Annotated in this window: 55 protein-coding genes and 1 riboswitch (1 of these 56 cut by a window edge); of the genes, 38 read left to right on the top strand and 17 right to left on the bottom strand. The window is 34.5% G+C overall.

Annotated features, from left to right (window positions below):
- The first annotated feature begins 294 nt into the window (after positions 1–294).
- On the top strand, positions 295–1266 hold the full coding sequence (locus EB239_RS11860) for an acyl-CoA dehydratase activase-related protein (RefSeq protein ID WP_003870530.1): 972 nt from the start codon (positions 295–297) through the stop codon (positions 1264–1266).
- Positions 1267–1467: 201 nt separating this feature from the next.
- Here the strand turns inward: EB239_RS11860 and EB239_RS11855 are convergent, their stop codons facing one another.
- The gene (locus tag EB239_RS11855) at positions 1468–2745 is read right to left on the bottom strand and encodes a transposase (protein WP_003869069.1); all 1278 of its coding nucleotides are present in this window, start codon (positions 2743–2745) and stop codon (positions 1468–1470) included.
- Between the two features lie 189 nt (positions 2746–2934).
- Here EB239_RS11855 and EB239_RS11850 point away from each other — a divergent pair, with 189 nt between their 5' ends.
- From EB239_RS11850 to rlmD (EB239_RS11770), 17 genes are all read left to right on the top strand, one after another.
- Complete coding sequence (locus EB239_RS11850) at positions 2935–4011, top strand: 2-hydroxyacyl-CoA dehydratase (RefSeq protein ID WP_003870527.1); 1077 nt, start codon at positions 2935–2937, stop codon at positions 4009–4011.
- 99 nt (positions 4012–4110) lie between these two features.
- Positions 4111–4911 (top strand): helix-turn-helix domain-containing protein, encoded by an 801-nt coding sequence (locus EB239_RS11845; RefSeq protein ID WP_003870526.1) that lies wholly within the window; start codon positions 4111–4113, stop codon positions 4909–4911.
- A gap of 13 nt (positions 4912–4924) precedes the next feature.
- Positions 4925–6649 (top strand): glycoside hydrolase family 13 protein, encoded by a 1725-nt coding sequence (locus EB239_RS11840; RefSeq protein WP_003870525.1) that lies wholly within the window; start codon positions 4925–4927, stop codon positions 6647–6649.
- A gap of 91 nt (positions 6650–6740) precedes the next feature.
- Complete coding sequence (locus EB239_RS11835) at positions 6741–6974, top strand: hypothetical protein (RefSeq protein WP_003870524.1); 234 nt, start codon at positions 6741–6743, stop codon at positions 6972–6974.
- Between the two features lie 106 nt (positions 6975–7080).
- A complete protein-coding gene (whiA, locus tag EB239_RS11830; protein ID WP_003870523.1) occupies positions 7081–8037 on the top strand; it encodes a DNA-binding protein WhiA in 957 nt (318 codons plus the stop codon).
- Entirely contained in the window at positions 8037–8303 is a 267-nt protein-coding gene (locus tag EB239_RS11825; protein ID WP_003870522.1) for an HPr family phosphocarrier protein, read from the top strand. The genes whiA and EB239_RS11825 overlap by 1 nt, the downstream gene beginning before the upstream one ends.
- A gap of 50 nt (positions 8304–8353) precedes the next feature.
- The gene (locus EB239_RS11820; RefSeq protein ID WP_003870521.1) at positions 8354–9661 is read left to right on the top strand and encodes a DRTGG domain-containing protein; all 1308 of its coding nucleotides are present in this window, start codon (positions 8354–8356) and stop codon (positions 9659–9661) included.
- A gap of 10 nt (positions 9662–9671) precedes the next feature.
- Entirely contained in the window at positions 9672–13109 is a 3438-nt protein-coding gene (locus EB239_RS11815; RefSeq protein WP_003870520.1) for a DNA polymerase III subunit alpha, read from the top strand.
- Positions 13110–13192: 83 nt separating this feature from the next.
- Positions 13193–13390: a hypothetical protein gene (locus EB239_RS11810; protein ID WP_003868324.1), complete on the top strand. Its 198-nt coding sequence runs from the start codon at positions 13193–13195 to the stop codon at positions 13388–13390.
- Between the two features lie 76 nt (positions 13391–13466).
- Complete coding sequence (gene pfkA, locus EB239_RS11805) at positions 13467–14432, top strand: 6-phosphofructokinase (protein WP_003868325.1); 966 nt, start codon at positions 13467–13469, stop codon at positions 14430–14432.
- A 22-nt stretch (positions 14433–14454) separates the two neighbouring features.
- A complete protein-coding gene (gene pyk, locus EB239_RS11800) occupies positions 14455–16206 on the top strand; it encodes a pyruvate kinase (protein WP_003870519.1) in 1752 nt (583 codons plus the stop codon).
- Between the two features lie 175 nt (positions 16207–16381).
- Positions 16382–17506 carry a tyrosine-type recombinase/integrase gene (locus EB239_RS11795; protein ID WP_318261371.1) on the top strand — a complete coding sequence of 375 codons (1125 nt, stop codon included), beginning with the start codon at positions 16382–16384 and terminating at the stop codon, positions 17504–17506.
- Positions 17503–19461 carry a tyrosine-type recombinase/integrase gene (locus EB239_RS11790; protein WP_129545151.1) on the top strand — a complete coding sequence of 653 codons (1959 nt, stop codon included), beginning with the start codon at positions 17503–17505 and terminating at the stop codon, positions 19459–19461. Before EB239_RS11795 ends, EB239_RS11790 begins: the two co-directional genes overlap by 4 nt.
- The gene (locus EB239_RS15095) at positions 19451–19834 is read left to right on the top strand and encodes a DUF6262 family protein (protein ID WP_003870889.1); all 384 of its coding nucleotides are present in this window, start codon (positions 19451–19453) and stop codon (positions 19832–19834) included. The genes EB239_RS11790 and EB239_RS15095 overlap by 11 nt, the downstream gene beginning before the upstream one ends.
- Positions 19835–19998: 164 nt before the next feature.
- A complete protein-coding gene (locus tag EB239_RS11780; protein WP_003868327.1) occupies positions 19999–20415 on the top strand; it encodes an acyl-CoA thioesterase in 417 nt (138 codons plus the stop codon).
- Between the two features lie 175 nt (positions 20416–20590).
- Positions 20591–22705 (top strand): glucan 1,4-alpha-glucosidase, encoded by a 2115-nt coding sequence (locus tag EB239_RS11775; protein WP_003871318.1) that lies wholly within the window; start codon positions 20591–20593, stop codon positions 22703–22705.
- Positions 22706–22776: 71 nt separating this feature from the next.
- Positions 22777–24144 carry a 23S rRNA (uracil(1939)-C(5))-methyltransferase RlmD gene (gene rlmD, locus EB239_RS11770; RefSeq protein WP_003871319.1) on the top strand — a complete coding sequence of 456 codons (1368 nt, stop codon included), beginning with the start codon at positions 22777–22779 and terminating at the stop codon, positions 24142–24144.
- A 112-nt stretch (positions 24145–24256) separates the two neighbouring features.
- Here the strand turns inward: rlmD (EB239_RS11770) and EB239_RS11765 are convergent, their stop codons facing one another.
- The 3 genes from EB239_RS11765 to EB239_RS11755 all read right to left on the bottom strand — a co-directional run bounded on the left by EB239_RS11765 (position 24257) and on the right by EB239_RS11755 (position 26632).
- Entirely contained in the window at positions 24257–24451 is a 195-nt protein-coding gene (locus EB239_RS11765) for a YgaP family membrane protein (RefSeq protein ID WP_003871320.1), read from the bottom strand.
- 78 nt (positions 24452–24529) lie between these two features.
- Positions 24530–25216, bottom strand: coding sequence for a Crp/Fnr family transcriptional regulator (locus EB239_RS11760; protein WP_003871321.1), 687 nt, complete (start codon positions 25214–25216; stop codon positions 24530–24532).
- A 63-nt stretch (positions 25217–25279) separates the two neighbouring features.
- On the bottom strand, positions 25280–26632 hold the full coding sequence (locus EB239_RS11755; RefSeq protein ID WP_003871322.1) for an MATE family efflux transporter: 1353 nt from the start codon (positions 26630–26632) through the stop codon (positions 25280–25282).
- Between the two features lie 216 nt (positions 26633–26848).
- Between EB239_RS11755 and cimA the strand changes: the two genes are divergently transcribed.
- From cimA to ltrA, 4 genes are all read left to right on the top strand, one after another.
- Entirely contained in the window at positions 26849–28411 is a 1563-nt protein-coding gene (gene cimA / locus EB239_RS11750; protein WP_003871323.1) for a citramalate synthase, read from the top strand.
- A gap of 91 nt (positions 28412–28502) precedes the next feature.
- On the top strand, positions 28503–29441 hold the full coding sequence (locus EB239_RS11745; RefSeq protein ID WP_003871324.1) for a DUF1848 domain-containing protein: 939 nt from the start codon (positions 28503–28505) through the stop codon (positions 29439–29441).
- A 72-nt stretch (positions 29442–29513) separates the two neighbouring features.
- Entirely contained in the window at positions 29514–30293 is a 780-nt protein-coding gene (locus EB239_RS11740; RefSeq protein WP_003871325.1) for an alpha/beta hydrolase, read from the top strand.
- A 444-nt stretch (positions 30294–30737) separates the two neighbouring features.
- Positions 30738–32150, top strand: a complete 1413-nt coding sequence (ltrA, locus tag EB239_RS11730; RefSeq protein WP_129545150.1) for a group II intron reverse transcriptase/maturase — start codon at positions 30738–30740, stop codon at positions 32148–32150.
- A 70-nt stretch (positions 32151–32220) separates the two neighbouring features.
- Here ltrA and pepT read toward each other — a convergent pair whose 3' ends face one another.
- Positions 32221–33447, bottom strand: a complete 1227-nt coding sequence (pepT, locus tag EB239_RS11725) for a peptidase T (RefSeq protein ID WP_003871411.1) — start codon at positions 33445–33447, stop codon at positions 32221–32223.
- Between the two features lie 18 nt (positions 33448–33465).
- Positions 33466–33963, bottom strand: a complete 498-nt coding sequence (locus EB239_RS11720; protein ID WP_003871410.1) for a nitroreductase family protein — start codon at positions 33961–33963, stop codon at positions 33466–33468.
- A 110-nt stretch (positions 33964–34073) separates the two neighbouring features.
- Here EB239_RS11720 and EB239_RS11715 point away from each other — a divergent pair, with 110 nt between their 5' ends.
- On the top strand, positions 34074–34574 hold the full coding sequence (locus tag EB239_RS11715; protein WP_003871409.1) for a hypothetical protein: 501 nt from the start codon (positions 34074–34076) through the stop codon (positions 34572–34574).
- Between the two features lie 93 nt (positions 34575–34667).
- A complete protein-coding gene (locus EB239_RS11710) occupies positions 34668–36023 on the top strand; it encodes a glucose-6-phosphate isomerase (RefSeq protein WP_003871408.1) in 1356 nt (451 codons plus the stop codon).
- 142 nt (positions 36024–36165) lie between these two features.
- Here EB239_RS11710 and EB239_RS15090 read toward each other — a convergent pair whose 3' ends face one another.
- From EB239_RS15090 to EB239_RS11685, 5 genes are all read right to left on the bottom strand, one after another.
- Positions 36166–36549 (bottom strand): DUF6262 family protein, encoded by a 384-nt coding sequence (locus EB239_RS15090; protein WP_003870889.1) that lies wholly within the window; start codon positions 36547–36549, stop codon positions 36166–36168.
- Entirely contained in the window at positions 36539–38497 is a 1959-nt protein-coding gene (locus EB239_RS11700) for a tyrosine-type recombinase/integrase (RefSeq protein WP_003870888.1), read from the bottom strand. The genes EB239_RS15090 and EB239_RS11700 overlap by 11 nt, the downstream gene beginning before the upstream one ends.
- Complete coding sequence (locus tag EB239_RS11695) at positions 38494–39618, bottom strand: tyrosine-type recombinase/integrase (RefSeq protein ID WP_318261371.1); 1125 nt, start codon at positions 39616–39618, stop codon at positions 38494–38496. Before EB239_RS11695 ends, EB239_RS11700 begins: the two co-directional genes overlap by 4 nt.
- A 175-nt stretch (positions 39619–39793) precedes the next feature.
- Entirely contained in the window at positions 39794–41434 is a 1641-nt protein-coding gene (gene glgP, locus EB239_RS11690) for an alpha-glucan family phosphorylase (protein ID WP_003871156.1), read from the bottom strand.
- A gap of 104 nt (positions 41435–41538) precedes the next feature.
- Positions 41539–41745, bottom strand: a complete 207-nt coding sequence (locus EB239_RS11685; RefSeq protein WP_318261380.1) for a hypothetical protein — start codon at positions 41743–41745, stop codon at positions 41539–41541.
- A 7-nt stretch (positions 41746–41752) separates the two neighbouring features.
- Between EB239_RS11685 and EB239_RS14650 the strand changes: the two genes are divergently transcribed.
- The 4 genes from EB239_RS14650 (at position 41753) to EB239_RS11670 (ending at position 45922) form a co-directional block, all read left to right on the top strand.
- Positions 41753–41893: a hypothetical protein gene (locus EB239_RS14650; RefSeq protein WP_019907847.1), complete on the top strand. Its 141-nt coding sequence runs from the start codon at positions 41753–41755 to the stop codon at positions 41891–41893.
- 43 nt (positions 41894–41936) lie between these two features.
- A riboswitch (SAM riboswitch) is annotated at positions 41937–42041 on the top strand.
- 63 nt (positions 42042–42104) lie between these two features.
- Positions 42105–43016, top strand: a complete 912-nt coding sequence (locus EB239_RS11680) for a methylenetetrahydrofolate reductase (RefSeq protein WP_003871154.1) — start codon at positions 42105–42107, stop codon at positions 43014–43016.
- A 13-nt stretch (positions 43017–43029) separates the two neighbouring features.
- A complete protein-coding gene (locus EB239_RS11675) occupies positions 43030–45453 on the top strand; it encodes a homocysteine S-methyltransferase family protein (protein ID WP_003871153.1) in 2424 nt (807 codons plus the stop codon).
- Entirely contained in the window at positions 45422–45922 is a 501-nt protein-coding gene (locus tag EB239_RS11670; protein ID WP_003871152.1) for a YbaK/EbsC family protein, read from the top strand. Before EB239_RS11675 ends, EB239_RS11670 begins: the two co-directional genes overlap by 32 nt.
- A gap of 16 nt (positions 45923–45938) precedes the next feature.
- Here the strand turns inward: EB239_RS11670 and EB239_RS11665 are convergent, their stop codons facing one another.
- The 4 genes from EB239_RS11665 to EB239_RS11650 all read right to left on the bottom strand — a co-directional run bounded on the left by EB239_RS11665 (position 45939) and on the right by EB239_RS11650 (position 48178).
- Positions 45939–46511, bottom strand: a complete 573-nt coding sequence (locus tag EB239_RS11665; protein WP_003871151.1) for a manganese catalase family protein — start codon at positions 46509–46511, stop codon at positions 45939–45941.
- Positions 46512–46524: 13 nt separating this feature from the next.
- Entirely contained in the window at positions 46525–46782 is a 258-nt protein-coding gene (locus EB239_RS11660; RefSeq protein WP_003868342.1) for a spore coat protein CotJB, read from the bottom strand.
- Positions 46783–46786: 4 nt separating this feature from the next.
- Positions 46787–46960, bottom strand: a complete 174-nt coding sequence (locus tag EB239_RS11655; protein WP_003868343.1) for a spore coat associated protein CotJA — start codon at positions 46958–46960, stop codon at positions 46787–46789.
- A 90-nt stretch (positions 46961–47050) separates the two neighbouring features.
- Positions 47051–48178, bottom strand: coding sequence for a sodium ion-translocating decarboxylase subunit beta (locus EB239_RS11650; RefSeq protein WP_003871150.1), 1128 nt, complete (start codon positions 48176–48178; stop codon positions 47051–47053).
- A gap of 190 nt (positions 48179–48368) precedes the next feature.
- Here EB239_RS11650 and EB239_RS11645 point away from each other — a divergent pair, with 190 nt between their 5' ends.
- Positions 48369–49646, top strand: a complete 1278-nt coding sequence (locus EB239_RS11645) for a transposase (protein ID WP_003869069.1) — start codon at positions 48369–48371, stop codon at positions 49644–49646.
- Positions 49647–49847: 201 nt separating this feature from the next.
- Here EB239_RS11645 and EB239_RS14645 read toward each other — a convergent pair whose 3' ends face one another.
- Positions 49848–49991, bottom strand: coding sequence for a hypothetical protein (locus EB239_RS14645; RefSeq protein ID WP_003870936.1), 144 nt, complete (start codon positions 49989–49991; stop codon positions 49848–49850).
- Positions 49992–50062: 71 nt separating this feature from the next.
- The gene (locus EB239_RS11640; protein WP_003870937.1) at positions 50063–50479 is read right to left on the bottom strand and encodes a HutP family protein; all 417 of its coding nucleotides are present in this window, start codon (positions 50477–50479) and stop codon (positions 50063–50065) included.
- Positions 50480–50644: 165 nt separating this feature from the next.
- Here EB239_RS11640 and rlmD (EB239_RS11635) point away from each other — a divergent pair, with 165 nt between their 5' ends.
- From rlmD (EB239_RS11635) to EB239_RS11595, 9 genes are all read left to right on the top strand, one after another.
- Positions 50645–52003, top strand: coding sequence for a 23S rRNA (uracil(1939)-C(5))-methyltransferase RlmD (gene rlmD, locus EB239_RS11635; RefSeq protein WP_404815197.1), 1359 nt, complete (start codon positions 50645–50647; stop codon positions 52001–52003).
- Between the two features lie 19 nt (positions 52004–52022).
- Positions 52023–52259: a hypothetical protein gene (locus tag EB239_RS11630; protein WP_003870939.1), complete on the top strand. Its 237-nt coding sequence runs from the start codon at positions 52023–52025 to the stop codon at positions 52257–52259.
- Between the two features lie 113 nt (positions 52260–52372).
- On the top strand, positions 52373–52735 hold the full coding sequence (locus EB239_RS11625; protein ID WP_003870940.1) for a hypothetical protein: 363 nt from the start codon (positions 52373–52375) through the stop codon (positions 52733–52735).
- 125 nt (positions 52736–52860) lie between these two features.
- The gene (locus EB239_RS11620; RefSeq protein ID WP_003870941.1) at positions 52861–54108 is read left to right on the top strand and encodes a hypothetical protein; all 1248 of its coding nucleotides are present in this window, start codon (positions 52861–52863) and stop codon (positions 54106–54108) included.
- Positions 54109–54152: 44 nt separating this feature from the next.
- Positions 54153–54635, top strand: a complete 483-nt coding sequence (locus EB239_RS11615; protein WP_003870942.1) for a DUF6930 domain-containing protein — start codon at positions 54153–54155, stop codon at positions 54633–54635.
- Entirely contained in the window at positions 54550–54753 is a 204-nt protein-coding gene (locus EB239_RS15290; RefSeq protein ID WP_404815196.1) for a DUF6930 domain-containing protein, read from the top strand. The genes EB239_RS11615 and EB239_RS15290 overlap by 86 nt, the downstream gene beginning before the upstream one ends.
- Before the next feature lie 111 nt (positions 54754–54864).
- Positions 54865–56067 (top strand): patatin-like phospholipase family protein, encoded by a 1203-nt coding sequence (locus EB239_RS11605; protein WP_003870943.1) that lies wholly within the window; start codon positions 54865–54867, stop codon positions 56065–56067.
- Between the two features lie 80 nt (positions 56068–56147).
- Positions 56148–56717: a carboxymuconolactone decarboxylase family protein gene (locus EB239_RS11600; protein ID WP_003868552.1), complete on the top strand. Its 570-nt coding sequence runs from the start codon at positions 56148–56150 to the stop codon at positions 56715–56717.
- A 300-nt stretch (positions 56718–57017) separates the two neighbouring features.
- Positions 57018–57671, top strand: partial view of a glycosyltransferase gene (locus EB239_RS11595; protein ID WP_003870944.1) — the 5' portion only. Its footprint extends 447 nt past the window's final position; 654 of the gene's 1101 nt are visible here — the first part of the coding sequence; it begins with the start codon at positions 57018–57020; its stop codon lies beyond the right edge, outside the window.

Here is a 57671-nt window from a genome sequence, read left to right as displayed (position 1 = left end):
GGGAAACTTAGCAAGACCGAGGGTGGAGGCAGGGCCGAAGCCATGGATGGCGGAGGCGGGCACCTTAAGGCATGGATGCCACCTGACGTAGGTACCCTGCCGGAGCCTGAAGGTCGAGCTTTAGTTTTGTCGCTTTGGAACATCGGAGCGACGATGCAAAATATCTCCTTTGAATATTTTTTAACTTTGTCAACAAACTGAAATACCGGATTATTTCCGGTATTTTTATTTTTGTATATAAATAAAAACTTATGGCAAAAATAAATATGTATTTGCTTTTAAAGGAGGTCAAAAATGAGCAAGACTGTAGGAATACCTAAAGGACTTTTATATTACGATTTTTATCCAATGTGGAAGACTTTTTTTGAAGGTGTGGGAGCAAAAGTAGTGGTTTCCCAGGATACAAATAAAAAAATTCTTGATGAAGGAGTAAAAAACTGTGTTGAAGATGCTTGTCTTCCTGTTAAAACTTATGTAGGACATGTGATAAATTTAAAAGAAAAAGATGTTGATTATATATTTATTCCGAGGATTGTAAGTGTAGAAAGAAAAAAATACCTTTGTTCAAAGTTTTTAGGACTGCCAGATTTTATAAAAAGCTTAATTGGTGATTTACCACCTATTATAGATATTGAGATTAATTATTATAAAAATAACGATGAATTTACTCAAAATGAATTTATAAAAGTTGGTAGGATGTTTGGGAAGACTAAAGACCAATCTTTAAAAGCCTATTTTGAGGCTACCCACCAACAAAAAAAGTTCGAGAGTTTGTTGAAAGAAGGTCTTACCAATTTAGAAGCTTTAAAAGTTTGGGAAGGAAAGAATTTGGTAAAAGAAGAAAGTAATTATGACCTTAAAATAGCCGTCATTGCTCATCCTTATGATATTATGGATGAATACATAAGTATGGGGATTATTGAGAAGCTAAAAAACATGGGAGCACAAGTTTATACCATGGAAATGCTACAGAAAGATCTAATATTAGAAGGAGCATCAATGCTTTCAAAAGAAATGTTTTGGAACTATGAAAGAGATATTTTGGGAGCGGGATTGTATTTTTTAAAACAAAAGAATGTAGATGGGGTAATTATGGTTTCTGCTTTTGGATGTGGACCTAATTCTATGACAGAAGAACTGTTGGAGAGGATTTTTAAAAGAGAGAAGGAGGTACCCTTTATGTTGATTACAATTGATGAACATTCTGGAGAGGCTGGCATTATGACGAGGTTGGAGGCCTTTACAGACCTTTTAAGATTTAATTAGGGATGTGCAAAATTAATTAAAATAATCATAATCAAAAACCAAAATATGTATTACATACAATATATAGTAATCAACACTGACAATCAAACATAAAGGAAGTGGTAAGGGAAAAGAAAAGACAAAAAGAGGAGCTAAAAAAGGGCATAAATATCCTGTAGAAGTCAAATGTTAAAAAATGGCATGAAATAGATTCAATAAAAATTAGGCCGATTGCATCAAAGCAACAAGAGATCTAAACTCATCATATTTGCCCAATTTAATAGCTACAATAGCGACAGTAAGCAAAGTAATATGGCCAAAAGTATTAAGGTTGCTCACAGAATTAATATTTCTAACATAAGCCTTTTCAAAATCCAGAGCTTTAAAGCGGGAATTATATCTTTCTGATTCAATTCTCAATTTGTAGACGGCCTTAAAATATAGGGAGTCTCTATTAATAGAGGACCTATAATCAGAAGATATAATAGCATACTTAGTACAGCCTCTATGCTTTTTGCCATTAAAATATTTAGGATGATTTATAGGGCAGGCAGAATCATCCTTAGAATTACAGAACTTGCAAACAAATTTTTGCTTAATAAAACCATCAAAATATTGCTTGCCATCTTTAAGCATTTTAATACCCGCTTCACAGACCATATAACCATCATCAGTCAGAGGGGGATTTTTAGAATTACGCTTGTTAAGAGGAATAAAGCAATGACCGTGGAGAATATTTCTAACATAATTATAAAGTTTCTTAACATCATAGCCTTTATCAGCAATAAAATTAACATACTTAAGGTTAAACCACTTATTAGTCTTCTCAAGCAAAGATAAAGCGGCTTCAAAATCAGGGGCATCAGCGGGGGTAGTAGTTTCAGCGATGGGTAAACCAGAGATAGCATCAACAATAATGTGATTTTTATAGCCCCAATAAAACTTATAGCGTTTATTAGAAGAATCGTTAGAAGCAGAATAAACGCCTAATTTACAATCCTTATCTGACTTAGGCTGATTATCTTTAGAGAATTTATTTTTAGAAAAAGACTTAGGGTTATTTAACTTAGTGTTAGCTTTAATAGGGGTAGAATCCATGGAAATAAACTCACCGGAGATAATACCCATATTTTTGAGGATATTGACCTGATTTTGAAAAATAGAGGTCAAATAATCATGAGAGAAGTCATTAATAAAACGGCGAAAAGTCCAATAAGAAGGAAGAGGTTTAGAAATGTCGAAGCCACAAAGATGAGCAATGATAAGATTATTGCGGAGATAATCTAAAAGGTCAGAAATTGTGCCGAATCTTTCAGCTTTCATGACAATAAAAGCTCTAAAAAGTGCATGGTGAGAATAACCCTTACGGCCAGGACTAGAGGAAGGGAATTCAGGTATTGAAGACAGGTCAAGATTTTCAAACATAGAAGAATAGAAATCAATTTTAGACTGAGAGGTAAAGAGTTCAGGTATATTTAAAAGCAATTGAAGCTGGTACATGTAGGATTTCCTCCTTCTTAAAAAATTTTTTATAGTGTATATATAATAATTCGACAAATGGGAGGGGAAATCCTACATAAAAGATAAAAAATTCAAGAGTGATAGGAAAAAAGTATGTCTGTAGAATGGCTTAAATTAAGGCTTCTGAATTTTGCACAAGTCTAGATTTAATAAAAAGGCGGTGATGGTATGAAAATTACTTATCCCCACATGGGTTCTTTAAATATGATTTTAAAAACGATGTTTGAAGGAATCGGGGTAGAAGTGATAGACCCACCACCTTCTACTAATAAAACCTTGACATTAGGAGTTAGAAATTCTCATGAATTTGCATGTTTACCCTTTAAAATCAATGTCGGAAATTTTATTGAGGCTCTTGATAGGGGAGCAGATACGATTATAATGTTAGGTGGAATTGGGCCCTGCAGATTTGGGTATTACGGTCAGGTGCAAAGAGAGATATTAAAAGATTTGGGCTATGACTTTAAAATGATAATTGTTGATCCACCCCATGGCAGGTTAATAGACTTTTTAAAAGAATTAGCTTCATATTTTCCTAATGTAGATGGAGAAACGGCTTTAAAATCTTTTGTATTTGCAGTGAAAAAAATGATAGCGGCTGATAAATTAGAAAAGTTTTTATTAAAATACAGAGCCCATGAAGATAAACCAGGTGTAACTACAAAAATATACGAAGAATATATGAAAAAGCTAGAAAAAGCTCAAAATGGCAAAGAAGTGGACAAAATAGTATCAGAGGCTATGAAAAAAATAAAGGAAAATGCAAATGTACGGAGGAAAATACAGCTTAAAGTAGCACTAGTGGGAGAAATCTATATGCTATTAGAACCCTTTACTAATATGGATATTAGCAAATCTTTAAATGAATTGGGAGTGGAAGTTACAAAAACAGAATATCTTTCAGACTATCTAATTAACAGCGCTTTTAAATTGCCTCAAAGGATGGAGTTTAAGAAAAACGCAAGAGGATATTTAGAAAGAGATATAGGAGGACATGGTCTCAACACTGTTGCAAATACCGTAAAATATGCTAAACTAAATTATGATGGTGTGATTCACATACTTCCCTTTACCTGCACCCCTGAAATAGTAGCTCAAGGAATAATTGCAAAAATTAGCCGAGATTACAATATTCCAGTAATGTCTTTAGTATATGACGAAAACACTGGGCAAGCAGGTTACCAAACCCGTTTGGAAGCTTTTGTGGATCTTTTGTATAGAAAAAGGATGGAGGTAATTTGCTGAAATCATCCTTTTAATTTTTATTTTTCCGAAAATAATGAAGGAAAAATGTATTTTGTGTGGAATATATAATAAGTGGATGGTTAGTAAGGGGTGATAGGTATGAATGAATTGGGAGAATTTTTAAAAAATGAAAGAATTAAGAAGGGATTGACTCTTGAAGAAATTCAAGAAATAACTAAAATACGGACACGCTATTTGAAAGCTATTGAAGATGGAGATTTTAGCGTAATGCCTGCCCTTGTATATGCCAAGGGCTTTGTGAAAAGTTACGCTGAGGCTTTAGGGTTAGATGGCAATGAGTTAGTAAAAAAGTATGAATATTTGTTTCAGGAGAAAGAGGAGGAAGCCATACCTAATATAGAGACCACATCTTACAAAAAAGAGAGGAGAGATTTTTCACAATTTTTTTTGACTTTAAAAAAAGCAATAATTATTGTTTTAATAATAGGTATTATAGGATACGGTTTTTACTATTTTCTAAATCAAGTTAAAAAAGGACTTGCACCAATTCCACAACAAAATCAAAGTGAAGCTTCAACAATTTCGGAAGACAAAACAAATCCTTCACAGGAAAGCAATGTTTCTCAATCTACAGTAAAGACGTCGATTGAAAAAATAGCAGAGACTTCTAAAAAAATAGAATATAAAGTTGTTCCCTTTGGAGAAAGCTATAAAGTAGAAATAAGCGTACCTGGTGAAAAATGTTGGTTTAGTGTAAAAGTAGATGGAAATGTCGTTTATGAAGGCCTTATGACAAAGGATATGTCTAAAATTTTTGATGTAAAAGATAGTATTACTATCTTGATGGGTTATCCGCCAGCTGTTAAAATAACTGTAGATGGTGAGGAGCTACCAACAGTGCAAACACCGTCACCAGTTACAATAAATATACATACATAGAAAGGGGAAAGAGATGATAAAAGAAGCTATATTTCATAAAAGTGATATACCTTTCGCATATCCACTGAATGAAAATCAATTAAAGATAGTACTAAGGACTGCTGTATTTGATGTAGATAGGGTGTATGTTTTATACAAAGACAGATACGATTGGCTGGGAAAATTCAAAATAAAACCAATGGTATTAACTCATACCAACGAGTTATTTGATTATTATGAGACTACTTTAGAGCTTAATAAAAAATTTGTGTATTTTTTCTATTTGGTAGCTGAGGGGGGCGAGAAGTTATATTATACAGAAGCAGGATTTTACAAAAAAAGGCCAGAAAATCAGTTTTGGGGATTTTTCCATTACCCGTATATAGGAGAAAAGGATGTTTTTTTTGCTCCAGAGTGGACAAGCGATTGCATGGTGTATCAGATATTTCCTGAAAGGTTTAATAACGGTGATAAATCAAATGACCCTGAAAATGTAAAGCCCTGGGGTGAAAAACCTACTGCAGATTCTTTCTTTGGAGGAGATTTGCAAGGAATAATAGATAAAATAGATTATTTAAAGGATTTGGGTATAAATGCCATTTATTTAACCCCCATATTTTTATCGCCTTCCACCCACAAATATGATACTACTGATTATTATACAATTGACCCCCACTTTGGTGATACGCAAAAAGCGAGAGAACTTGTGCAAAAATGTCATGACAATGGCATAAAAGTTATATTTGATGCCGTTTTTAATCACTGCGGATATGACTTTTTTGCATTTCAGGATGTTATTAAAAATGGTAAAAAATCAAAATACTGGGATTGGTTTAATATATACGAATGGCCAATTAAAACTCATCCAAAACCTTCCTATGAAGCTTTTGCAGATACTGTATGGAGAATGCCAAAACTTATGACAAAAAATCCAGAAGTACAGAAGTATTTATTGGAAGTAGCGGAATATTGGATTAAAGAAGTGGACATAGACGGCTGGAGGCTGGATGTTGCTAATGAGATAGACCACCATTTTTGGAGAAAGTTTAGAGAAGTTGTAAAGGCAGCTAAACCGGAGGCCATAATTGTAGGAGAGGTTTGGCATGATGCTTCTCCTTGGCTTAGAGGGGATCAGTTTGACAGTGTAATGAACTATCCTTTTAGAAATGCGGTTGTGGACTTTTTTGCAAAAAGGAAAATAAGTGCTTCTCGCTTTAATACAATGATTACAGAGCAACTTATGAGGCATATGGATAGTGTAAATAGGGTTATGTTTAATTTAATAGGAAGTCATGATACTGAGAGGTTTTTGACTTTAGCTAATGGCATGGTTGCGAGAATGAAGTTAGCATTAGTGTTTCAATTTACCTTTGTTGGAATCCCATATATTTACTATGGGGACGAGGTAGGAATGGTGGGAGATTATGACCCTGATTGCAGAAGATGCATGATATGGGAGGAGGAAAAGCAAAATAAAAGTATTTTTAATTTCTATAAAAAGTTGATTTCTATAAGGAGAGAAAATGAGGAGCTCAAATACGGAAGTTTCTGTACTTTATATGCTATAGGAAGGGTGTTTGCTTTTAAGAGGGAATACAAAGGTAAATCAATAATTGTTGTACTAAATAACAGTAGCAAGCAGGAAGTGATATTTTTGAATGAAGCAGAAGGGAAAGAAGATATTTTAAAGATGAAGGAATTAAAAAGAAGTGGAAATCTCCTTTATTTGCAACCTAACTCTGCCTATATTTTAAAGTAACCAATCTGAGTTTAAGTGAATAATATGAAGATAGAAAAATAAAGGGGAATGAAAATTCCCCTATATTTTTTAAAAAAACAGGGGTGATGGTATGAAAGATACATCCCGCTATGGCAGAGATTATCAATACTATAAGGATTATGAGAAATTGTATGGAAGTTACGACATTACAAAGCTTATCACATTAAAAAAATTAGTTGAAGCAAGTGAATATGAAGAGTGGAAAGATTACAAAGAGTTCAAGGAATGGTGTAATTCTGAAGAAAGACATAATTGGAAAAATTCACCTAAATATATTGAATGGGAAAAGAAAAAATTATTGTAGTTTGTTATAGAAGTGTAAAAACCCCTTTTATTCATTTGTTTTTGAAAGGGGTTTTTTTTTGAAATAATGTAGTATAATAAAGATAAGCCTGTTGAGGTGATGCTTTATGTCATTTTCTTCAGATACAAAAGACGAATTAGCAAGGATTTATCCTGAAGATGAAGAAAGTAAAATAGCAGAGTTAGCTGCTTTGATTAGGACGATAGGCAGCATTTCGATATATGGCAATAGGAAAATTTCTTTAACCTTTACTACAGAAAATGCCTCTGTGGCGAGATTAGTTTTTAAGTTAATAAAAGATTTATTTGGGATAATTCCTGAGACAATGGTAAGAAGAGGTAAGTATCTTAAAAAAACCTTAACCTATCTCATATTTGTACCTGATACAAAAATTGTAGAAGAAATTTTGGGTAAAGTTAAGATATTGAATTATGAAAAAGGTCATATAAAATTAAATTATGGGATAGACCAAAAGATTCTAAAAAACAGTAAAGCAAAAAAAGCTTATTTAAGAGGAGCTTTTTTAGGGGGTGGTTCAATAAGCGATCCTGAAAAAGCTTATCATATGGAGTTTATTACTCATAATTTAGAACACGGAAAAGATTTAAGCAAATTGATAAATTCTTTTGATTTAAATTCAAAGGTTATTGCAAGAAAAAATAATTATGTAGTATACTTAAAAGAAGGAGAGCAAATTGTTGATGTTTTAAATATAATGGGGGCCCACAGTGCTCTTTTGAACTTGGAAAATATACGAGTATACAAAGAAATGAGAAACAATGTAAATAGAATTGTAAATTGTGAAACTGCAAATTTGACAAAAACTATTAATGCATCTTTAAGGCAAATAGAGAGTATAAATTACATTAAAGAGACAGTAGGACTTGATTATTTGCCGCCTAATTTGAAAGAGGTGGCGGAACTCAGGATTAATTATCCTGATCTGAGCTTAAAAGAATTAGGACAAATGCTAGTTCCTCCTGTCGGTAAGTCAGGAGTGAATCATAGACTTAGGAAAATTGAAGAAATTTCAAAGAAATTGAAAGAGAGGAGAGTTCAATAATGAAAGAAGTTACGATTGAAATTAAAAATAAGACGGGGCTTCATGCAAGACCTGCAGCATTATTTGTACAAACTGCTAGCAAATTTTCCTCACAAATATGGGTAGAGAAGGATAACAAAAAAGTAAATGCCAAAAGTATAATGGGAATTATGTCTCTTGGAGTTTCACAAGGCAATGTTGTCAAATTGAGTGCCGAAGGAGACGACGAAGAGGCTGCTATAAAAGCATTGGTCGACCTCATTGAATCAAAATTCGGTGAGGAGTAAACAAAAAAGGTTTCTTTTTAGAAACCTTTTTTGTATAAAGGATGATAGTTATGAAAAAAAATGAAATTGTATTGGAATATATAAAAAATTTACCTGAAGGTACAAAAATTTCAGTAAGAGGTCTTGCACAGGCTTTACATATAAGTGAAGGTACTGCTTACAAAGCTATAAAGGATGCAGAAAATTTAATGCTTGTGACTACGATTCCAAGAGTGGGAACTATAAGAAGGAAACAAAAAGATCCATTTTTTGACCGTCTTACTTATGAGGTTATTACAGATGTAGTAGAAGGGACAGTATTAGGCGGCCATGGTGGAATGGGGATGGAACTTCACAAGTTTCTAATTGGAGCCATGACCATTGATGAAATGGTGAAGTACATAACTCCAGGGGACCTTGTAATTTTGGGAAATAGAGAAGATGCGCAGGAAGCGGCTTTGAAAGCAGGGGCAGCAGTGATGATTACAGGAGGTTTTGATACGTTACCTCACATAAAAGAACTGGCGGATAAGCTTTCATTGCCGCTTATATCTACTTCTTATGACACTTTTACTGTAGCGACTCTTATAAACAAGGCGATCAATGAAAGTATGACACGAAAAAAGATTTTGTACGTCAGCGACGTAATGACATATAATCCAATCTATATGACGCCTCAACAAACAGTAAAAGATTGGAAAAAATTATATACAGAGACTAAACATACCAGATATCCCGTTGTTGATTCTAAAGGGATGTTAGTCGGTATGGTAACTTCAAGAGATGTTGCCACTGCATCGGATGATGATAAAATTGGGAGTATTATGACTCCTAACCCTGTATTTGTAACGGATACTACTACGCTCTCTTATGCAGCCCATCTGATGATATGGTGGAATGTAGAGATACTACCTGTGACTCGTGGCAGAGAATTGATAGGACTCATAAGCAGGGAAGATGTAATTAAGGCCCTACATTATACGACAAAACAGCCCCAGATTAGTGAAGCTATTCAAGATACAATTTTTAAAGATTTTGATATGGAAAAAATAGAAAATGGAGTAAAATTTAAAGGTAAGATTCCTTCGATGATGATTAACCAATTTGGTACAGTAAGTAGCAGTGCCTTGATGATGTTAATGTGTGAATCTGGTATTTTTGCTATAACGCAGAATAAAAGATATGATGCAGTTTTGGATAATTTCTCAATTTATTTTATAAAACCCATGCGCACAGAAGAAGTAATAGAAGTTTTCGCAAAAATAATAGAGGTTAGTAATAATTTTAGTAAGTTGGAAATTCAAATCATTCATGAAAAAGAAGAAATTGCAAAGGCGTTGATGTCTGTCAGGCTTTCTAAAAGAATAAAGATGGCTTAGGTGATATATTATGTTTGTCCATTTACACGTTCATTCTGAATACAGTTTACTTGACGGTTCTTGCAGAATCAAGGATTTGATTGCTAAAACTAAAGAGTTAAACATGAAAGCCATAGCTATTACAGACCATGGAGTGATGTATGGCGTAATAGATTTTTATAAAGAAGCCGTAGCACAAGGAATAAAACCTATTATAGGCTGTGAAATTTATGTAGCCCCTCGAAGCATGCAGGATAGAGAATATGGGATTGATAATGAAAATTATCACTTGGTGTTACTGGCAAAAGATATGACAGGGTATAAAAATTTAATGAAGATAGTGACTGTGGCTTCAATTGAGGGCTTTTATTATAAACCGCGAGTTGACAGAGAGTTTTTAAAAGAGCACAGTGAGGGGCTAATCGCTTTAAGTGCTTGCCTTGCAGGAGAAGTTCCTTCTTATATCTTAAGAGGTGAGTATGAAAAAGCGAAAGAGGCAGCACTTTTTTACGACTCTATTTTTGGACGAGGGAATTTTTATTTAGAACTGCAGGACCATGGAATTTTAGAACAGCAAAAGGTAAATAAAGAGCTTATAAGACTATCCAAAGAGACAGGAATACCTTTAGTTGCTACTAATGATGTACACTATCTTGAAAAAAAAGACGCAAAAGCTCATGAAGTGCTTTTGTGCATTCAAACAGGGAAGACAATTGATGATGAAGATCGCATGTCTTTTCCAACTGATGAATTTTATTTAAAATCTCCAGAAGAGATGGAGAATCTTTTTTCTTGTTGTAAAGAGGCCATTGAAAATACTGAGAAGATTGCAGACATGTGCAATGTAGAATTTGAGTTTAATAAGACGAAATTGCCCAAATACGATTTGCCAGAAGGCGTTGATTCCTATGAATATTTGAGAAATTTATGTTATGAAGGATTGTACAAGAGGTACAAAAATCCAGGCAAAGAAGTGATTGAAAGATTAGATTACGAACTTTCTGTGATAAAGCAAATGGGATATGTGGATTATTTCCTCATAGTGTGGGACTTTATAAAGTTTGCAAAAGACAACGGGATTATGACGGGACCAGGAAGAGGTTCTGCGGCAGGTAGTTTGGTAGCCTATACGTTGGGAATAACCAACATAGATCCTATAAAATACAACCTTCTTTTTGAGAGGTTTTTAAACCCTGAGAGGGTCAGCATGCCTGATATTGATTCAGACTTTTGTTATGAGAGAAGACAAGAAGTAATTGATTACGTTGTAAAAAAATATGGTAAGGACAATGTGGCTCAAATTATAACTTTTGGTACAATGGCGGCGAGAGCGGTTATAAGGGATGTAGGAAGGGCTTTAAATTATCCCTATGCAGAGGTAGATACAATAGCTAAAATGATTCCTTTTGAATTGGGAATGACTATTGATAAAGCTTTATCTTTAAACCCTGAACTTAAAGCGCGATACGAAAATGAAGAAAAAGTAAAACAGCTTATTGATATTTCCAGGTCTTTAGAAGGCCTTCCTAGACATGCCTCTACTCATGCTGCGGGAGTAGTAATATCAAAAGAACCCCTTGTCAACTACGTGCCACTGCAAAAAAATGAGGATTCCATAGTGACCCAATTTCCGATGACCACCCTTGAAGAGTTAGGACTTTTGAAGATGGACTTTTTGGGACTGAGAACTTTGACGGTTATAAGGGATACAATTGAAATGGTAAAAAAGAACAAGGGTGTGATTATAGACTTTGATTCCATGGAGTACGATGACCTTAAAGTTTATGAACTTATATCAAAAGGGGAAACAGAAGGAGTTTTTCAATTAGAGTCTTCTGGCATGAAACAGTTTATGGCAGAATTAAAGCCTAAAAACCTTGAGGACATAATAGCAGGAATTTCTCTCTATCGCCCCGGACCTATGGACCAAATTCCAAGATATCTTGCAAATAGAAATCACCCAGAGAGTATAGTCTATGACCATCCTCTTTTAAAGCCAATTTTAGACGTAACTTATGGCTGCATGGTGTATCAGGAGCAAGTTATGCAAATTGTAAGAGATGTCGCTGGTTACTCTTTAGGCAGGTCTGACTTGGTAAGACGAGCTATGGCTAAAAAGAAAATGGATGTAATGGAACAAGAAAGAAAGAATTTTATCTATGGGATAGTTGATGAAGAGGGAAATGTGATAGTTCCAGGGGCTTTAAGAAATGGATTAGACGAGGCAACTGCTAATAAACTTTTTGACGAAATGCTAGATTTTGCAAACTATGCTTTTAATAAATCTCATGCTGCGGCTTATGCTGTTATAGCTTATCAGACTGCATATTTGAAAAGGTATTATCCTGTAGAATTTATGGCAGCTCTTTTAAACAGTTTTGTAGATAACTTGGACAAGATTGCTTTTTATGTTCAGGTGTGTAAAAAAATGGGTATAAAAGTGCTACCGCCAGATATAAATGAGAGTGATTCATATTTTACAGTGGTAGAGGATAAAATAAGGTTTGGCCTTAGTGCAGTAAAAAATGTTGGTTTAAATATGACAATGGAAATCGTAAGTGAAAGAGAAAGAAATGGGAAATTTAAATCTGTAGTCGACTTTTTTGAGAGGATGCAGGACAGTCAATTAAATAAAAAAGCAGTGGAAAGCTTAATTAAAGCAGGAGCTTTTAGTTCTTTTGGAGTGCGGCGTTCTCAACTTCTATCAGTATATGACAAATTAATGGAAAATATAAAGAAAAATAGAAATAATAATTTAAATGGGCAGATTTCTTTATTTGGAGAAGTAGAACAAAGTCATGGGGTGGAATTTGAATTTCCTGATTTAGAAGAATTTCCTAAAAACAGATTGTTGTCCATGGAAAAAGAAACTTTAGGCCTTTATATAAGTGGGCATCCTCTAGAAGAATACATGGAGGATATTCCTAAAATTACTAATGCCACTACTTTGGATTTTAAAGTTAGCGAAGAGGAAATGTTTCAGCCTAAATTGCAAGATAACCAAGAAGTAGTGATAGCAGGAGTTATAGCTACAAAAAAAATTAAATTTACCAAAAATAACAATATGATGGCTTTTGTCACAATTGAGGACTTATATGGTACTGTAGAAGTAATAGTATTTCCAACTGTATATGAAAAGTATTCCAGTATAATAAAAGAAGACAACCCGGTTGTAGTGAGAGGAAAGGTTAGTTTAAAGGAAGAGGAAGAGCCTAAGATTTTATGCGATGAAATTAAGCTGTTGTCACAAGCGATAGTGAAAAAACTTTATCTTAATTTGCAGGATTCTACAAAGATTGAGATTGTTAAACAAATATTACGTAAAAATCCTGGTAATATGCCAGTAGTTTTAAAGCTTAATAGTAAAAAATTATTGGCGGCTAATAGAGACTTGTGGGTAAATGGAAGTAAGGAATTAATTAAACAACTGTATGTTGTTTTAGGAGAGGAAAATGTCAAAGTAATTTGAAATAAGCATTTGCAAATTTTTGAGTTGATAACTGAAAAAAAATAGATTAAAATATAATTTAGAAATACTAAGGAGGCCGTTTTATGTGGACGGTAATATACATGGCACAAGATATGGAGACAGCAGAAAAGGTCAAAGACGTTTTAACAAAAGAAGGTTTTTTGGTAAAATTGCGTCCACTTAATAAAAAAATAGACAAAAAAGGTTCTTATTGTGAGGTTTTAGTTCCAAAAGCAGAAGCTCAAGATGCGCAAAGCATTATTATTGAGTATGGCTTATAATTTTTTGCCCGAAAGGGCTGCTTTAACGAAAATGGGACAAGTAAAGTCCATGTGGGATAAAATGAGGAGGTAAAGTATGAAAACAATTGGTATACTTACGAGTGGTGGAGATGCACCAGGGATGAACGCAGCTATAAGGGCTGTGGTGAGGACAGGAATTTATTATGGGCTTAAAGTAAAAGGTATTATGAGGGGATATGCAGGCTTAGTAGAGGACGAAGTTATTGACTTAAATCTTTCTTCAGTAGGAGATATATTGCAAAAAGGCGGTACTATTTTGAGAACTGCTAGATGTGAAGAATTTAAGAAAAAAGAGGTGCGCAAAAAAGCTTACGAAACCCTTCAAAAACATGGAATAGAAGGTCTCGTTGTAATTGGAGGAGATGGCTCTTTTAGAGGAGCACAGCTTTTGAGTGAAGAATGGAATGTAAATACAATTGGAATTCCAGGTACAATTGACAATGACATACCTTGTACAGATTATACAATAGGTTTTGATACAGCTTGTAATACTGTTATTGATGCAATAAATAAAATAAGGGATACTGCTACTTCCCATGAGAGAGCAAATATAATAGAAGTGATGGGAAGAAATGCGGGTTACATTGCTTTGTATGCTGGTCTAGCTGGTGGAGCGGAGATGATTATACTTCCTGAAGTGGAATGGAGCATCGATGAACTTTGCGATAAAATTACTTACGGGATAAAGAGAGGAAAGCTTCATCATATAATTGTCCTTGCAGAAGGAGTTATGAGCGCTCCAGAACTAGCGAAAATGATTAAAGAAAGGCTACCAAAATTAGACTTAAGGTATACTATTTTGGGGCACATTCAAAGAGGTGGAGCTCCTACAGTGATGGATAGGGTATTGGCAAGCCAAATGGGAGCAAGAGCAGTGGAGTTGCTTTTGGAAAATAAAACTAAGAGGATAATAAGTATACGAAACAATCAAATTGTAGACGATGATATAGATGAAGCCCTTTCCATGAAAAAGGAGTTTAACAGAAAACTTTATGAGCTCAGCAAGATATTGTCTATATAAATAAATTTTAGGGAGTGAAGGTATGCGCAGAACAAAAATAGTGTGTACAATAGGACCTGCCAGCGAAGACTATAATATACTGAGAAAATTAATTGAGAAAGGCATGAACGTTGCTCGATTGAATTTTTCTCATGGAGATTTTGAAGAGCATGGGGCAAGAATTGACAATATTAAAAAGATAAGAGAAGAATTAGGGTTACCTGTTGCTATTTTGTTGGATACTAAAGGTCCAGAGATAAGGACAGGAAAGTTTAAAAATGGCGGAGTGGAATTAAAAGAAGGACAAACTTTTGTCATTACGACAAGAGATGTATTAGGAGACGAAACTATATGCAGTGTATCCTATAAAGGGTTGCCTCAAGATGTGGAAAGAGGTAGCCGCATACTAATTGACGATGGGTTAATTTCTCTAAAGGTTACTGATGTTAAAGGAGAAGATATAGTTTGTATTGTAGAAAATTCTGGTCCTGTAAAAGACCATAAAGGAGTAAATGTTCCAGGAGTAAAACTCAATCTTCCTGCTTTGACTCAAAAAGACGTAGATGATATAGAGTTTGGAATTCAAAAGGGCATTGATATAATTGCGGCTTCTTTTGTTAGAAAAGCAGCTGATGTTTTGGCAATAAGAAGACTTTTAGAAGAAAATAAGGCAGAGCATATTTTAATTATTGCTAAAATAGAAAATCGCGAAGGAGTAGAAAATATAGACGAAATTATAAAGGTTTCAGATGGAATAATGGTAGCCAGAGGAGATTTAGGGGTTGAGATTCCTCTTGAAGAAATACCAATCGTTCAAAAAATGATTATACAAAAATGTAATAAAGCAGGGAAACCGGTAATTACTGCAACTCAAATGTTAGACTCTATGATGAGAAATCCAAGGCCTACAAGAGCAGAAGTTACAGATGTAGCAAATGCTATTCTTGATGGAACAGATGCTATAATGCTATCAGGGGAGACAGCTCAAGGTAAATACCCAATAGAGGCCTTTGAGACAATGGCAAAGATTGCAGAGAAGACAGAGGCTTATGTGGGATATAGAGATATCATTGATAGAAATATTGATACAAATGTTTCTATTACAAACGCTATAAGCCATGCAACTTGTACTACTGCAAGAGATATAGGAGCAGCTGCTATAATAACTTGTACTAAATCTGGTTATACAGCGAGAATGGTATCGAGGTACAGACCTCAAGCTCCAATTATTGCTACTACTCCAAGCGAAAGTGTTGCGAGGAAGCTCTCTATAGTCTGGGGAGTATATCCTTTAGTTACAGAAGAGGTTTCTACTACAGATGAAATGATAGATGTTGCAATACAAAGTGCTTTAACTGCTGGACTTATAAGAAATGGCGATATCGTAGTAATTTCTGCAGGAATTCCTGTAGCTATGACAGGTACCACCAACATGTTGAAGGTACATATAGTAGGAGATGTTTTGTTGAGAGGAATAGGTATAGGTTCTAAGGCTACTACAGGTGTTGTATGTGTTATTAATGATATCAGCAAAGACAAAGATAAATTTAGAGAAGGCGATATAATAGTAACTGCAAAGACAGAAAGAGATTTTATGCCTCTTATAGAGAAAGCTTCTGCTATAATCACAGAAGAAGGAGGGCTTACTTCTCACGCAGCTATTGTGGGATTAAACTTAGGAATTCCTGTAGTTGTAGGTTGTGAAGGAGCGACTTCTAAATTAAAAGATGGCATGACTGTAACGGTTGACACAGTTAGAGGATTTGTGTATAAAGGAATTGTAAATATTAAATAAATAAGACAAGATTTTCTTAACTAAACTATGATAATAGATAGGCTACACAGTATTTTGTGTATGCTCTATCTATTATTTTTATACATAAGTAAATATTAATATATATTGAATAATTGTAGTATATTTAGTATACTTGGTATATTAATATTTTTGCATAGGAGGTGTTCCCTTGAGAGTGGAGGAAATAGTTATACTAGGAGGACAGAAGCGATACTTGCTTGTTGATGATGACGGTGAGCCAGTAGAGTCAGTGTATAGGTTTTTAAAATTTAAAGATAATGCTGGAAAAGCAAGGAACACTCTTCGTGCATACTGTTATCATTTGAAGGAGTTTTTTGAGTTTCTTCAACAAAAAGACAGAGATTATCGTGATATAAGCATAGACGATATGGCAGAGTTCATGAGATGGCTACAAACACCACATAGGAATGTAAAAGTATCATCAATAAAGCCTTCGCAAGATGTTTTACAAGCAAATACTGTTAATGCCTACATATCAAGTGTTATTGAGTTTTATGACTATCTAATGAAGATTGATGATTATTCTATACAATTATCTCAAAGGCTTAAAAAGCAGATACCAGGTTCTCGGAGAGAATTTAAGGATTTCTTATATCATATTAACAAGAACAGGGATTACAATACGAAAATTTTAAAGGTTAAAGTCCCAAAAAAACGCCCAAAAACCATTTCAAAAGAGAAAATCGCTATATTGATAGATGCTTGTTCTAATTTGAGGGACAAGTTCCTTATACAACTGCTCTGGGAAAGTGGATTCCGTATAGGTGAGTGTTTATCCTTATGGCTTGAGGATTTCATCATTGATGCAAGGAAGATTGACCTTAAAGACAGGGGTGAATTGCCTAACCTTGCTGATATTAAAACAGTTTGCAGTCCAAGAAGGATAGATGTATCTGCTGACCTAATGAACCTGTATATGGACTATGTTGCAGAGTATCACACTGATGAAGTAGATACAAACCATGTCTTTATTAAACTTTCAGGAAAAAACAAGTATCAACCTATGGAATATCCTGATGTGGCTTCACTATTTAAAAGGTTACGTGAAAAAACGGGCATATATGTAACTCCCCATATGTTTCGTCACAGTCATTTTGATACACTTCGGAAGCAAGGTTGGGGATTTGAAAAGATTAAGCAACGTGGCGGATGGTCGAATGTTCAAACACCTATGCAGATATATTCACATCCAGACGAAGAAGAAATGCGTAAAGACTGGGAACAGGCTGAAAAACGTATGAAGTTAAAAAATAAAACCAAGGAGAATGATAAAAAGTGAGTGTTGCATATCAAGTTAAACCAACAGTAGAAAAAAAGCAAGAAATTAGGAAGTTATTGAGTGGTTATTGGGGTAATGATGTTTGGGATATTAGAGATTCCTTTTTTGATGACTTACGCCCTGCAAAGTGGAGTTTATCCAATAAAACTATTGACTTTTCATCCTTTAGCTCTTCAATCAAAAATGAAGTTAAGTATATGTATGCTTACCGATTGCAGGAAAAGGAAATTAGGCTCATTACCGTTGTTGCATATGGTATTGCATTAAACCGTTTTGCTGAATTTCTTAATGAATATTATCCTCACATAGCCAGTATTGTAGATATTACATATGACAAGGCTCTGTTACAATGGCGTTCTTTTCTTGTTGACAAGGGTATGAGTATAAATGATGACGGAGAAATTTCAAATAAGCAATACGAGACGGTTTTTAACCAATTATATTCTTTCTTTACCAATCTTTATGATACTCGTGATGAATATGAAAAGGATATTTGGGATTGCCGAAAGATACCTGGAGCAAAGATAACAGAAAATAAATCTAATTATTACCTCAATTTTTCAGATATACCAGTAGAATTTCGAGAATTAGTTAAAAAATTTATAAAATTTAGAACAACCAACAATTCACAGGGACAATGCGAAGCAGACATTATGGCTCTACGCCTATTTACAAAATACATTCATGCTCAAGAGCCTACATGGAAAAACTTAACTATGCTGACACGAAAACATATGGAGAACTATTTATCCTGGTATAGAGAATATACAATTGGTTGGAAAAAAAGGCACATTGAATATCTAATTTCCTTACGAATCTTCCTTGATTATATTCAACGTGCTATGTATTCAGAAGCACCTGAATTACCATCTGTATGTTTATTATTCAAAGAGGATATTCCAAGAAAACCTCAAAAGCCCGAAAATGATATTAAATATATTCCTGAAAGAGTTCTTCAACAGTTGGAAGATAATCTGGAGCATTTAACACCTTCTGAATACATCCCAATTGTTTTTCTATTAAGAGCCAGTGGCTGGCGAATATCGGATATTCTTAATTTGCGTTATGATACTTGTTTAGACCGTACTTCCCAAGGTTGGTATCTTTGTGGAGATATTCTAAAAACACAGATTTTAAACCATCGTATACCAATTACCGATGAAGTCTATGCAGTTGTACAAGCAGTAGTTGATGAAGTCAAAGAAAAAAGTACAGATGACAACAATCCCAATCATCTATTGTTTGTCAGGTTTGATGGAAAAAGAAAAGGCCGTTGCCCTCAAGGATATTTAATACAACAGGCACTTAATCGTCTTTCTAAAAATCAAAATATTACTGATGACCAAGGTAATGTATTTCACTTTGGCAACCATGCTTTTCGCCATACCAAAGGAGTTGAATTAATCAATAACGGAATGAACATCTTGCATGTTCAGAAGTGGATGGCTCATGCTTCCCCTGAAATGACACTCTGTTATGCTAAAATTCTTGATACAACCATGCGCAAATCATGGGAAGAAGCAACAAAACAGGGGCTATTCAAGATTGACGAATCAGGTAAAATCAAAAAAATTAATATTTCTGACATACAGAATGAGGATGTAATTGAATGGGAGTACATCCGACACAATCTTGATGCTGTGAGAATGCCTCTTGGGTATTGCATGAAGCCTAAAAAGCAGGAATGTCATACACAATTAAATCCTTGCCTTACCTGTAGAAACCTTTGTACCACTCCAGATTTTATACCACAGTATGAACTTGAAATACAGGAGACAAAGGCCCTTATTGAACGTGGTAAAGCACAAGGACGTACTGTATGGGTTGAGAAGAATATGAGCCTTTTAAAGCGTTATGAAGAGATTTTAAAGGTACTAAAGGAAGGAAAGATACACCATAAAGCAGGTAAAAAAGGTCGTGAGTATATCGGGGAGGAAAGAAACAATGACAAGTGACCATAAGCGAAATACTGAAGGTCTTGCTAAAGCCAGAGAAAAGAAGTCGGAAGAATGTCAGGAAAGAGTTGATAAAGCCATACAGCAACTTTTGAAGGAAAAAGAGAAGATTAACTTTAATAGTGTTGCTGAAAGAGCCAATGTTTCAAAAAAATACCTTTATGATAACCATTATGACCGTATTGATACACTCCGAAAACAGCAAGAAGGACTACCTTCTCTAAAGCAAGTAAAACGGGAGATGACGGATGCAAGCAAAGATGTCCTTATCGCTGCAAAAAACAAGCGTATAAAAGAGTTAGAGAAAGAAGTCCAACGCTTAAAAGGCATTTTGGCACGTAGATATGGCGAAGATTACGATAAAGGTATTTAAGGTTCATTCGTATAATGCATCATGCACCCTATCTATTATTACAGTTTAGTTTTACATTGTTTACATATATACAATGAGGCAGGCCTTTGTTTATAAGACCTGCCTCATTTGGAGTTCAGATAATTGAACTCTTGTCTTTGTTTTTTTAAGGAGTGATTTAAATTATGCATGTATGGGATGCCGAGGTAAGGGTTCGATACGGAGAAACGGACAAAATGGGTATAGTTTACTATTCCAATTATTTTAATTGGTTTGAAATTGGCAGGACGGAGTTTTTTCGCTCTTTGGGAATGTCCTACAGAAGCTTAGAAGAAAAAAATGTAATGCTACCTGTAATTGACGCTCAGTGTAAATATTTTTCTTCTGCTTTGTACGATGACCTCATAATAATACGAACACGATTAGAATTTGTGAAAGGAACTCGTCTTAAATTTTTATATGATATAATACGCAAAGAGGATAACAAACTTTTAGCACAAGGTTATACAGAGCATCCCTTTACAAATCTTGAAAAAAAGCCTATCAATTTAAAAAAAGTAATGCCAGAGGTTTATGAAATGCTTGCAAAATGCTGTGATTAAAATTTATAAAAAATGGTATAAAATACTATGAAAATGAGTTATAATAAATAATAGGGTAACCGATTTTTTCTCAATACACTTTCTAGGTGTATTTTTTCTTTTTTATTCATAACAAACGTTTGCACAAAGTTATGATTTGAGATAAAATAGAGATATAAGACGGAGGTGTTATTAGATGAATAGAAAAATTGTAGCGATATTATTTTTAATAATTTTTTCAATAACTATTTTTTCAGGATGTTCTTCTGATGTTTCTTATGTAAAAATTCAGCACTTAACTGCTAATGAAGCACCACAGGCACCTGGCAAAGAGGACACTTGGGCATCTGCTCAAAAACAAGGCATTGGAACTGCAAATAATGATGTTTCAAAGGTATGGTTTACTTTGACTCATGGTGCAATATCAGAAGTTTACTATCCCACGATTGATATGGCTAATAGCAAATTTTTAAAATTTTTAGTAACTGACGGAAAAAGTTTTGTTTCTGATGAGACAAAAGATACAGTGAGCAAAGTGGAGAAACTCAGCACTAGGTCTTTAGCATTTAAACTAATAAATACTGACAAACAAGGAAGATATAAGATTACAAAAGAGATATTCACTGATCCTAGAAGGAATTCTGTTATTATGAAGACAACATTTGAAGCATTGAAAGGGAATGTAAAAGATTATAAACTTTATCTTGCTTATGACCCTCATATTGCTAATCAAGGTAAATACAATGAGGGGTATGTTATAAAGGCAAATGATAAGGAAATTCTTATAGTACATAGAGAAAAAATATATTCAGCTTTGACAACTGATGTAAAATGGAAAGGGTATTCTATAGGATATAATCAGGTGAATGACCCAATATCAGATTTAGAAAAAAACAAAACTATGACACAACATTTTGATAAGGCAAGAGGGAATATTATTGAAGGAATAGAGATAGATTTAAGCGATAAGACAGAGTTTAAAACAGTGCTTTCTTTTGGAGAAAGTGAAGAGGAGGCAGCAAAAACTGCCCTGAGTACATTAAAGGACAATTATGATAAAATGCTTGGCATATACATTGCTGAGTGGAATAAATACTGTGATGGGCTTAAAGATTTTAAAGGAAAAGCTAATGAGTTATACTACACGAGTATGATGATTTTAAAAGCTAGTGAAGATAAGACTAATAAAGGTGCCTACATTGCTTCTCTTTCAATTCCATGGGGTGAAGGTCAAGGAGATGAAAATAAAGGGGGATACCACTTAGTTTGGGCAAGGGACTTATATCACATTGCGAATGCTTTTATTGCAGCTGGAGACAAAGATTCTGCTAATAGAGCCTTAGACTTTTTAACTATGGTAGTAGAGAAAAATGGGTTTATTCCACAAAATACCTGGATAAATGGGGAGCCTTATTGGAATGGCATTCAAATGGATGAGCAAGCAGACCCTATAATACTGGCATATCAGCTAAAGCGGTATGATTTGTATGAAAAATTGATAAAACCTCTTGCGGACTTTATTACAAAAATTGGCCCCAAAACAGGGCAAGAAAGATGGGAAGAAGCAGGGGGATATTCACCTGCAACAATGGCAGCTGAAGTTGCGGGACTTGTATGTGCTGCGGACATAGCAAAACAAAATAAAGATATGGAAAGTGCCCAAAAATATTTGGATAAGGCTGATAAATGGCAAAAGTTAATTGATGAGCTGACTTATACAACAAAAGGACCGTATGGAAATGGACAGTATTACATAAGAATAGCAGGACTACCGGATCCAAATGCAGACTTTTTAATAAGCATCGCTAACGGCGGTGGAGTCTATGACCAAAAGGAAATTGTAGACCCAAGTTTTCTTGAATTGGTGCGGTTGGGAGTAAAACCTGCCAATGACCCTAAGATATTAACCACTATTTATGTAGTAGACAACCTCATAAAAGTTAATACTCCAAAAGGTCCTTGTTGGTATAGGTATAATCATGATGGCTATGGAGAGCCCTCTAAAACAGAACCATATCATGGCACAGGTAAAGGAAGATTATGGCCTCTTCTTACTGGTGAAAGAGGTATGTATGAAATAGCGGCAGGTAAAAGTGCTGATGAATACCTTAAGGCAATGGAGAATTTTGCAAATCAAGGCTATGTGTTGTCTGAGCAAGTTTGGGAAGATACAGGACTTCCTACAGATTCTGCATCGCCTCTTAACTGGGCCCATGCAGAGTATGTAGTATTGTTCGTTTCAAATATAGAGCATAAAGTTGTAGATATGCCTCAAACAGTTTATGATAGATATGTGTTAGGGAAAAAATAATGGGGATGTATTATCCTCTATATTTTTTTGCTATATAAAGGTATAATAATTGTGAAGGAGGCGTTTTTGAATTGCACGACATAAAAGTAGGGGAAAAATACGAGGTATATATTGACAATATGGCCCATGAAGGCCAAGGAGTTGGAAGAATTAAAGGAGTGGCTGTCTTTGTAGAAGGAGCATTGACAGGAGAGAGGGTCGTTGCACAAATAGATAAAATTTCCAAAAATTACGTTATAGGTCATGTAGTAGAAATATTAGAAAAGTCCCGTGATAGAGTAGAACCTTTATGTCCTTATGCAGATAAGTGCGGTGGCTGTTCTTTACAGCATTTAAGCTACGAAGGGCAGTTAAAATATAAAACACAAAAAGTCAAAGACAATTTAGAGAGAATAGGCAAAGTGTATACTAGAGTCCACGATACCATAGGGATGGAAAAGCCTCAGCGGTATAGAAATAAAGCACAATTTCCAGTTGGAATGGTTGAAGGGAAAGCTGCTGTTACAGGTTTTTACGCTCCTCGTTCTCATGACATTGTGCCTGTGGAAAGTTGTATGATACAGCATGAGATTAGTGATGAGATTGCTAGGATTGTAAGGAATTGGATTAGAAAATACAACATATCTGTATATGACGAAAAAACAGGAAAAGGTCTGATAAGGCATATTGTCACAAGAGTTGCTTTTAAAACTGGGGAAGTTATGGCTGTTATTGTGATTAATGGAAAGGACATACCATATAAAAAACAACTGATTGATGCTTTAAAAGAAGAGATAAGGGGGCTTAAAAGTGTAGTAATAAATATTAATACCAAAAAAACTAATGTGATTATGGGGGAGGAAAATATAACTATTTACGGAAGCGATAATATTATTGACTATATAAAAGACATAAAATTTGAAATATCCCCTTTGTCATTTTTTCAGGTAAATCCTGTTCAAACAGAAGTCTTATACGGAAAAGCCCTTGAATATGCTGATTTAAAAGGTGAGGAGACTGTAATAGATGTGTATTGTGGTATAGGGACTATATCTTTGTTTGCAGCACAAAAGGCAGCCTTTGTCTATGGTATTGAGGCTGTCTACCAAGCAGTGGAAGACGCAAAGAGAAATGCTTACATAAATGGCATTAAAAACGTGGAATTTATTTCGGGGGATGCGGAAAAAGTAATGCCTGAGTTGGCTGATAAAGGAGTCAAAGCAGATGTAGTTATAATGGATCCTCCAAGAAAGGGCTGTGATACATCTGTTTTAGAAGCAGTTATAAAAATGAATCCGAAAAAAATTGTATACGTCTCTTGCAACCCTTCCACATTAGCACGGGATTTAAGATACCTTGAGGACAATGGATACAAAACGATGGAAGTTCAGCCTGTTGATATGTTCCCTTATACGAGCCATGTGGAAAGTGTGGCATTGGTGTTGCCTTCAATTTTTTAAAGATATATCAAATTAAAGGAGGGTATTAAACCCTCACATTAATTTGATAAAAAATTATTACATCATTAACTGATTTAAAATTTAAAACTAAGATATTACATAAAGAAAATTTTTATTTTTTTGTTGAACATGTATTAATGCCAAATAAGGCATATAATGGGCAGAAACCAAAAGCAGCTGTTAATATTGGCACAAGTCCTATTAATCCCAAAAATCTTATGTTACTATGAACTAAAAACAACAGACTCAACAAAGCTATTCCTATTATATATCTGATTATTTTATCAATTTTTCCAATATTTTTCATTTTTATAACCTCCTCGATTTATTTTTCCTATCTTGATATCTATTATACAAGACTATAAAATTTAATTCAGTGACAAAGTCACATTTCTGCAATTCTTTTTAATTTTTCTTCATTTTTTATGATAATTTTTCCTCGTAAAAGTGTAACAATATTTTCTTTTTCGAAGTCTTTAAGTATTCTACTGATTACTTCTCTTGCGGTACCCAATTCTGCGGCGATTTTTTCATGGGTAATTTCCAAGCTTCCTTTTTGCCCATTTTCAGCTGATTTTTTTAATATAAATTTAGCCAATCTTAAGTTTACATTTTTAAATACAATTTCATCAATTAACAATATAACTTCTTGAAACCTTGTAGATACAGTATTAAAAATGAATTGTTGGAATGATGGCTCTGTAAAAAATAAATCATTATAAAATGAAACTGGAATAAGACCAACTAAAACTTCTTGTTCAGCTTCAGCAGTTGCAGGATAAGGTGTATTACTCATAATAGACGCTACATTTAAGACACAGGTTTCGCCATCGTAAAGTCTGTAGAGAGTTATTTCCTTTCCTTCAGGAGAAAGTTTATATACTCTTACTACTCCATTTATAACAAAAACTATGTCGGTACAGTAATCTCCTTCTTCTAAAAGTTTTTCTCCATTTTTCAACTTGATAATTTTGATGATTCTCATAAAATTGTCTAACTTATTTTTATCCTTTAGGTTTTTAATAAAAGGGAATTTATTTTTGATTTCATGGATTAAGCCATCGTCAATCATTTTCTTACCTCCCAGTTAATTTTATAATGCTTAAATGGTGATAAAAAGGTGCAGTAAAGCGTATTAAAAATCTTTTACTGCACTTTTTAATTTATTTATTTCTTTTCTAAAGTATATATACATTGTACTTCCTTCAAAAGCCCACTGAATAGCTGTTACAAACCATACATAAATAACTCCCAGTTTTAAGATGTATATAACCACATACATAAGAGGGATTCTTATAAACCAGCTGGATATTGTAGAAATAACAAAAGGAGTCTTTGTATTTCCACTTCCTTTAAGGCCTCCTCCGTAGACCATGCCAACTGCCATAAAAGGTTGTTCAATAGAGGCTACCATAAGGCAGAGAATTCCTACAACAATTACATCAGTATCTTTTATAAAAGCTCTTATAAAAAGATGAGGTATTGTCAGAAATAGTATAGACATTGTACCCATAATTGCTATAGCAAATAATGCTGAAATATTTGTATACCTTTTTGCACTGTCATATTTTTTAGCTCCTACCATTTGACCTGCCATTGTGGTTGCAGCCACTGCAAAACCCCATCCTGGCATAAAGGAGATAGATTCAATCGTAGTTGCAATTTGATTTGCTGCAAAAGCTACTGTCCCAAGGTGCATTATCATGATTATTGAAATAAGTCGACTTATGTCAAAGGCAGCTTCTTGAAGAGAAGCAGGGAAGGCAAGTTTCAGTATATCTACAATTATTTGCCTGTCAAAGTTCACTATATCACGAAGCTCGATATTTAATATTTTTTGGTTGAAGTAATATAACATTATAAATATAAAGCCAGTAATTTGTGCTATAGTAGTAGCAATTGCAGACCCTTTTGCACCTAAAGGAGGAAAGGCTAATTTTCCAAATATTAAAATCCAATCCAATAAAATATTAATAAATATGACTATACTTGCTCCTATCATAGGCGTTTTTGTATTTCCTTGAGCTCTTAAAATTGCGTTTAATACATTCATAAGCATATTAAAGAAAATACCTATTGATGCAATTTTTATAAATATCCTTCCTAAGACAAGCACATTACCAGTAGCGCCAGCTATTATTAAAAAATTTTCTGCAAAGGTAAAAAGTATTAAAGAAATGAAAATAGCAAAAATAAATCCTAAAAAAATTCCTTGAGATGCGTATTTTTCAGCAGCTTCAAAATCTTTCGCTCCTATACTGCGGGCGACATAAGAAGTTACTCCTATGGAGATTCCCATTGCAATAAAAATGTTAGAGAAGGTATATATAATTTCTGATGCAAGGCCTACAGCGCTGACACTGTCTTTACCGCCAAATTGTCCCACCATCATCGTATCTACTACCCACACTACCATGTATAGTAGCATTTCTCCAACTGCAGGTAGTGCTAAATTAAGTATTTCTTTTATTTCTTTTTTAGTTGCCATATAATACCTCCTGTTTGTTGAGGAATTGGCGGTAGCTAAGTCATTTTACATCTAGTCTATTTACATGCAAAGAATTGTGCAACTAATAGTATTATAGCACAACAGGAAAAAAGAAAGTAATGGAGTTGGAATAATATAAATTTTTCTCTTCACTTTATCAGTTCAATTTGATAAAATATGTACTATACATAAAAAAGGTATAAAGGGGGATGCATTGTGAGGAGTATACGGATATACGACACAACATTAAGAGATGGAGTTCAAGGACAAGGTATATCTTTTACTGTGGAAGACAAATTAAAGATAGTTAAAGTTCTTGATGAGTTTGGTGTAACCTATATTGAGGCAGGTAATCCTGGGTCTAATCCTAAAGATATTGAATTTTTTGAAAGAGTTAAAAATATTAAGTTAAAAAATGCTAAATTAATCGCTTTTGGCAGCACAAGAAGAGCGAATACAACTACCGAAGAGGATGCTAATGTGATTTCCCTTTTAAATGCTGACACAGAGGTAGTAACTATTTTTGGCAAGTCATGGGACTTTCAAGTTACAGAAATTTTGAAAACTACTTTAGAAGAAAACTTAAAAATGATTTATGATACAGTAAAGTTTTTTAAAGACAAAGGTAAGTCAGTTATATTTGATGCAGAGCATTTTTTTGATGGTTACAAACAAAATCCAGAGTATGCTTTAAAGACATTAGAAGTAGCATTAGAGGCGGGCGCAGACAGTGTATGCTTGTGTGATACAAAAGGCGGAGCTTTTCCTATGGAGGTTTATGAAATAACAAAAACTGTTGTGGATAAATTTAATACAGAAGTAGGAATACACTGTCATAATGATAACGGAATGGCTGTCGCAGATTCTATAATGGCAGTACAAGCAGGGGCAATACAAGTACAAGGTACAATAAACGGTTATGGTGAAAGATGTGGCAATGCGAATTTATGTACCTTGATACCGAATTTGCAATTACTTATGGGATATAAATGTGTGCCTGATGAAAATCTAAAACAATTGACTCATTTAGCCAGATTTGTAAGTGAAATTGCAAATGTCACTTACGATGAAAGGGCGCCTTATGTTGGGAAAAATGCTTTTTCCCACAAAGCGGGGATGCATGCTGATGCTGTAAATAAAAATACTTATTCTTATGAACTGATTGACCCTTCTTTAGTGGGAAATAGTAGGACCTTTTTGATTTCTGAAGTTGCAGGCAGAGGAACAGTGCTAAATGCCATAAATGAAATAGATCCAACTATTACAAAGGATTCTCCTGAAACAAAGTTAATTTTAGATAAATTAAAAGAAATGGAGTATTTAGGGTATCAATATGAAAATGCAGGAGGTTCTTTAGAACTTTTGATAAGAAAGGTTCTTGGAAAATATAAACCAGCATTTAATTTAAAAGAGTTCAAAGTTATTGTAAATGAGCCTTCTGTAAATAGTGTTAATTCTTCAGCACTTATAAAAGTGGAAGTCGATAGTATAGAGGAGATAGCTGCAGCTGAGGGAGATGGGCCAGTACATGCTCTTGATAATGCTGTAAGAAGAGTACTGGAGAGATTTTACCCACAGATAAAAGAAATGAGGTTGACAGATTATAAAGTGAGGGTTTTGGATTCTAATTCTGCAACTGCTGCTAAAGTTAGAGTTATAATAGAGTCGACAGACGGAAAAGATTCATGGAGCACAATTGGGGTTTCTACAGATATTATTGAGGCCAGTTGGAGAGCCCTTGTTGATTCAATAGAGTACAAACTTAACAAAGAAAGTTAATTCAAAAGCGGAGAAATTGACATGAATTGTCATTGATGTTAAAGTAAAAATGAACATGTCAATTTCTCTTTTTTTGAAAGGAGAAATTTGAATGATAATAAGTGCAAGCAGGAGAACGGATATTCCGGCTTTTTACAGCGATTGGTTTTTTAAAAGAATTGAGGAAGGCTATGTTTTGGTGAGGAATCCTTTTAATTTTCATCAAGTCAGTAAAGTTTCTTTAAAGAAAGATGCAGTAGATGGCATTGTGTTTTGGACAAAAAATCCAGAAAAAATGATACCGAAATTGCATTTGATAGAGGACTATGCTTATTATTTTTTATTTACTTTAAATCCCTATGATAAAAGAATAGAGAGGAATGTGCCAGAAAAATCACATATAATTGAAGTTTTTAAAAAGCTGTCTAGCAAAATAGGGAAAGAGAGGGTAATTTGGCGTTATGACCCTATTATTTTAATTCCCGAATTTGATATAGAATACCATGTAAAAAGCTTTAAGGAAATAATGTCTGAACTTTATGGATATACATCAAAATGTATAATCAGTTTTGTGACTCTTTATCCTAAAGTTTACAAGACTTTGGAAAAAATAGGGGCTTATGAGATAAACAAGGAACAGAAGTTAGAAATTGCATATAGATTTTATGAAATAGCGAAAGAGCACTCAATTAAACTTGAGACTTGTGCAGAAGAATTGGATTTATCGCCATATGGTATAGAGCATGCGAGATGTATAGATAAAACTTTAATAGAAGAGCTTTCTGGTAAAAAACTCAATATAGGAAAGGATAAGAATCAAAGGAAGTTTTGTGGTTGTGATGAAAGTATAGATATTGGTGCCTATGATACTTGTCTACATGGCTGTATTTATTGCTACGCAAACAGTAGTATCAGTACTATAAAAAGAAATACAAAGCAGTACAATGTAAATTCTCCTTTGTTGTGTAGCAAATTGACAGAAGAGGATGTAATAAAAGAAAGGGAAGTTAAATCTTGTGCTGTTTGGCAAACTTCAATTTTTGATAGATAAAAAATCTGTCTATGTGGAAAAGTTTTCTTGACTGTAGTATAATTGAATTATGAAATATTTGGAGGTGTTATTATGCAAAAGGCTGTTGAAATTACATATAACGGCAAAACTTTAAGAGGAATGATGCATTTGCCTGATGATGTTAAGGGTAAAGTGCCTATGGTAATAATGTTTCACGGTTTTACAGGCAATAAAGTAGAGTCTCACTTTATTTTTGTGAAGATGTCAAGAGCTTTAGAAAAAGTAGGTATTGGGAGTGTAAGGTTTGACTTTTATGGTTCTGGAGAAAGTGATGGGGACTTTAGTGAAATGACATTTAGCAGTGAATTGGAAGATGCAAGACAAATTTTAAAGTTTGTGAAAGAGCAACCTACGACTGACCCTGAGAGAATAGGACTACTTGGTTTGAGTATGGGAGGAGCTATTGCAGGGATTGTAGCAAGGGAATATAAAGATGAAATAAAGGCGTTGGTGCTATGGGCTCCAGCTTTTAATATGCCTGAGCTTATAATGCACGAAAGTGTAAAGCAATACGGAGCTATTATGGAACAATTGGGCTTTGTAGACATAGGAGGACATAAACTGAGTAAAGATTTTGTTGAGGATATTTCAAAATTAAATATATTTGAGCTGTCAAAAGGATACGATAAAAAAGTGCTTATAGTTCATGGGACAAATGATGAAGCGGTTGAATATAAAGTTTCTGATAGAATCTTAAAAGAGGTTTATGGGGATAACGCTACAAGAGTGACAATCGAAAATGCAGACCATACTTTTAAGAGTTTAGAATGGGAGAAAAAGGCGATTGAGGAGTCAGTAGAGTTTTTCAAAAAGGAATTGTTAAAGGGATAGCTCCATCGCTATCCCTTATTTTTCGTGCGCCCGGCATGGGCGATAACTAGGCGGTGAAAGTCCGCTGTGGGCTTGGTAGTGGGAACCACTAGCCAAGAGCAAGGGTGTCCATCGTGAGGTGGAATCTGAAGGAAGCTTAAGGCAAAATCTCGGTCTGATGAACAAGAACCAGATAAGAGGCTGAATTGGGATGGATGAGTTTGCGTAACAAAACGAAGTCCAACACTACCCGAATCCCATACAGTAAATCTGGCAGATAGATGAGATGAAAGTTATCGTTCTTACCCGGGGAGGTCTCAAGGATAAGTCATGGAAGTAAAATCTGAAGTGACAACCCATGCAGTGATGTATGGCTGAACCTTGAGAAGTCAGCAGAGGTCATAGTACTTATCTAGACATGAATAGATAAGGAAGGACCGAACGTTAGGAGGTTTTGGAAATCTTATGGACTCGAAAGATATGCAGAGACTGCAGACAACTCAACAAAGAGGCTATCCGTTGAATAGAGAAATGGAATTTCAAAAGACAACGGAAGTGCATAGTATATCATCGGCGTCGGAAGATGGAAGAAACGAGGTACAAAGATATACCGGCAAGATGCTTGAAATGATAGTAGAACGAGGGAACATGGAAGCAGCATACAAGCGCGTTGTTGCAAATAAAGGAAGCCATGGAGTCGATGGGATGGGAGTAGATGAACTTCTACCGTATCTCAAAGAAAACTGGGCAACCATAAAACAACAACTGCTGGAGGGGAAATACAAACCACAACCAGTGCGAAGAGTAGAAATTCCCAAACCAGATGGAGGAGTAAGACTCCTAGGAATACCTACAGTACTAGACAGACTAATACAACAAGCAATAGCCCAAATACTAAATAGAGTCTACAACCATACATTTTCAGATAGCAGTTATGGATTCAGACCAGGACGCAGTGCAAAAGACGCAATAAAAGCCGCAGAAGCATACATAAATGAAGGATACACATGGGTTGTAGATATGGACTTAGAAAAGTTCTTTGACAGAGTAAACCACGACATAATAATGTCCAAACTAGAAAAGCGGATAGGAGATAAAAGGGTACTAAAGTTAATACGAAGATACCTAGAATCAGGAGTAATGATAAACGGAATCAAAGTATCAACAGAAGAAGGGACACCCCAAGGAGGGCCATTAAGTCCCCTATTAGCAAACATAATGTTGGACGAACTAGACAAAGAACTTGAGAAACGAGGGCATAAATTCTGCCGATATGCAGATGACTGCAACATATATGTAAAAAGCAGGTCTGCAGGAAACAGAGTAATGAGAAGCATAAAGAAATTCATAGAAAGCAAATTAAAACTAAAAGTCAACGAAGCAAAAAGTGCTGTAGATAGACCATGGAGAAGAAAATTTCTTGGATTTTCATTCTATACAAAAGAAAACGAAGTAAGAATAAGAATCCATGAAAAATCCATCAAAAGGTTTAAGGAAAAAGTAAGAGAAATAACCAATCGGAACAAGGGAATAAGCATGGAAAACAGAATAAAAAGACTAAATCAAATAACAACAGGATGGGTCAACTATTTTGGATTAGCAGACGCGAAAAGCATAATGAAAACCCTTGACGAATGGATAAGGCGAAGACTAAGGGCATGTATATGGAAACAATGGAAGAAGATAAAAACGAAGCATGATAACTTAGTAAAACTAGGAGTAGAAGAACAAAAAGCCTGGGAATACGCCAATACAAGGAAAGGCTACTGGAGAATATCCAATAGCCCAATCCTAAATAAGACTCTTACAAATAAATACTTTGAAAGCATAGGTTATAAGAGTTTATCCCAAAGATATCTAATTGTACACAATTCCTAATGAACCGCCGTATACCGAACGGTACGTACGGTGGTGTGAGAGGACGCTGAATAAAATAATTATTCAGCTCCTACTCGATTGCGTAAAGCTCAATTATTTTTATTATTACTTCGACTGCTTTTTCCATTGCATATGTCGGTATAAATTCATATTTACCGTGAAAATTATGCCCTCCTGTGAATAAATTAGGTGTTGGAAGCCCCATATAGCTTAATCTTGCTCCATCAGTGCCTCCTCTTATAGGCACTATTTTAGGTTCCACTCCTACTAATTTCATTGCTTCTAATGCTGTATCGACTATGTGCATATGCTTTTCAATTATTTCTCTCATATTGTAATACTGGTCTTTAAGTTCAAGCTCTAGTGTACCTTCACCATATTTTTTATTTAATGTTTCTACAATGCTTTTTAGGTATTCTTTTTTATCTAAAAAAGTTTGCTTATTAAAATCTCTGATAATATAATACATTTTAGTTTGTTCTACATTGCCTTCAAAATTGTTCAAATGATAAAAACCTTCATATCCTTCAGTATGGGCAGGAGTTTCATGCTCAGGTAACATATTTTGGAGTTCTATTCCAATCAAAATGGAGTTTTTCATCTTGCCTTTTGCTGTTCCAGGATGCACATTTCTGCCATTAATTTTGATTTTAGCACTGGCAGCATTGAAATTTTCGTATTCTATTTCTCCAATTCCACCGCCATCTACAGTATAAGCAAAATCACAATTAAATTTTTTTACATCAAATTTGTCTACACCCCTACCAATTTCTTCATCAGGTGTGAAGGCTACTTTTATATTGCCATGCTTTATTTCAGGATGATTTATTAAATATTCCATAGCTGTTATTATTTCTGCAATTCCTGCTTTATCATCAGCTCCCAAAAGAGTTGTTCCGTCTGTTACAATTAAAGTCTTTCCTATGTAATTTTTAAGCTCCGGGAATTCAGAAGGCGATAAAACTATATTTTTTTCTTTGTTTAGTATTATGTCTTTACCGTCATAATTTTCTACTATTTGGGGATTTACATCTTTACCGCACATATCAGGACTTGTGTCCATATGAGCAATAAATCCTATTGTAGGAAGTTCTTCGTCAGTATTTGAAGGAAGTAAAGCCGTAACATAGCCGTTTTTATCTACATTTACCTCTTTTAAGCCTAAACTTTCTAACTCTTTTGCTAATTCTTTTGCAAATATTAACTGGCCTTCAGTGCTGGGATAGGTTGATGAACTTTCATCCGATGTTGTATGATATTTTACATATTTTAAAAATCTTTCTACTACTTTTGACATATAGAAAACCTCCATCATTTAAAATTTTTCCCAATGTAAAACTTCAGATAGAGGCTTTTTGTATTTTGGCTTTGGCTCTTCTGCAGGATATCCTAATGATATTATAGAAATCATTCTTAAGTTGTCAGGAATGTTGAGATATTCGTTTATTTCTTTTTCATAGGTTCTGTTATACCCCGCTACCCAACAGGAACCTATGCCGTAGGCAGTAGCTGCGAGTAATATATTTTCTGCTGCTGCTGACCCATCCTCCAGATGATGCCTGTTATTTTTATCACAATAAACAATAACACAAGCTGCTGCCTCTTCAATAAATTTGCCGTATGTTGCTTTTTCGGCTATAAATTTCAGCCTTTCTTTATCTGATATAACGACAAAATGCCAAGGCTGTGCGTTATTTCCACTAGGAGCAAGCCTTGCGCAGTCTATTATGTCTTCTAATATCTCTTTTGGAATAGGTTTATCTAGGTATTTTCTTACACTTCTTCTTTTCTTTAAAGCCTCTAATGCCTCCATAATTTCACACCTCCTCTTTATATTATATCCCATAAAGTAAAAAATCCAAAAAGATTGACAAAAATTTATGGGTATGTAAAAATAAAGCTGAATAAAAGGAGGGTAAAAGTATGGGCAAGGTTGAAGGAAGAATTGGAGGCTTTATAACCGGCTATAATGTTCATGCTAGTATAGATAATGGGAGAATAGCTGGTCGAATTGGAGGAACACTTTTGGGAGCAGACCTTGATATAAAATATTCTTTTGAAGTTGGGACAATTGAAGGGAGGATAGGGGGCGTTATTATAGGAAGGAGTATTTCTGGAGCTATTGGAAAAGACTTTGTCTCTGTGAGATTGGGAGGAACTATTGATGGTAATGACCTTAGTTTGAGAGTTAGCGATAAAGAAATACATGGAAGGTGTGGAGGAAATATAATAGGTTTTGATGTAAAATTGATTTTTGACAATGGACAGATATCGGGGAGAATGGGCGGAGAGGTAATAGGTTTTGATGTAGAAGGAACATATGTAGATGTAGAACCTATTATTGTAGGTCTTTTATTTGCTACAGCTTATTACATTTATAAGGTTAATCATAGGGGAGGGCATAGTTCCAGCAGTGGCAATTGATTAAGTAAACTTATACATACTTTTGAAAAACTTGAACAAGATAGATTTATGGTATAAAATATGAGTATGTAAATAAAGAATGGAGGTTTACATATGAAGAGATTGATAGGTTTTGATTATTCAAAAGCTCTACAATTTGTAAGTCAAAAAGAAATTGAATATATGGAAAGGCATGCAAAGTTATCTCTTGATATGGTGCTTAATAAAAATGCTCAAGGGAATGACTTTTTAGGATGGGTAAGTCTTCCCAAAGATTATGATAAATCAGAGTTTGAACGCATTAAAAAAGCAGCAGAGAAGATTCAATCAGATTCTGATGTGCTTGTAGTTATAGGTATAGGTGGGTCTTATTTAGGGGCAAGAGCGGCAATTGAAATGCTTTCTCATTCCTTCTATAATTTATTGCCAAAAGGTAAGAGGAATACGCCGGAGATTTATTTTGCTGGAAACAGCATAAGTTCTACGTATTTAAGTGATTTACTTGAACTTATAGAAAGCAAAGATGTTTCTATAAATGTAATATCTAAATCTGGCACTACCACAGAGCCTGCGATAGCTTTTAGGGTTTTTAGAGATTTCCTTGAGAAAAAATACGGAAAAGAAGGGGCTAAATCGAGAATATATGTGACAACAGATAGAGCGAAAGGAGCTTTAAAAAAATTAGCTGATGAAGAAGGATATGAAACATTTGTGATTCCTGACGATGTTGGAGGAAGATACTCAGTTTTGACAGCTGTAGGCCTTCTGCCAATAGCAGTAGCAGGCATTAGTATAGACGATATGATGCAGGGTGCTTACGATGCTTCAATAGTTTACACCAAAAATAACCTTGATGAAAATATAAGCATGCAGTATGCGGTTTTAAGAAATATTTTATACAGAAAAGGCAAAGCTATAGAAATACTTGTAAATTATGAGCCAAAGCTTCACTATTTCTCTGAATGGTGGAAACAGCTTTTCGGAGAAAGTGAAGGCAAAGACAATAAAGGAATTTATCCTGCTTCAGTAGATTTTACGACAGATTTGCATTCAATGGGTCAGTTTATACAAGAGGGAAGCAGAAATATTTTTGAAACAGTTATAAATGTTGAAAAACCTGTTAAAGATATAGTTATAAATGAAGACAAAGACAATATAGATGGGCTTAACTTTTTAGCAGGAAAAACTATAGATTTTGTCAATAAAAAGGCTTTTGAAGGAACATTATTGGCTCATACAGATGGAAATGTTCCCAACTTCGTAGTAAATATTCCGGAAATATCACCTTATTACTTTGGTAATTTGGTATATTTCTTTGAAATGGCTTGTGCCATAAGTGGATATATAAATGGTGTCAATCCTTTTGACCAACCAGGGGTAGAGGCTTACAAGAAAAATATGTTTGCACTTTTAGGAAAACCTGGATATGAAAAAGGAAAAGAATTGTTAGAAAAAAGATTGGGAAAATAAATTAAAGGCCGGGTATGAATTATCTGAACTCCAAATGAGGCAGGTCTTATAAACAAAGGCCTGCCTCATTGTATATATGTAAACAATGTAAAACTAAACTGTAATAATAGATAGGGTGCATGATGCATTATACGAATGAACCTTAAATACCTTTATCGTAATCTTCGCCATATCTACGTGCCAAAATGCCTTTTAAGCGTTGGACTTCTTTCTCTAACTCTTTTATACGCTTGTTTTTTGCAGCGATAAGGACATCTTTGCTTGCATCCGTCATCTCCCGTTTTACTTGCTTTAGAGAAGGTAGTCCTTCTTGCTGTTTTCGGAGTGTATCAATACGGTCATAATGGTTATCATAAAGGTATTTTTTTGAAACATTGGCTCTTTCAGCAACACTATTAAAGTTAATCTTCTCTTTTTCCTTCAAAAGTTGCTGTATGGCTTTATCAACTCTTTCCTGACATTCTTCCGACTTCTTTTCTCTGGCTTTAGCAAGACCTTCAGTATTTCGCTTATGGTCACTTGTCATTGTTTCTTTCCTCCCCGATATACTCACGACCTTTTTTACCTGCTTTATGGTGTATCTTTCCTTCCTTTAGTACCTTTAAAATCTCTTCATAACGCTTTAAAAGGCTCATATTCTTCTCAACCCATACAGTACGTCCTTGTGCTTTACCACGTTCAATAAGGGCCTTTGTCTCCTGTATTTCAAGTTCATACTGTGGTATAAAATCTGGAGTGGTACAAAGGTTTCTACAGGTAAGGCAAGGATTTAATTGTGTATGACATTCCTGCTTTTTAGGCTTCATGCAATACCCAAGAGGCATTCTCACAGCATCAAGATTGTGTCGGATGTACTCCCATTCAATTACATCCTCATTCTGTATGTCAGAAATATTAATTTTTTTGATTTTACCTGATTCGTCAATCTTGAATAGCCCCTGTTTTGTTGCTTCTTCCCATGATTTGCGCATGGTTGTATCAAGAATTTTAGCATAACAGAGTGTCATTTCAGGGGAAGCATGAGCCATCCACTTCTGAACATGCAAGATGTTCATTCCGTTATTGATTAATTCAACTCCTTTGGTATGGCGAAAAGCATGGTTGCCAAAGTGAAATACATTACCTTGGTCATCAGTAATATTTTGATTTTTAGAAAGACGATTAAGTGCCTGTTGTATTAAATATCCTTGAGGGCAACGGCCTTTTCTTTTTCCATCAAACCTGACAAACAATAGATGATTGGGATTGTTGTCATCTGTACTTTTTTCTTTGACTTCATCAACTACTGCTTGTACAACTGCATAGACTTCATCGGTAATTGGTATACGATGGTTTAAAATCTGTGTTTTTAGAATATCTCCACAAAGATACCAACCTTGGGAAGTACGGTCTAAACAAGTATCATAACGCAAATTAAGAATATCCGATATTCGCCAGCCACTGGCTCTTAATAGAAAAACAATTGGGATGTATTCAGAAGGTGTTAAATGCTCCAGATTATCTTCCAACTGTTGAAGAACTCTTTCAGGAATATATTTAATATCATTTTCGGGCTTTTGAGGTTTTCTTGGAATATCCTCTTTGAATAATAAACATACAGATGGTAATTCAGGTGCTTCTGGATACATAGCACGTTGAATATAATCAAGGAAGATTCGTAAGGAAATTAGATATTCAATGTGCCTTTTTTTCCAACCAATTGTATATTCTCTATACCAGGATAAATAGTTCTCCATATGTTTTCGTGTCAGCATAGTTAAGTTTTTCCATGTAGGCTCTTGAGCATGAATGTATTTTGTAAATAGGCGTAGAGCCATAATGTCTGCTTCGCATTGTCCCTGTGAATTGTTGGTTGTTCTAAATTTTATAAATTTTTTAACTAATTCTCGAAATTCTACTGGTATATCTGAAAAATTGAGGTAATAATTAGATTTATTTTCTGTTATCTTTGCTCCAGGTATCTTTCGGCAATCCCAAATATCCTTTTCATATTCATCACGAGTATCATAAAGATTGGTAAAGAAAGAATATAATTGGTTAAAAACCGTCTCGTATTGCTTATTTGAAATTTCTCCGTCATCATTTATACTCATACCCTTGTCAACAAGAAAAGAACGCCATTGTAACAGAGCCTTGTCATATGTAATATCTACAATACTGGCTATGTGAGGATAATATTCATTAAGAAATTCAGCAAAACGGTTTAATGCAATACCATATGCAACAACGGTAATGAGCCTAATTTCCTTTTCCTGCAATCGGTAAGCATACATATACTTAACTTCATTTTTGATTGAAGAGCTAAAGGATGAAAAGTCAATAGTTTTATTGGATAAACTCCACTTTGCAGGGCGTAAGTCATCAAAAAAGGAATCTCTAATATCCCAAACATCATTACCCCAATAACCACTCAATAACTTCCTAATTTCTTGCTTTTTTTCTACTGTTGGTTTAACTTGATATGCAACACTCACTTTTTATCATTCTCCTTGGTTTTATTTTTTAACTTCATACGTTTTTCAGCCTGTTCCCAGTCTTTACGCATTTCTTCTTCGTCTGGATGTGAATATATCTGCATAGGTGTTTGAACATTCGACCATCCGCCACGTTGCTTAATCTTTTCAAATCCCCAACCTTGCTTCCGAAGTGTATCAAAATGACTGTGACGAAACATATGGGGAGTTACATATATGCCCGTTTTTTCACGTAACCTTTTAAATAGTGAAGCCACATCAGGATATTCCATAGGTTGATACTTGTTTTTTCCTGAAAGTTTAATAAAGACATGGTTTGTATCTACTTCATCAGTGTGATACTCTGCAACATAGTCCATATACAGGTTCATTAGGTCAGCAGATACATCTATCCTTCTTGGACTGCAAACTGTTTTAATATCAGCAAGGTTAGGCAATTCACCCCTGTCTTTAAGGTCAATCTTCCTTGCATCAATGATGAAATCCTCAAGCCATAAGGATAAACACTCACCTATACGGAATCCACTTTCCCAGAGCAGTTGTATAAGGAACTTGTCCCTCAAATTAGAACAAGCATCTATCAATATAGCGATTTTCTCTTTTGAAATGGTTTTTGGGCGTTTTTTTGGGACTTTAACCTTTAAAATTTTCGTATTGTAATCCCTGTTCTTGTTAATATGATATAAGAAATCCTTAAATTCTCTCCGAGAACCTGGTATCTGCTTTTTAAGCCTTTGAGATAATTGTATAGAATAATCATCAATCTTCATTAGATAGTCATAAAACTCAATAACACTTGATATGTAGGCATTAACAGTATTTGCTTGTAAAACATCTTGCGAAGGCTTTATTGATGATACTTTTACATTCCTATGTGGTGTTTGTAGCCATCTCATGAACTCTGCCATATCGTCTATGCTTATATCACGATAATCTCTGTCTTTTTGTTGAAGAAACTCAAAAAACTCCTTCAAATGATAACAGTATGCACGAAGAGTGTTCCTTGCTTTTCCAGCATTATCTTTAAATTTTAAAAACCTATACACTGACTCTACTGGCTCACCGTCATCATCAACAAGCAAGTATCGCTTCTGTCCTCCTAGTATAACTATTTCCTCCACTCTCAAGGGAACACCTCCTATGCAAAAATATTAATATACCAAGTATACTAAATATACTACAATTATTCAATATATATTAATATTTACTTATGTATAAAAATAATAGATAGAGCATACACAAAATACTGTGTAGCCTATCTATTATCATAGTTTAGTTAACAATTGCGCGGCCTTTTTAAATAGGGGTTGACTTATTTTTTGTGTACATTAAATCGTAGTATTCTTTTAACATTCTATTAGCTGAGAAAGCCTCATAAGTCGTCCTTATGCTTTCTCTCATCATGTTTTCCCATTTTGCTTTATCATTGTAGTAGGTTGGAACAACTTTATTTAAAAGGACATCATACAGTGCTTCAAGGTCGTGTTTGTCTAATTCTTCTATATTGTCAGACTCAAAACCATCTCCAAATTGCCAGCCATTTACTCCGTCTATACAAGCTTCTGGCCACCATCCATCTAAAATGCTTAAATTTAACACTCCGTTCATGGCAGCTTTCATACCGGAAGTACCACTGGCCTCCATTGGTCTTCTTGGATTGTTTAACCATACATCGGCGCCTCGAGTAAGCATTTTTCCTATTGTCATATCGTAATCTTCTATGAATACTACGCTTTCAGGATATTTTTTTGTCATCTCTATTAATTTTGCGACAATTTTTTTACCCACATCATCTAGTGGATGACCTTTTCCAGAGAACACCATTTGTATTTTTTTAGACCTTAGATAATCACCTATAACTTCGTCATTTGTAAATATGAGGTCACTTCTCTTATAAGGAGCAGCTCTTCTTGAAAAACCTATCAAAAGTTTATCAGCGTCTAATTTGACTCCTGTCCTTTGATATACAAAATCAATTAATTCTTGTTTTAAAATATTATGAGTTTCTAAAAGTCCTTCACCTTTATTGTAGGCTTCTATTATCCTTTCATCTACCCAAGTATTTCTATCGATTCCATTAGTTATGAAAATTATAGGGGCCTTATTGTCAACATGTTCCCACATTTTGTTTGCAGTTTGACCGTGAAGTTTTGAGACACCGTTTGCAATCCGAGAAAGTCTCAAACCTGCGACTGTCATATTAAAAGGAACGCCACCGATTTGGGCCATTTGCTCAATTGAAAGACCATTGTTTGCTCCCATGTACATAAGAAGTTCTAAATCGTGAGATTCGTTTCCTTCTTTAACAGGGGTATGGGTTGTAAATACTACTTCTTCTCTTGTAGCTTTCCACGCTTCTTCAAAACTCATATTTTGATTTTCCATTTTCTCTCTTATAAGCTCAATGGCTGCTAATACTGCATGCCCTTCGTTAAAATGATAAACATCTACATCAATTCCCAAAGCTCTCAAAGCTCTTACTCCCCCAATGCCTAACACCATTTCCTGGGCAACTCTTTCTTCACCGAACCATCCATAAAGCTGGCCTGTTATCCATCTGTCTCCATTTTCTGGTATATCTGTGTCAAGCAAATACAAAGGTGCATTGTCAAAGCTGTCTACCAACCATACTTTACAGTATACATCTCTATTTCTTATTTTTACTTTTACCTTTACTCCTGTGTCCTTTAAAAAGTCATATTTACGTGTGTAATTGCGATAGGCATCATAGGGATAGCCGTCTTCACCTATATGTTGTTCAGTATAGCCTTGTTTCCACAGTATGCCTATTCCTACTAAAGGCATACCTAATTCTTTTGCGGCTTTTAGATGGTCGCCTGCTAAGATTCCAAGACCACCTGCATAGAGCTTAAAATCTGATTGTAAGCCGTATTCCATGCAGAAATAGGCTACTCTTGGTAATTTTTCATTACTCATATTGAACCTCCTTATTTTCCAAGTGTTAAATATATTATAATATTAAAAAATTTATTATGCAAGTGGTTGCACAAGTATTAAAAACAAAAAAACAGCGTTACTGCTCAATAATTTTTATCTCTAAGTACAGGCCATTCAGCGAATGCCAGCACTAAAAGCATTACAAAATTCACAATAGGTATAAACATCAAAAGACCATATGCACCTCCATAGCCAGCTTTATCAAAAATTTTCCACCAGATTATGCCGTAAAGTATAATTGACCCTCTAGAAAGGATCGCAAAAGTAAAAGAGGAGAACATATAAAACATTCCTTTCTTGAAAATTTATATTCTTTACAGTTATAGTATAGCAAATAATATAAAAAATTTACAGATTTATTTTAAAAAAATAAAAAATCCTGCAAAATCTTTAGATAGAGATAAAAAATTTTCTATTGACAGGGGAGTAAAACCATAGTATCATATAGCTTAAATAGTTTAACAATTTAATACTTTAAAATCTCTTATCAAGAGTGGTGGAGGGACTGGCCCGATGAAACCCGGCAACCGGCATTTTATATGCGTCTTGGTGCCAATTCCAGCAGCGTTTCGCTGAAAGATGAGAGAGTTTTGGTGTCTCTTCTTTTGGCGAAGAGACTTTTTTATTTTTAAAAATGGAGGCGATGTAGATGTTGAAAAATGAAAATTTGTGTACTAAACTTAAGAAAAGGAAGTTTGTTGTGACAGCAGAAATTTCTACGCCAAAAGGGGTAGATATAACGAAAACTATTGAAGAAGCGAGAAAATTAAAAGGCATTGTAGATGCCTTAAATATAACGGACTGTCCTATGGCGAATATGCGGATGAGTCCTATAGCAGTCGCTCACCTTTTACAAGACCACTTAAACATTGAAGCTATTTTTCATTTGACCTGTAGAGACAGAAATCTAATTGGGCTTCAGTCAGAGCTTTTAGGAGCTTATGCATTAGGGGTGAGAAATATACTTGCATTGACAGGAGATGACCCTTCCCGTGGAGATACTCCTCAGGCTAAAGGGGTATATGATGTAGATTCTATTGGGCTTTTAAAGATTATCAGTGCTTTTAATAGAGGTTATGATTACAATGGAAATAAATTAGATTCCCCAACAGAATTTTGCGCCGGTACGACTGCAAATCCAAATGATTTAAGGGATGAAGCACTAGAGAAGCTTAAAGTTAAGATAGAGGCAGGGGCAGAATTTATTCAAACACAACCGGTTTATGATGAGGAAATTTTATTTAAGTTTATTGAAAAGATTAAAAATTTCAATGTACCACTTTTGATAGGCATATTACCTCTTAAAAGCTATAAAATGGCAGTCAATTTAAATGAAAAAGTGCCAGGTATAGATATTCCAGAAAAAGTTTTAGAAAGGCTAAAGGATGGAGGAAGAGAAGAGGGAATAAACATAGCTGTAGAGTTTATAAAGCGGATACGCAGTGAAGTTGCAGGAATTCACATTATGCCTTTAGGGAGTACAAATGTTGTGTTAGAAATAATTTCAAGAGTCGATGATTTAGTCTGTGATTTTGCAGAAAATAACGTACAGATGAATTAAATGGAGGTTAAAAATGTTAGACATTTTTAAAGAACTTTCAAATAGAGTGATTGTTTTTGATGGAGCAATGGGGACACAACTTCAAGAGAGGGGTTTAAAAAGTGGAGAGTGTCCCGAATATATGAATATAACCCATCCAGAAGTAGTATTTGATATCCACAGGTCCTATATAGAAGCAGGAGCGGATGTGATTGAGACAAATACCTTTGGCGCTAACAGGATAAAATTAGCAAAATATGGACTGGAAAATGAGGTTTTCAATATTGTCACTCAGGCTGTCAAAATTGCCAAAGAAGCTTCCAAAGATAAACCTGTGGCACTTTCTATAGGACCTATTGGAGAACTTTTGACCCCTTATGGAGACATGACTTTTGACGAAGCTTATGATGTTTTTAAAGAAGTAGTTATAGCTGCAGAAAGAGCGGGAGCAGATATTGTTTTAATTGAAACAATGTCAGATATGCTGGAGGCAAAAGCTGCCATTCTTGCTGCTAAAGAGAATTCAAACATGAAAGTTATATGTACAATGACTTTTCAAGAAGATGGAAGGACTCTCATGGGGTCAGACCCTATAACTGTAGTAGTTAGTTTACAAGGGTTAGGATTGGATGCCATTGGCGTTAACTGCTCGACAGGCCCCGATAAAATGGTAAGTGTAGTGGAAAAAATGTCTCAAGTTTCTCGCATACCTATTATTGCACAACCTAATGCAGGTATGCCTGTCATTCGCGACGGCAAAACAGTTTACGACTTAAAACCAGAAGAATTTGCTAGTTTCTTTCCTTTACTTGTTGAAAAAGGCGCTTCTATAGTGGGAGGGTGCTGCGGTACTACTCCTCACTATATAAAACTTGTTAAAAAAGCTGTAAAAGATTTAAAGCCAAAAGTCAAAGTCAACAAATTTACAGCTGTAGCTTCCAATACAAAAACAGTTTTCATAGGTGAAAATTATCTTTTAAGGGTTATAGGGGAACGTATAAATCCTACTGGAAAAAAGAAGTTAAGTGAGGCTTTTTTGGCGGGAGATGTGAGTTTAGCAGTAGAGGAAGCTATAAAACAGCAAAAATGCGGAGCGGAAATATTGGATGTAAATGTGGGAGTTCCTGGGGTAAACGAAGAAGAATTACTTCCTAAAGTAGTTTCTGAAATACAAAATGTGGTAGACATTCCTCTTCAAATAGATAGCACTAATATTAAAGCTGTAGAAAAAGCTATAAGAATTTTAAGAGGTAGACCCATAATCAACTCTGTAAGTGCAAAAGAGGAAAGTTTAAAAGAAGTGCTTCCTATTGTCAAAAAATACGGAGCTTGTGTTGTAGGACTTACTGTAGGAGATAAAGGGCTTCCCAAAGATAGGCATGAAAGAATTGAAAATGCGAAAAAAATTATAAAAAAAGCGGAAGAGTATGGCATACCTAAAGAGGACATATTGATAGATTGTATTGTGCTGACGGTTTCTTCTGAGCAGGAGGCTGCAATTGAGACTTTAGAAGCGATAAAATTGGCTAAAGAAGAGTTAGGAGTAAATACTGTTGTGGGACTTAGCAATGTTTCCTTTGGTTTACCTGAAAGAAGGTTGATAAACTCTACTTTTTTAGCAATGGCAGCATCTTATGGGCTTACTACTGCTATTATAAATCCCTGCGATGAAGCTATGATGGACACTTTGAGGGCTTCAATGGTTTTACTAAATAAAGATAAAGGCAGTGTGAATTATCTGAATATATATGGGAAAAAGCAAAAAGAGGAGATCAAAGAGAAAGAACAACAAAAAATTCAAGAAGAAGATTTAAAATCAAAACTCTATATCCAGATTTTAGAAGGCAAAAAGTCAGGAGTAGAAGATATAGTAAAAAATATTTTAGAGGAGGAAGTTCAGCCTCTTTCTATAGTTGATAACATAATAATTCCTGCCTTAAAAGAAGTGGGAGATAGATATGAAAAAGGCATATATTTCTTGCCACAACTTTTGAGCTCTGCAGAAGTGGTGCAAAGCGCTTTCAAGATAATAAAAGAAAAGCTTCCAAAAGGTTCAGTATCTAAAGGCAAAATAATACTTGCTACAGTTGAAGGAGATGTACATGATATAGGAAAAAATATAGTAAAAGTTTTGCTTGAAAACTATGGATATGATGTAATTGACTTAGGAAAAGATGTCAAAGGAGAAGTGATATTAGAGGAAGTAAAGCGAACAGGGGCACCGTTAGTAGGTCTAAGTGCTTTGATGACGACAACTTTGTTTAATATGGAGAAAATTATCAAACTGCTTAAAGCAAATACTGATGTGAAAATAATGGTAGGCGGGGCTGTTTTGACTGAGGAATATGCCTATAAGATTGGAGCAGATTATTACGGAAAAACGGCTCAAGATGCAGTTAAAATTGCTGATAAGTTTTTCTTAAAAAATGCTCTTTTATGTAAAACTTGTGGTATTTAAAGGTGGTGTAGAGGTGTCAGTAGAAGCGGTGAAAGAGTTCTTTAAAGAGAAAGGATATGATATTAAAATAAAAATTTTTGAAGATACAAGCACTGTGGAAAAAGCAGCTAAATCTTTAGGGGTAACTCCTGGGGAAATAGCAAAGTCTATGCTTTTTAGATTAAAAGATAAATATATTATGATTATAACAGCAGGGGATAGAAAAATAGACAATAAAAAATTTAAAGATACTTTTAAAACAAAAGCAAAAATGGCATCCCCAGAAGAAGTGTTAGAAGTTACAGGGCATCCTGTTGGTGGCGTTTGTCCTTATGGGCTGAAAAATCCGATTGAAGTATATTATGATGTGTCTTTAAAAAATTATGAGGTAGTATATCCTGCAGCTGGTGATACAAATGCTGCTGCTACCATAAAAGTCGAAGACCTTGATAAAATAGTAGAAGGAAAATGGGTAGATGTATGCCAATAGACATACATCTACTTTTTTAAAAGAATTTTTTACTTTCCATATATTCTCTTACCTGTACTAAAGTTTCTCCAAATCTTTGAAAGTGTACAATCTCCCTTTCTCTCAAAAACCTTAGAGTATCTTTTACACAAGGGTCATCTGTGAGATTTATTAAATGTTCATAAGTTGCTCTTGCTTTTTCTTCGGATGCCATATCTTCGTGTAGATCAGCGATTGCATCTCCTTTAGCCTGGATATAGGCGGCGGTCCATAACATTCCTGTTGTATCTGCATAGAATAGGCCTCTATCATGTTCTGTATAGTATTCCCCTAATCCTTCTCTTTTTAATATTTCTACTGGTACTCCCTTTAAAAGCTTGAAAACAAGAGTTGCTATTATTTCAAGGTGTGCTAATTCTTCTGTAGCAATGTCTGTCAAAACTGCTTTTGCTTTTCCTGTAGGCATGACGAATCGCTGAGTTTGATATCTTAAAGCGGCTGCCAATTCTCCATCAGGGCCTCCATATTGGGCGATGAGGTATTTTGCCATTTTTACATCTGGTTTGCATACTTTAGCAGGATATTGTAGTTTCTTTTCATAAACCCACATAACAAAGTCCTCCTCAATATTCTATTTCCCAAGGCCATGGGTCATCTACCCATTTCCAAGGATATTGACTTTGTGAATGACCAAAAACCATCAAGGGCCCGTAAAATTGTTCATATTGTTGTTTCAACATAGACAATTGGTTGGAATAATAGTTATAGTCTTGAAGGGCTTTTTGGTCATCGGGATGGGTGTCTAAATATAGATTCAAATCTATACAGGTAAACTCTATTTCCATGATTTTCTTAAGCAAAGATATTTGATTGCCATCCATTTTATCACCTCATTTTTTCGCCTACATAAGGCATATCAAGTTCAGGAAAAACAGTGCCTTTTTTAATGGCTTCTTCCGGAGGATAAAGAGATACATATTTCTGTAAAGGCACATAAGCCTGTGCAAGCTTTAGAGGAGGAAAAGCATAATCTTGTACATAAGGATTATAGTCGTACATTTTTTAAACCTCCAAATCTGTAGTTTTACTAATATAATATTCTTGTATATATGTTTGTGATACAGTAAAAAAACAGCCATTTATGCTGTTTTAATGAACTCCTAATAGTACAAGCATTATTCCACCTGCTATTGCCGTTCCAAAAACTCCGGCAAGGTTTGGCCCCATGGCGTGCATTATTAAAAAGTTGTAAGGATTTTCTTTTATGGCTACAGAGTGGGACACTCTCGCAGCTATTGGAACAGAAGCTATACCTGCAGAGCCAACAAGAGGATTTATTTTTCCACCAGAAAGTTTATTTAAAAATTTTGCTCCCAGTACACCTCCAGCTGTTCCTGTCATAAAAGCGATAAGCCCTAAGGTGACTATCTCTAATGTCTTAATGGTCAAAAAAGTGTCTGCTTTCATGGTGGAGCCTATGGAGACTCCTAATAATATCGTAATTACGTTCATAAATTCTCCACTGACTGTTTTTGCAAGCCTATCTACAACTCCCGACTCTTTTAAAAGATTTCCTAACATCAACATTGTTATAAGAGGAGCAATTGGAGGAAGTAGTAAATCTATTAAAACAGTTATTACAATAGGAAAGGCGATTTTTTCTGTTTTTGAAACGGGTCTCATCTGTTTCATCATTATTTGCCTTTCCTCTTTTGTAGTAAGTAACCTCATGATAGGAGGTTGTATTAAAGGCATTAACGCCATATAAGAATACGCAGCGACAGATATTTGAGCCATAAGGTGGGGAGCTAATTTTTGAGTTACGTAAATTGCCATTGGTCCATCTGCACCGCCAATAATCCCTATAGCCCCCGCTTCAAATATACTAAAACCTAAAAGTTTTGCGCCTATTAATGCTATAAATATTCCTATATGGGCAAAAGCACCTAAAATCATTAAACTAGGATTCGCAATCATAGGACCAAAGTCCGTCATGGCACCTACGCCGAGGAAGATAAGAGGAGGATAGATAACCTTTTCAACCCCTAAGTAAAAAAAGTGTATAAGTCCTCCAGGTTCCAATAAATCAGTAGCTGGTATGTTTGCTACAATACTGCCAAAACCTATTGGGAGAAGTAAAAATGGCTCATATTTTTTTACAATAGCTAAGTATATGAGGAATATACCTACCAATATTAAAAACACATTACCCAAAGTTAAATGAACAAGACCGGTAGTTTGTATCATATCTTTAAAAAGTTTTAACAGAAACTCCATTTGTGTCACTCCTTATTTTTTGTTAATAGACTTGTGCAAAATTCAGAAGCCTTAATTTAAGCCATTCTACAGACATACTTTTTTCCTATCACTCTTGAATTTTTTATCTTTTATGTAGGATTTCCCCTCCCATTTGTCGAATTATTATATATACACTATAAAAAATTTTTTAAGAAGGAGGAAATTCTACATGTACCAGCTTCAATTGCTTTTAAATATACCTGAACTCTTTACCTCTCAGTCTAAAATTGATTTCTATTCTTCTATGTTTGAAAATCTTGACCTGTCTTCAATACCTGAATTCCCTTCCTCTAGTCCTGGCCGTAAGGGTTATTCTCACCATGCACTTTTTAGAGCTTTTATTGTCATGAAAGCTGAAAGATTCGGCACAATTTCTGACCTTTTAGATTATCTCCGCAATAATCTTATCATTGCTCATCTTTGTGGCTTCGACATTTCTAAACCTCTTCCTTCTTATTGGACTTTTCGCCGTTTTATTAATGACTTCTCTCATGATTATTTGACCTCTATTTTTCAAAATCAGGTCAATATCCTCAAAAATATGGGTATTATCTCCGGTGAGTTTATTTCCATGGATTCTACCCCTATTAAAGCTAACACTAAGTTAAATAACCCTAAGTCTTTTTCTAAAAATAAATTCTCTAAAGATAATCAGCCTAAGTCAGATAAGGATTGTAAATTAGGCGTTTATTCTGCTTCTAACGATTCTTCTAATAAACGCTATAAGTTTTATTGGGGCTATAAAAATCACATTATTGTTGATGCTATCTCTGGTTTACCCATCGCTGAAACTACTACCCCCGCTGATGCCCCTGATTTTGAAGCCGCTTTATCTTTGCTTGAGAAGACTAATAAGTGGTTTAACCTTAAGTATGTTAATTTTATTGCTGATAAAGGCTATGATGTTAAGAAACTTTATAATTATGTTAGAAATATTCTCCACGGTCATTGCTTTATTCCTCTTAACAAGCGTAATTCTAAAAATCCCCCTCTGACTGATGATGGTTATATGGTCTGTGAAGCGGGTATTAAAATGCTTAAAGATGGCAAGCAATATTTTGATGGTTTTATTAAGCAAAAATTTGTTTGCAAGTTCTGTAATTCTAAGGATGATTCTGCCTGCCCTATAAATCATCCTAAATATTTTAATGGCAAAAAGCATAGAGGCTGTACTAAGTATGCTATTATATCTTCTGATTATAGGTCCTCTATTAATAGAGACTCCCTATATTTTAAGGCCGTCTACAAATTGAGAATTGAATCAGAAAGATATAATTCCCGCTTTAAAGCTCTGGATTTTGAAAAGGCTTATGTTAGAAATATTAATTCTGTGAGCAACCTTAATACTTTTGGCCATATTACTTTGCTTACTGTCGCTATTGTAGCTATTAAATTGGGCAAATATGATGAGTTTAGATCTCTTGTTGCTTTGATGCAATCGGCCTAATTTTTATTGAATCTATTTCATGCCACTTTTTAACATTTGACTTCTACAGGATATTTATGCCCTTTTTTAGCTCCTCTTTTTGTCTTTTCTTTTCCCTTACCACTTCCTTTATGTTTGATTGTCAGTGTTGATTACTATATATTGTATGTAATACATATTTTGGTTTTTGATTATGATTATTTTAATTAATTTTGCACATCCCTATTTGTTAATAAATTTTTCGATTTTACTAAATAACGGAAATATCTTTGATAATATAGCACCAATTACTAACAGAAGCATTGACAACAAAACCATGTCTATGATTGACAAATAAATAGCTCCTAAAACTGTATCTGGTACCATTATTTCACCTCCTGAAAAAATAAAAGAGCCATAGTATTATGACTCTTTCCCTCTGTCTCCCCTTATGTACTTTATAAGTGCATTATTCCAAAACCCAACCTTTCATGATTTGTGAGAGGATGTAAAGCTGATTTTCCAAACATTGAAACTGCAATCCAAGTATTATCTGCTACAACTGCAATTTTCATCATAAGGCTTACGTCTAAGGGCAAAGTCAAGGATAAGGATTTTACAGCTTCAATTGTAGCATGTAAGAGGGCGTGCATAGAAGTTGGATTTTTTTCAATTACATTATTGTTTAAAGCTGCTCCTACCACTGCAGAGACTATTTTTTCATTGAATTCGCTACTTTTACCTCCCAGCTCTGTTACAGCGCATTTGTAACCTTTTTCTAAGAGAAGTTTTTTGATTTCTTCTTCTTCCTCTCTATTTGATGAAAGAGACAATACTATGGCTCCTTTTGCAACTGTTAGGTTGTTTATAAACACTTTAATTCTTCATCCTTTCTCACTCTTTCACTCTCTCACCCAGTATTAGTATACAACGTTATTAAAATTATGTAAAGGTTATTTTATTTTTTGATGAAAACATTTTAATAAGTAATATTAGAATTATTGAGCAAAATAAGGTATAATCTAGATAGCAAAGGAGGAATGACAGTGAGAAAAAACGATGTTATCACAGTTGACGTAAAAGAGATGGAATTTGGTGGATTTGGGATAGGCTATTTTGAGGGGAAAAAAGTAAAAATAAAAGGAGCACTTTTGGGGCAAAAAATAAAGGCAAAAGTTAGAAAAGTAAAAAAGGATATGGTAGAAGGCGAAATAGTAGAGGTAATAGAGAATTCTACTTTGGAGAAGCAAAGCCTTTGCCCTCACTTTGGAGATTGTGGCGGCTGTACTTATCAAAATGTTAGCTATCAAGATCAACTTAAGATAAAAGAAGATATTTTGAAAAAGCTTTTTGAAAAAGAAGGAATAACAGAGTACGAATTTTTAGGTATTGTAAAAAGTCCTAAAGAGCATGGTTATAGGAATAAAATGGAATACACTTTTGGAAAAGATAAAGAAGGCAATGCGGCGTTAGGACTTCATAGAAAAGGTCGATTTTATGAGGTAATCATGACAGACAAATGTAATATTGTTGAAGATGATTTTCTCAAGGCTTTAAATCTTACTTTTGATTATGCAATAAAAAAAGCACTTCCTTTTTATGACAAAAAGACTCATGAAGGTTTTTTGAGACATTTGGTTGTGAGAAAGGCATCAAAATCAGGAGAGATTTTGTTAAACATTGTGACGACAACACAGTTGCAACATGACTTTACAGAGCTTATTGAAAGATATAAAAATGCGAATTTTGGAAGTCGTCTTGTGGGTGTACTACATACTCAAAACGATTCCTGGTCAGATGCTGTAGTATGCGAAAGATTGGAAGTGCTATATGGAAGAGATTATCTAATAGAAGAGATTTTGGATTTAAAATTTAAAATAAGTGCATTTTCTTTTTTTCAGACCAATTCATACGGGGCAGAAAAACTTTATGAGACGGTGAGGGAATTTGCAGGAGATGTATCTGACAAAATAGTTTTTGATTTGTACTCCGGTACAGGGACCATAGGTATAATTATGGCTCCAATGGCTAAAAAAGTGATTGGGATAGAACTTGTGGAAGAAGCAGTTATGTCGGCGAGGGAAAACGCAGAACTCAATGGACTTAAAAATTGCACTTTCATTGCCGGTGATGTCTCAAAGAAACTCAAAGAAATTAAAGAAATGCCTGATGTGGTGATTGTGGATCCTCCAAGGTCTGGAATCAATCCAAAAGCTCTTGAAGATATTATAAAATTCAACCCTCAAAAAGTAGTTTATGTTTCTTGTAATCCTGAATCTCTTGCAAGAGATTTAAAAATTTTTAGTGAAGGAGGATATAAAGTAGATAAAGTAAAATGTGTAGACATGTTTCCTCATACGCATCACGTTGAGACGGTAGTGTTAATGGAGAGAAAGTAAGAATGAGGAGGTGAGCTGTTTGGCCAATCAGAATTTAAAAAGGATTATTTTAGAGGTTGTAAATAACCAGATTAGAGACAATAATCCACCAATTACCAAAGTGACACTGGAAAGATTGAAAAAATCGGGATACACAGAACAACAGGCAAAAGAAAAAATCGCCGCAATATTAATAGAAGAAATATACGATGTGCTAAAAAATCATGAAGTCTACAATGAAGAACGATATGCTAAAAAACTGTCGATTTTGAAATAGATGTCATAGTAAAAAAAATTGACACTCATGCTATTATATTTGACATTATGGAAAGAAGAAATTATGGAGCCAAAATATCGTAGAATTCAAAAAGCTTTAAAATAGGTATTGGAATGGAGTATAGTCCCTATAATCTTATGAATTTTGAATCTGAATTTGCTTTGCTTCCGCATCTTATACATTCAAAGAAAACCATAGAACATATTAAGAAATTGTTTCTTGAAAAAAATTCAGTAATTGCTGATGGTTATGGTCATAAAGTATATCGTTGTCCAAAGTGCGATGAGTTTTATGGAAGATTTTTCATACATTTAGATTATGATGGTGACTGTTTTGAAGTGAAGTATAGATGTCCTAAATGTAAAGTTGTATTACACCCAATCGATTGTGATGTTGTAGGAGAACAAAAAGCAATTAATCTTGAGAATTATCCTTGTCCTAAATGTGGTAAATATAGTCGTAAAAGGAGTTTTTAGAATTGAGCTTCGGTGAAAAAAAGAAATGGGTGTATGCCGATGTTGAAACGGCTTTATATGTCTATATACGAACATAATAAGACAAAGGCATTTATTGAACTTTAAAATACAGTGAGGGTGATTTTATGGATTTTAGGTTTATCACTGCAGATGAAAGAGAAGCGTTATATAATGAAGTATGGGCGGAACCTGTAACTACTGTTGCTAAAAGGTATGGTATATCCGATAACGGGCTACGGAAGCATTGCAAAAGGCTTGGGATTCCGTTGCCGCCAAGTGGTTATTGGGCAAGAGTTAAAGCCGGACAAAAGGTTCCAAGGCCTGCTTTGCCAAAAGTAACCGGAGAACTTAAAAAGCATGTCCACAATTATGTTATTAAGTACAGGACAGATCTTGAACAGTTAACGGACGCTGAGTTGATGGCTGATGAAGAGCTTAGCTTACTAAGAGAAGAAACAAAAACGTTTATTAGTGAAACATGCTCACAAATACAGGTAAAAGGCCACCTTAGAAACCCACACCATTTAATTACTGAGCACAAGGAAGAAGTAATTTATAGGAAAAAGAGGGACAAGGCATTAAAACAGGCCAGCTTCAGTTCAAGCTATTATGCAAGTGTAAAAAGTAAATATCGAGAGAATAAAGCTATTCTCCCAATAAGTGTTTCAGAATCTAATATAAACAGGGCATATAGAATATTGGATACAATTATGAGCACGCTTGAGGATATGGAGGGTTATACTCAGGTTAGTATAGATTCAGGCAAGGATACAGCTTATTTTGTTGTTATGCATTCAGCGTTTTATTTTGAATTGAAAGAAGAAACAAGAAGAAAACGAGGTTCACAAAACAATGTTGAAGTCCAGACTTATTTGGTGTTGTCAATATCTGCAAAAAGCTGGTTTGGGAATAGCATCCAATATAAGATGGAATACAAAGATAATGACAATGAGCCTTTGGAAGCTCAAGTAGGAAAAATAATTTATGATATGTTTGTTGTTGCAAATAAACTTCGAGCTGCAGATGAACTGAAAGAAAGAGAAGAAAAGAGAGAATGGGAAGAGCGTGAAAGACAGCGGCGTTTGGAACAAATGAGGAAAGGAGAATTGGAAGAGGTAAAGCTATTGGAGCAGGTTGCTTCTGATTGGGATAAGGCAGAGAAAATAAGAAGATTTACTGACTGCATGGAAAGAAAAATAGCTGAGGTTGCCGACGAAGGAAAAAGGGAAAAGCTTTTAAAATGGTTGAAATGGGCGCGTGATAAGGCTGATTGGCTTGATCCTCTGACCGAAAAAGAAGATGAACTTTTGGGTAAAAGCAAACATATATTTGACCTCATAGAAGATGAGTACAGGGGTGTTCTTTTTTCATAATCTTTAATGACTTTATCAGTATTTAAACTAAATCTAACTTCTGTATGCTAGATGAGGAAGAAGTATTAAAAGAAACTGAAGTATTTAAGCATTTATTTATGGCTCTTCAAGATTTTATTGAAAAGGACATTAAAGTAGATTTTGAAGCAGGAGAAACCTTAGTTCATAGGTATGGTAAACAACAAAATACATGGATTACTCATGCTGCTCCTCTTGTTATTCCAGAAAGGAAATACTTAATTCCTGTATTAAAAGATGAATTGCTTTTATCGAGGATTGCCAAGCAAAAAAATACGGGGACTGACATAGAGATGGATATAGCTTATGTAAATAGTACAATAAGAGATAAACGGTATGAACGGCCTATTGCTATTAGAAGTTGTATTTTAGCTGATTCCCGAACAGAAATGGTAATAGATCAATATTTACTTACTCCTGAAGATGATGAGGTCCAATATGGTTTTAGATATGGTAATCAATTATATTTTAAATATAGGAAAGCCCAGAAGGATTTTTGCAAGAGATGAATATTTGCTTTATCTATTGACGGATTTATGTGAACGTGGAAAAATAGATTTACAGGTTAAAGAAAGGTTAAAAGCTATTGATAGATTTGTAGAAAGCTTTTCTGAATTTCAATTTTAATAAGAAAGCAGATAGTTTTGGGAGAATGAATGGCTATCTGCTTTTATTTATTTTCTAGGTAATATATGGTATACTTAATAGTGCAAAGTAGCGAAAAGGCAGGGATATAAAATGTATGGAGTAGTATTAGAAGGTGGAGGAGCGAGAGGGGCCTATCAAATAGGAGTTTATAAGGCACTGATAGAGGAAGGAATAGAAGTAGGAGGAATTGCAGGCACTTCTGTAGGCGCTTTAAATGGGGCTGTATTAGTGCAAGGAGATTTTGAAAAGGCTTATGAGCTATGGTATGATATTTCTTATTCCAAAGTCATAAAGGCTGAGGATGAAGAGATAGAGAAATTGAAAAAGGGTAAGCTGGAAAGAGAAGATATCCTTTTATTAGTTCAAAGATTAAAAGGCATCATTGGAGATGGAGGCTTAGATATAACTCCTTTGAGGAATTTATTACAAGAAGTTATAGATGAAGACAAGATAAGAAGGTCAGGGAAGGATTTTGGCATTGTGACAGTGTCTTTAAGTGATTTAAAGCCGTTGGAATTATACATTGAAGACATTCCTCAAGGGAAATTGGTAGATTATTTGATGGCAAGCGCTTACTTGCCTGTTTTTAAGAGGGAAAAAATTGATGGAAAAAAGTATATTGACGGAGGGATATACAACAATCTTCCTGCTAATTTGCTAATGGACAAGGGATATAAGGACTTGATAGTCATAAGGACAGGAAGCTTTGGAATCATGAGGAAACTTGATTTTAAAGGCTTAAATGTTTTGGTCATTTCTCCAAAAGAGGATTTAGGAGGGATATTAGATTTTGATAAAAATCTTTCCAGGTATAATCTTAAATTAGGGTACTTTGATGGTCTAAAAGCTTTAAAAGGACTAAAAGGATATAAATATTATATACACCCAGAGGAAAAAGAAGAATTTTTTATAAATTATCTTTTAAACTTAGAAGGGGAGAAAATAAAAGATATAAAGGAGATTTTTAGAATCAATCAAGAAATACCTGACAAAAGGGCTTTGTTTGAATTTATAATGCCAAGACTTTGTGGAATCTTGGACTTAAAAGATACTGCTGATTACGAAGAAATATTTTTAGCATTGTTAGAAAATTTAGCAGAAACCTATGATGTAGATAGGTTTAAAGTTTACACCTATGCTGAACTTATAGAAGAAATAAAGAGAAAAGTTAGAATAGAGGAAGAGGAAGAAGAGGGCAATATAATCGAGAAAATAATTAAAAAAGTGGATGTGCTTTCTTTGTTTACAAAAAGTGAAGTCATAAAAGAATTAGGTAGGATTATTTTTAGTTAAATTTATGACAAATTTTTTTTATTCCAATAATAGAGTATAATAAGTGTGAATACTAAAATATAAAACTGGAGGTAGTAAAAGTGTCAGAAGAAAAGGCAAATAGAATATACGATGTAAAAACATTTTATAAGTTTGTAGAAGATTTATTGACCCATGGAGGGCAGCCTAAACCTTCTAAAAAAGTGAAGTTAAGCAAAGATTTTATGGAAAGGATTATGCTGGCGGTAACACAAGTGAATGGTTGCCCCTATTGCAGTTATTTTCACGCCAAAGAGGCTTTGAAGTCAGGTATGTCAAAGGAAGAGATAAAAAATTTGTTAAATGGAGAATTTGGAGATGTTCCGGAAGACCAAGTGGTAGCTTTAATGTTTGCTGAGCATTATGCTGAGACTGCAGGACATCCTGATCCAGATGCCTATAAAAGACTTTTGGAGACTTATGGAGAGGACTATACTTATAGCATTATGAACGCTATAAGAGCTATTATGGTAGGTAATACTCATGGCAATGCTTTTCATGCTTTAAGAAGAAGATTAGGAGGTAAACCTCTTCCTAACAGCACATTGGGAAATGAATTAGGAGTAGTGTTTGGCATATTTGTATTTGTACCGGTCATACTAATTAAACAGCTTTTTAGAAGAAAGAATTAGCTTCTTATTTTCCTTTTATATGGCACGGTTTTTTATAAATAAAGGAAAGGGGGATTTAATTTTATTTATTTTAAACTTATTCCAATGTAAATCAGTAAAGGTATAGCTATTATATGGATAAGAAGCCACCAACCCCAACCTATAGAAGGAGTCCATTTTGTCATGTTATCACCTCCTCTTCCTATACAAACCTTATTGTGTTCAGTATAAGAAGTATTTATTCATTTATTGGAAGGAGATGAAAAGACTAAAAAAGTGTTTTTAAAAAATTTCTAAAATTAAAATAAAAGAGGGTCTTGTATGACTGTTTTGATTTTATCAATTATAGGAGTTATTAGTGGTTTTATATTATTTTCACGAGTTATTATTAAAAATGGTGTTCAATATTATACTGGTAATGTAAGGGTTTCTGTAATTATTCCTGCTAGAAATGAAGAAAAAAATTTACCATATCTTCTTGATAGTCTACAAAAACAAACTTATAAGCCTTATGAAATAATTGTAGTTGATGATTTTTCTGAGGATTATACAAGCGAAATAGCTAAAACTTTTGGAGCTAAAGTGATAAAAAATAGGGAATTACCTAAAGGATGGACAGGGAAAAATTGGGCTTTGTGGAATGGCTTTTTGGAGTCTAGTGGAGATGTACTTATTTTCCTTGATGCAGATGTGAGACTATCTCCTTTTGCAGTAGAGTCTCTTCTTAAGGAACAGGTGAAAGTTGGGGGAGCAATATCTGTAATTCCTTATCATTACACAGATAAGTTTTATGAAAGGCTTGCTCTTATAACTAATATTTTAGGGATATTTGCTTTTACTTCTCCTTTTGAAAGAAAAAGTCCAAAAGGCTTATATGGATCATGTATAGTAGTGGATAGGGAGAATTATGAGAAAGTTAAAGGGCACTATAGTGTAAAGGGAGAGCTATTAGATGACCTTAATTTAGGTAAAAAG

This window comes from Thermoanaerobacter ethanolicus JW 200, assembly GCF_003722315.1.
In the GTDB taxonomy this organism is placed as follows: Bacteria; Bacillota; Thermoanaerobacteria; order Thermoanaerobacterales; family Thermoanaerobacteraceae; genus Thermoanaerobacter; species Thermoanaerobacter ethanolicus.
The sequence above is the reverse complement of the archived record's forward strand: the minus strand, read 5'-3'. Positions and strand labels throughout refer to the sequence as shown.

What these genes read in the sequence shown, in the direction of transcription:
- EB239_RS11860 (WP_003870530.1), top strand. Translation starts at nt 295, where the DNA reads ATGAGCAAGACTGTAGGAATACCTAAAGGACTTTTATATTACGATTTT.
- EB239_RS11855 (WP_003869069.1), bottom strand. Translation starts at nt 2,745, where the DNA reads ATGTACCAGCTTCAATTGCTTTTAAATATACCTGAACTCTTTACCTCT.
- EB239_RS11850 (WP_003870527.1), top strand. Translation starts at nt 2,935, where the DNA reads ATGAAAATTACTTATCCCCACATGGGTTCTTTAAATATGATTTTAAAA.
- EB239_RS11845 (WP_003870526.1), top strand. Translation starts at nt 4,111, where the DNA reads ATGAATGAATTGGGAGAATTTTTAAAAAATGAAAGAATTAAGAAGGGA.
- EB239_RS11840 (WP_003870525.1), top strand. Translation starts at nt 4,925, where the DNA reads ATGATAAAAGAAGCTATATTTCATAAAAGTGATATACCTTTCGCATAT.
- EB239_RS11835 (WP_003870524.1), top strand. Translation starts at nt 6,741, where the DNA reads ATGAAAGATACATCCCGCTATGGCAGAGATTATCAATACTATAAGGAT.
- whiA (WP_003870523.1), top strand. Translation starts at nt 7,081, where the DNA reads ATGTCATTTTCTTCAGATACAAAAGACGAATTAGCAAGGATTTATCCT.
- EB239_RS11825 (WP_003870522.1), top strand. Translation starts at nt 8,037, where the DNA reads ATGAAAGAAGTTACGATTGAAATTAAAAATAAGACGGGGCTTCATGCA.
- EB239_RS11820 (WP_003870521.1), top strand. Translation starts at nt 8,354, where the DNA reads ATGAAAAAAAATGAAATTGTATTGGAATATATAAAAAATTTACCTGAA.
- EB239_RS11815 (WP_003870520.1), top strand. Translation starts at nt 9,672, where the DNA reads ATGTTTGTCCATTTACACGTTCATTCTGAATACAGTTTACTTGACGGT.
- EB239_RS11810 (WP_003868324.1), top strand. Translation starts at nt 13,193, where the DNA reads ATGTGGACGGTAATATACATGGCACAAGATATGGAGACAGCAGAAAAG.
- pfkA (WP_003868325.1), top strand. Translation starts at nt 13,467, where the DNA reads ATGAAAACAATTGGTATACTTACGAGTGGTGGAGATGCACCAGGGATG.
- pyk (WP_003870519.1), top strand. Translation starts at nt 14,455, where the DNA reads ATGCGCAGAACAAAAATAGTGTGTACAATAGGACCTGCCAGCGAAGAC.
- EB239_RS15095 (WP_003870889.1), top strand. Translation starts at nt 19,451, where the DNA reads ATGACAAGTGACCATAAGCGAAATACTGAAGGTCTTGCTAAAGCCAGA.
- EB239_RS11780 (WP_003868327.1), top strand. Translation starts at nt 19,999, where the DNA reads ATGCATGTATGGGATGCCGAGGTAAGGGTTCGATACGGAGAAACGGAC.
- EB239_RS11775 (WP_003871318.1), top strand. Translation starts at nt 20,591, where the DNA reads ATGAATAGAAAAATTGTAGCGATATTATTTTTAATAATTTTTTCAATA.
- EB239_RS11765 (WP_003871320.1), bottom strand. Translation starts at nt 24,451, where the DNA reads ATGAAAAATATTGGAAAAATTGATAAAATAATCAGATATATAATAGGA.
- EB239_RS11760 (WP_003871321.1), bottom strand. Translation starts at nt 25,216, where the DNA reads ATGATTGACGATGGCTTAATCCATGAAATCAAAAATAAATTCCCTTTT.
- EB239_RS11755 (WP_003871322.1), bottom strand. Translation starts at nt 26,632, where the DNA reads ATGGCAACTAAAAAAGAAATAAAAGAAATACTTAATTTAGCACTACCT.
- EB239_RS11745 (WP_003871324.1), top strand. Translation starts at nt 28,503, where the DNA reads ATGATAATAAGTGCAAGCAGGAGAACGGATATTCCGGCTTTTTACAGC.
- EB239_RS11740 (WP_003871325.1), top strand. Translation starts at nt 29,514, where the DNA reads ATGCAAAAGGCTGTTGAAATTACATATAACGGCAAAACTTTAAGAGGA.
- ltrA (WP_129545150.1), top strand. Translation starts at nt 30,738, where the DNA reads ATGGACTCGAAAGATATGCAGAGACTGCAGACAACTCAACAAAGAGGC.
- pepT (WP_003871411.1), bottom strand. Translation starts at nt 33,447, where the DNA reads ATGTCAAAAGTAGTAGAAAGATTTTTAAAATATGTAAAATATCATACA.
- EB239_RS11720 (WP_003871410.1), bottom strand. Translation starts at nt 33,963, where the DNA reads ATGGAGGCATTAGAGGCTTTAAAGAAAAGAAGAAGTGTAAGAAAATAC.
- EB239_RS11715 (WP_003871409.1), top strand. Translation starts at nt 34,074, where the DNA reads ATGGGCAAGGTTGAAGGAAGAATTGGAGGCTTTATAACCGGCTATAAT.
- EB239_RS11710 (WP_003871408.1), top strand. Translation starts at nt 34,668, where the DNA reads ATGAAGAGATTGATAGGTTTTGATTATTCAAAAGCTCTACAATTTGTA.
- EB239_RS15090 (WP_003870889.1), bottom strand. Translation starts at nt 36,549, where the DNA reads ATGACAAGTGACCATAAGCGAAATACTGAAGGTCTTGCTAAAGCCAGA.
- glgP (WP_003871156.1), bottom strand. Translation starts at nt 41,434, where the DNA reads ATGAGTAATGAAAAATTACCAAGAGTAGCCTATTTCTGCATGGAATAC.
- EB239_RS11685 (WP_318261380.1), bottom strand. Translation starts at nt 41,745, where the DNA reads ATGTTTTATATGTTCTCCTCTTTTACTTTTGCGATCCTTTCTAGAGGG.
- EB239_RS11680 (WP_003871154.1), top strand. Translation starts at nt 42,105, where the DNA reads ATGTTGAAAAATGAAAATTTGTGTACTAAACTTAAGAAAAGGAAGTTT.
- EB239_RS11675 (WP_003871153.1), top strand. Translation starts at nt 43,030, where the DNA reads ATGTTAGACATTTTTAAAGAACTTTCAAATAGAGTGATTGTTTTTGAT.
- EB239_RS11670 (WP_003871152.1), top strand. Translation starts at nt 45,422, where the DNA reads ATGCTCTTTTATGTAAAACTTGTGGTATTTAAAGGTGGTGTAGAGGTG.
- EB239_RS11665 (WP_003871151.1), bottom strand. Translation starts at nt 46,511, where the DNA reads ATGTGGGTTTATGAAAAGAAACTACAATATCCTGCTAAAGTATGCAAA.
- EB239_RS11660 (WP_003868342.1), bottom strand. Translation starts at nt 46,782, where the DNA reads ATGGATGGCAATCAAATATCTTTGCTTAAGAAAATCATGGAAATAGAG.
- EB239_RS11655 (WP_003868343.1), bottom strand. Translation starts at nt 46,960, where the DNA reads ATGTACGACTATAATCCTTATGTACAAGATTATGCTTTTCCTCCTCTA.
- EB239_RS11650 (WP_003871150.1), bottom strand. Translation starts at nt 48,178, where the DNA reads ATGGAGTTTCTGTTAAAACTTTTTAAAGATATGATACAAACTACCGGT.
- EB239_RS11645 (WP_003869069.1), top strand. Translation starts at nt 48,369, where the DNA reads ATGTACCAGCTTCAATTGCTTTTAAATATACCTGAACTCTTTACCTCT.
- EB239_RS14645 (WP_003870936.1), bottom strand. Translation starts at nt 49,991, where the DNA reads ATGGTACCAGATACAGTTTTAGGAGCTATTTATTTGTCAATCATAGAC.
- rlmD (WP_404815197.1), top strand. Translation starts at nt 50,645, where the DNA reads ATGACAGTGAGAAAAAACGATGTTATCACAGTTGACGTAAAAGAGATG.
- EB239_RS11625 (WP_003870940.1), top strand. Translation starts at nt 52,373, where the DNA reads ATGGAGTATAGTCCCTATAATCTTATGAATTTTGAATCTGAATTTGCT.
- EB239_RS11620 (WP_003870941.1), top strand. Translation starts at nt 52,861, where the DNA reads ATGGATTTTAGGTTTATCACTGCAGATGAAAGAGAAGCGTTATATAAT.
- EB239_RS11615 (WP_003870942.1), top strand. Translation starts at nt 54,153, where the DNA reads ATGCTAGATGAGGAAGAAGTATTAAAAGAAACTGAAGTATTTAAGCAT.
- EB239_RS15290 (WP_404815196.1), top strand. Translation starts at nt 54,550, where the DNA reads ATGATGAGGTCCAATATGGTTTTAGATATGGTAATCAATTATATTTTA.
- EB239_RS11605 (WP_003870943.1), top strand. Translation starts at nt 54,865, where the DNA reads ATGTATGGAGTAGTATTAGAAGGTGGAGGAGCGAGAGGGGCCTATCAA.